This is a genomic window from Zhenhengia sp. (genome assembly GCF_046966505.1).
GTDB classification, from domain to species: Bacteria; Bacillota; Clostridia; order Lachnospirales; family Cellulosilyticaceae; genus Zhenhengia; species Zhenhengia yiwuensis.
In genome coordinates this window covers 57,672-114,576 of record NZ_JBKVCH010000011.1, presented here as the reverse complement: position 1 = coordinate 114,576, position 56,905 = coordinate 57,672, and the positions used below count along the sequence as shown (strand labels likewise).

Genomic DNA, 56,905 nt, shown 5'->3' with positions numbered 1-56,905 from the left:
AAAAAAGTTTGTCTCTTGACATTTTGTACTGTTAAGTAGTACTGACTTGTCACTTAAAGTGACTTATGAATCGACTGGTTTAATGGTTACTATTTTATTTTCAAAGTTCATTTCTTCTTATTTATCAAGGCCTCAGCCCTGTGTGTCAGTGGCTCTGTACCCTGCTGACTTGTATTAGTATACGTCATGCCTTGCTATAAGTCAACACCTTTTTTACTTTTTATTTTTCTTATTTCTACTTCCTTTGCTATTTTATCACTTAATGCTGTATTTTATAAGGGATACAGCCTACAAAAAATTTTTAGCGTAAAATGCTCTAAAAAGCATTTTACGCTATTATACTTGCTTATTCGCCTTTAATAAGCCGCTTTAAAAATCTCAAGTACCGCTTCTGCACTTAATGTTTTATACCCTTTAATATCACCAAAACGTGTTGCTTGTCTTGCCATTACTTCTAATTTCTCTTCCTCAATCCCTACTTCTCTTAAAGACATAGGGATTTCTAGAGATAAGAAATATTCTCTAGTCTTTTGAATAGCTTGCTTAGCTATTACATATTTATCCTGGTTCTTATCAATATCCCATACATTTACACCATATTCTACAAACTTATCTACACTTGTTTCATCTAATACATACTTCATCCAATGCGGTGTTAAAATAGCTAGGCCTACCCCATGCGTAATATCATAAAATGCACTTAACTCATGCTCCATAGGATGTACGCTCCAGCTACCTGCTTTGCCATAATGCATAAGTCCATTTAACGCAAGACTTGATGCCCACATGAGGTTAGCCCTTGCTTCATAATCTTCAGGACTCTCTACTGCAATTTTACCGTATTTAATACATGTTTTAAGTATAGCTTCAGCCATACGATTTTGTAAGAAAGCCCCTTCACTCCTTTCGAAATATTCTTCAAAAACATGACTCATAATATCTGCTGTACCCGCAGCTGTCTGATATTTAGATACACTATAAGTATACTCAGGGTCTAGTATAGAAACTTTAGGTTTCATCTCTTCATGACCTGTTCCCAACTTTTCATTTGTTTCCATATTAGAAATAACTGCATAAGCATCCATCTCCGAACCTGTTGCTGCTAGTGTCAGTACCGTAATAATAGGAAGTACTTTCTTCACCTTAGATGCATCCTTTACTAAGTCCCATGCATCCCCTTCATAATTTGCTGCAGCTGCAACTACCTTAGCACAATCTAGCGTACTTCCTCCACCTACTGCAAGTACAACATCTACTCCTTCTTCTTTACAAACTTGTGCACCTTTATTAACAGTTGTAATCCTTGGGTTAGGTTCTACCCCACTAAGTTCTACTACCTCCACTCCATTATCAGCTAGTTGCTGCATAACTTTATTATAGAGCCCTATTTTTTTGATACTTCCTCCTCCGTATATAAGTAAAACCCTTTTCCCATATTGCTTGACTGTCCGTCCAAGATTCTCAATTTGTCCCTTACCAAATAGAATTTTAGTAGGAATAGAATAATAAAAATTATTCATTATAACATCTCCTTTTAAAGTTTTTTATTAAAACCTTCTGCATATACTACTAACAATAAACTTATCCTATGCATTTTACAAGAAGGAGGCTTTAGGTTGAAGAAATTTTCTATTATAGGCACTTTATTTGTTCTTCTTATAGGTAGTCTTTTACATTTTACGTATGAATTAAGTAATGGTAATGCTTTTGTTGCACTCTTCAGTCCTATTAATGAAAGTTTGTGGGAACATTTTAAACTAGGTTTCTATTCCCTTATACTTTATGCATTAATTGCATATCCTTTTATAAAAAATAAAGCAAATAATTACTTATTTGCTTTAGGAATTTCTTCTATTATATTAAATCTTGTTATCGGACTGCTTTATTACACTTATACACACTTTACAGATAAGAGTATTTTTTGGCTTGACATTACTATTTATATACTATCAGTTATCATGGCTTTTTTTATCTTTTACAAACTTACCACACTTGCTCCACTTCCTATTATTACACAATGGATAGGCCTTATCATCATTCTACTTACTATATCTGCTTTTATCATGTTCACCTTAAATCCACCTAATCAATTAGAATTATTCGTAGATCCAACAAAATCTTGATATGCAAAAAAGACACCCGCCATCTATCCAGATAAAGGGTGTCTTTTTTATTAAGCCGACGATCGGACTCGAACCGATAACCTGCTGATTACAAGTCAGCTGCTCTGCCAATTGAGCCACGTCGGCAAATATGAAACTCCCCGAGTAGGGTTCGAACCTACGACCCTTCGGTTAACAGCCGAATGCTCTGCCGCTGAGCTATCGAGGAATATTTTTAAAAAGTATAGGCCCGAGTGGACTCGAACCACCGACCTCACGCTTATCAGGCGTGCGCTCTAACCACCTGAGCTACGAGCCTATATTGTTTGTGTTCCGCCACATCGCTTGGAACGTTTATTATAATACCGCATAACACGACAGATGTCAACTGGTTTTTTACATTTTTTTATTTTTATTTTTTTGTTCTACTTTATTCCACTTACCTATTTACCATATATAAAGCTTTATTATGACTTCCTTAGATGAATCTTATAGCATAATCTTTTAAGCTCCGCCATACCAGTATCTTCAAATGAGTTTTTTATTTACTACTTAAATCAGATACTAGTTGTTCTATGAGTTTTTCATGATGTCTATACATATTTTTAATAAATGCGCTTCTATATCTAGTATTGACAGATTGCTTGTCTTTTTTGTGGCCTGATTATACAACAAATTTATAATCCCCATCCTTATCTCCCTCACTTCTATTTCATAGTAACATTTTATAATCTAAGGCTATTTTCTGATAACTATAAAAGACTCCTAGTATCAGTAGATACTAGGAGTCTTTATTCTAATTATTTATTATTTACCGAAGTATCTGTTTAAAAGACCTTCGAAAGCTTTACCGTGACGAGCTTCATCTTTAGCCATTTCATGCACTGTGTCATGAATTGCATCTAAACCTAATTGTTTAGCTAATGTTGCTAATTCTTTTTTACCAGCTGTTGCGCCATTTTCAGCAGCTACACGCATTTCTAAGTTTTTCTCTGTTGAAGCTGTAAGAACTTCTCCTAATAATTCAGCGAATTTTGCAGCATGTTCTGCTTCTTCATAAGCAGCTTTTTCCCAGTATAAACCAATTTCTGGGTAACCTTCTCTATGAGCAACTCTAGCCATAGCTAAGTACATACCTACTTCTGAACATTCACCTTCAAAGTTAGCTCTTAAACCTTCAATGATTCTTTCATCTACACCTTGTGCTACACCTACAACATGTTCATCAGCCCATACAAGACCTTCTGTTGATTGTTCTGTGAATTTATCTGCACCTACATGACAGATTGGACATTCAGCTGGAGCTGCATCTCCTTCGAAAACATAGCCACATACTGTACATACATATTTTTTCATAATCTAATCCCTCCACTGTTTAAATTATTTATTTCAAATTGTTTGTAACTAAGAATAATTATTATATACATATTATATCTAAGTTAATTTCCCTTGTCAACTACATTTTAAAAATTTTTTATTTAAGTTTAAAAACACTTTTTGGTTGCTTACAAATCGGACATACATAGTCATCTGGAAGCTCTTCAAAAGGAATCTCTCCATTATATTCATAGTGACAAACTGTACATTCATATATTTTTTCATTTTTAGTAGTTGGCGGCATAGATTGAGCTTTTAACTCTCTATACGCTGCATAAGTCATAGGTTTATTTTCTTTAAAGTCTTTAGCATCTATTACGCTTGCAATAAAAATAGTGTGTGTTCCTACATCTACAGTTTGTGTTACCTTTCCGGTTAGTACTGCAACAGCGCCATCTTCTATATAAGGGTTACCTAATACATCTACCTTATAATCAATCCCATCAAACTTATTAACATCACGGCCTGACTGCATACCAAATCTTTTTACATTTTCTAATGCACTTACTTCTGACAAAGTTGTTAAACTAAATTGGCCTGATGCCTTCACCATATCGTGTGTCAAATTTGTCTTTGCTACTGTAATACTAATTTGTTCAGGTATAGAAGTTACTTGCATACCTGTATTAATGATACAAGCATTTAACTTATTCTCTAACTTTGTTCCTAATACATATACACCATAACTCATTGTAAATAAAGCTGTCTGATCCATACTTATACACCCTTTCATTATATACATAACAACAATTATTATTTAATATATTTTTTATATTATGATATATCCAAACAATTGTTTTGTCAACCTACTTTTACCATCTATTGGTTTTTATATAATCATTTTCTGTTCATATTTATAAGTTATTCTTAAATTATAAAATTACCCACTTAAAAGGAGACTTACATTGCAGAAAATCGCTATTATTACAGACAGCTGTTCAGATTTAACCTTTGAAACACTTAATCAGTATCACATTACTATGTTCCCTATACGCATTATCTATAAAGAAAGAGAATTTCTTGATAAGATAGAAATTACCTCTGAAGAAATGTATGCAAATCTTCAAAAAGAAATCCCTTCTACTTCTCTCCCTGACTTAGCTTATTGCGAAAAGCAAGTTGCTAAACTTAAAGCTGAAGGCTTCACTGATTTTATTATCATCACTGTTTCTTCTAACCTCTCTGGAACACTTAATGCTTTAAAAATCTTAGGTGAACATCATACAGATGTTAACTTCCATTTCTTTGATTCTCTTACTTTAGGTTATCCTCAAGGTGTTATTGCAATAGAAGCAGGAAAATTAGCTATAGCTGGTGAAAACGTAGAAAGTATTTTAACTAAACTTGAAGATGTAAGAAAACGTACACATGGCTATATTGCCCTTGATACTTTAGAATACTTAAAACGCGGCGGACGCCTTGGTAAAGCAACAGCAACACTAGGGGAACTTATTAGCCTTAAACCTATTATTTCTTCTAACGATGAGGGTTTACTCTTTACATATTGTAAAGCACGAGGAAGGAAACAAGCTCTATCTAAAGTAAAACAAATTATCCTTAGCTACTTAGATAAAGGAAAATGCAGTTTATGGATACTTCAAGGAGATGCACTTAAAGACGGCTACGCTCTTTTAGAAGAATTAAAAAGTCATCCTAATCTTAATCTCATTTCACTGGAGACGGTAGGTCCATCTATGGGTGTCCATACAGGTCCTAACGTAGTCGGTTTTGCTATATTAGAAGAAGCATAAAAAAGAAAGCGCCCTATAATAGGGCGCTTTTTATCACCATTAATCTTCAATATCAATAGCACTTACAGGACAGCCATCTCTAGCTGCTTCTGCATCACCTTGTACATTTTCTGGAATCTCACCTTCAATAGCCACAGCTAAACCATCATCTTCTAAAGAAAATACTTCTGGGCATGTAGCTGGACAAAGTCCACATCCAATACATGTATCTTTATCTACGCTTGCTTTCATCTTGATGCCTCCTTAAATGGAAATAGTCTTCTGTTATTATTTCCTAGGGCAATAGATTTATACCAAGATATTTCCTATTCCAAACAATTGTTGGATAGCAAGTCTATTCTTTTCAATATCTAATGCAATATTAGATTTTTTAAGTTCTAATTCCTCTAGTAAACTAAGGGTAGAATCATAATTATTAGTCTTACGTATTTGTGCAATATCTTGATTAAGTTTATTCACTTCATTCTGCTTAGCAGATATAGACTGATTATCTGTCTGTATTTTATCTTCAACTTCTTTAATATGTGTAAGCTGTTCATTAGAAACTTCTATATAATAGATGGAACCATCATCTAGTTTTCCTTTATTGTATGCCTTAAAAGACTGTACCCCTACATCTACTACATTAGATCTAGTTAATTTGAGTCTTACTTTCTGACTACCTGGTTTATAAGTTCCAAAAAGCCAACTTTTTTCTGGTATTGCAGCCTCATACTCTCCATTTTCATAGCGATCTAATATATAAAGGTCTACTTCTTTATAGGTTTTTAGTTCACTTACTTCTTGAGTATAAGATGCAATTTGGTTATTTAAATCTGCAATCTCTTTAGTAACCTTTTGAACTTCATTCACTATCATTTCCGTCTGTACATCAACACTTTGCTTCATATTCATTAAGTCAACTTCTTGAAGTTCTATTTGCTTAAGTTCTTCCTGTAAACGTTTAATCATACCATTGTAATTTGTAAATGCTACATATTCTGATGTCGTAATGATACGTTTCTTATTTAAAATATCCACCCATAAGCCTAACGTCTCAAGTTCAATCTCCTTTGTTTTAAGTTCTGTAAAAAGAACTTCTTTAACACGCGTTGCTTCTATATAATCTAAGAGTTTAATAGATGTGCTTTCTATATCACCTTTATGGGGGAAGGATAAAAGCTCATAAACATTAATTTCAAACTGCTCTAGTGGAAGTTTCTCACCTTTTAATGAAAGCAATTTATAAAGACTTTCCACTTTGTCCTGTGTAAGTTTTGCTTCGCTACCAAAATAAGCCTCAAGCGCTCTTTCAAAAGTGACTATGTCTAAGCGCTTCATATATTCTTTTAAATTATTTGATGGCGTTTTACTTATGACTTCATCAAACAAAGCCTTTTGGTCCTTAAATAATAGGCCTTCTTTATTATACTTTATAAGTATTCTCTCTTTCGTAGCTTCATCAAAGTTTACGAAATACTTTTCTAGAAATTCTTGACTCACTTCAGATAAATCTGTTACTAAGTATTCAAGCCCTTGCTTGAAATAAAAATGTGTATATTCTCGAGGCTTCGCCTTAGTAAGAATATTGACAACCTGAGCCGGCATTTCTTTTATCTTAAAATAAGAAATTTGAATTAAATTCATATTCATAATCAGCACTAAACCTATTATTACTACACTACCAGTAGGTATAACTACTTTTTTATTTTCATCAATCCACTGCAAAGACACTTCTTTAATGTGTACAAGTTTTTCTTTGAAATTCATACTCTCTCCTTTGTGTCGTATTCTGTCCTAATTATACAATGTTTGTGTTTTTAAAACAATTGTATTGTATTTTCCTTTGTCCGTCTGCTATAATGAGGCATATCCGGTAGAAGCTTAGTAGAAGAATGTCTTACGACATACCGAAGGAGTAACGCTCTCAGGTACTTATTATAAGTGGGACTGCTTAGCCGACGGAACTCTGGAGAGACTTGCGATATGCAAGCGCCGAAGGTGCAAGGCATGGTATACATGCTCAAACTCTCAGGCAAAAGGACAGGGATTCTTTTATCTAATTGAATAATTACATATTCTCCCTATCCCTTTTTATGCAGAGTAAAATCTAACATTAAAAGGAGATATCAAAATGGAACAAATCACTTTATTTTTAGGAAAAGTCAATGACTTTGCATGGGGTTGGCCCCTTCTTGTTCTTCTATTAGGAACAGGACTACTTCTTACAGTAAGACTCGGTCTTATTCAAATCGTTAAATTACCTAAAGCATTAAAACTTATTTTCACAGCAAAAAATCACGGAGATGGTGACATCAATAGCTTCGGTGCATTATGTACTGCGCTTGCAGCAACAGTAGGAACTGGAAACATTGTAGGTGTAGCAACAGCTATCGCAGCTGGTGGACCTGGTGCCTTATTCTGGATGTGGATAGCTGCCTTTATAGGTATGGCTACCAAATATGCAGAAGGTGTATTGGCTATTAAATACCGCACAGTAGACGCTAATGGACAAATGTCTGGTGGACCTATGTACTATATCTTAAATGGTATGGGCAAAAACTTTAAACCACTTGCAGTATTCTTTGCCTTTAGCGGTGTTCTTGTAGCACTTCTTGGTATTGGTACTTTCTCACAAGTAAACTCTATTACCAGCAGCATCAACAGTCTAACAGGTCTCTCACCTAAAATTATTTCTATCATAGTAGCTGCCCTTGTAGGACTGATTGTTATTGGTGGTATTAAAAATATTTCTAAAGTTTCTTCAAAAATTGTACCTATTATGGCCATTCTTTACCTTATTGCTTGTGGTGTTATTTTAGCTGTTAACTTCGAAGCTATTCCAAGCGCTTTTATGACTATTATTTCTTCTGCCTTTACAGGCCATGCTGCTATGGGTGGCTTTACAGGAGCTGTTATGAAAGATGCTATTAGTAAAGGAGTGGCACGTGGTGTATTCTCTAATGAGTCCGGCCTTGGTAGCGCGCCAATTGCTGCCGCTGCTGCAAAAACACATTGGCCAGCAGAACAAGGGCTTATCTCTATGACAGGTACTTTTATCGATAGTATTCTTATTTGCACCTTAACAGGTCTTACTCTTGTTATTACAGGTATATGGACTACAGATACAAGTGCTGCCCTTATGACACAAGGTGCTTTTAGCACAGTGTTCGGTTCATTTGGTGGTGCTACTTTATCAATCTGCCTTGTACTCTTTGCTTTTACAACCATCCTTGGTTGGAATTATTATGGTGAACGTTGCATCGAATTTTTATTTGGTGTTAAAGGCATAAAGCCTTATAGATTAGTATTTGTACTTATGGTTGCCTTAGGTGGTTTTTTGCAAATTCAACTTGTCTGGACTATTGCTGATATTGTAAATGCCCTTATGGCCTTCCCTAACCTTATTGCACTTCTTGCCTTATCAGGTGTAGTTGTTAAAGAAACTAAAGCTTACTTTAATCACCTTAAACAAGAAGAAATAACAACTACAACTTCTTTAGAAAAAGAAGTAGCTTAAATCACAAAGACCGAGTCCTTAGAATCCTTTTCTAAGGCTCGGTCTTTTGTTATCTTTTCAAAAATAGGGCATACACTAGTTATAAGCAATCCTTTTTGGAGGTATTTTGACATGGTAAAGGAACTCATTTACACCTACTTTATTTCTTTATTTATACTCCTTATTGTTACATATAGAAACAGAAGATCAGGCCTACGTATTAGCCTGAAGGTATTTACAAGTCTATTATTTGTAGGCATTGCCTTCTTAGGATTTAGGCCTCTTGCTTTCTCATTTAATTATGCTTATTTCATATTTGCAGGATTAGTATTTAGTGCACTAGGAGATTTATTATTAGGTTTTACACATAACGCTTCTTATAAAGATAATAGTATGCTTCGAGATGGTATCATTGCCTTTTCACTTGCCCATATAACCTTTATTAGCGGCTTTAATATTATTCAGCTTTTTACTCAGTATTTACTTCTTTTCATTCCTCTCGGGGCAGCTACTCTATTTATACTACTTACACGCCCTAAACTTATAGATACAGGTAATCTACGCTTACCTCTTGTTTTATATAGTTTTATTATTATTACCATGGTCCTTACCGCATTAAATACAAATATGTCTCTCCTTATAATAGGTGCTCTTTGCTTTATTGTTTCTGATATTATTTTAGGCATAGCCTTCCTATACGGTGAAAAGCATCGCTTTCTTCCAGTACTTAACTTACTTATTTACTATATAGGGCAACTTTGCCTGGCCCTTTTTCTTTTTAAATAAATAGAAGTGTTATCCAATTACTTGGTGGCATATTCTATATATTCAAATAACCCTTCTTATATTTGATAAATATCGCTAGCTTTTACTAATTCCATTTCATGTCTAGATAATGCATCTATTGTTTTCTCACAGTTTTCTGTTCGTAAAATAATAGATGCATCATCCCCTATAGAAAAGGCATACATATATTCAATACTAATATTATCCTCCGCAAGATAAGTAAGGAGTGTTTTAAGTCCACCTGGTGTATTAGGTACTTTGCATCCGATGACAGGTGTCTTCTGTACAGAAAATTGTTGGTCTTTAAGAAGTCTTAAAGCCTCATCTGGGTTACTTACAATAAGTCTTACAATACCATAGTCAGATGTATCTGCAATTGAAAGTGCTGATACATTGATATTGGCATCTCCTAGGATTTGCATTACTTCAAAAAGTCTACCTGATTTATTCTCTACAAAAACTGAAAGTTGCTGTATAATCATATCTTCTTCCTCCCTTTATTGTGTTTGTTTTATTATAACTGTCTTTTATCAATAATTCGCTTAGCCTTTCCTTCACTTCTAGCTATACTCTTAGGCTCAACTAGTTTAACTTTTACTTGAATGCCTAATACAGATTGAATCTCTGCTGTAATACGCTTTTCAATCTCTTTCATATATCGCATACCATCTACGAATGTAATCCCTTCTTTACCTTCAACCCATACTTCAAGTGTATCTAAGTTATTCACTCTATCTACAATAAGCATATAATGCGGAGCAATTTCACCCAGGTTAAGTAGCACACTTTCGATTTGAGATGGAAATACATTAACCCCTCGTATAATGAGCATATCATCGCTTCTTCCTGTACACTTGGTCATACGGATAGTTGTTCGTCCGCAACCACACTCTCCAGGAATCAGACTTGTAATATCTCTTGTACGATATCGCAAAAGAGGCATAGCCTCTTTGGTTACTGTAGTAAAGACAAGCTCTCCAGATTCACCTGTTGGTAAGCTCTTAAGCGTTAGTGGATTTATAATTTCAGGGATAAAGTGATCCTCATTAATATGAATATGATTTTTATGTGTACACTCAAATCCTACTCCAGGCCCTATTACTTCACTTAGTCCATAACTGTCATAAGCCTTTATTCCTAAAAGTTCTTCAATCTGATTCCGCATCTCATGACTCCAAGGTTCTGCACCAAGTGCTCCTATTCTAAGTTTAAGGTCAGTAGCTGGGTCAATCCCCATACTTCTAATACTTTCTGCTAAGTATAAAGCATAAGAAGGTGTAGTCACCAGCATAGTACTACCAAACTCACGCATAATTTGAATCTGTTTCTTAGTATTACCAGAGGAGATAGGTACAATAGTGGCTCCTAACTTTTCTGTCCCATAATGAAAGCCAAGCCCTCCTGTAAAAAACCCATAACCTAGTGAATTCTGCACCACATCATCTTCTGTAGCACCCATTCCTACTAATACTCTAGCCATGCAGTTTGCCCATGTATCTAAGTCATTTTTAGTGTATCCAACTACTGTAGGTTGCCCTGTTGTGCCAGAGGAGGCATGCACACGTACTACCTTTTTCATAGGTACTGCAAAAAATCCATAAGGATAGTTATCCCTTAGATCTTGCTTTGTTGTAAAAGGTAATTTATTAAGGTCTTCTATTCCTTTAATGTCCCCAACTTCAATACCCATATCATCCATCTTCTTTTTATAAAACGGTATATTTTCATACACATGCGCCACTGTCTTTCGAAGTCTGTCACCTTGAAGTAAGCGTATTTCATCCCTTGATAAACTTTCTTCTTTCTGCCATATCACCCTTATCACTCTCCATTATTTTCTACGGTCAATAATACGTTTTGCTTTCCCCTCACTACGTTCAATGCTACGTGGTTCAACAAGTTTAACTTTTACATGAAGTCCTAATAAGCTAAATAGTTCTGCCGTAATATGTTTTTCTATTTTTTCCAATGATTTGATAGCATCTGTAAAGAATTCAGGTTTTACTTCAACCCATACTTCAAGTGTATCTAGATTATTAATGCGATCTACAATTAACACATAGTGTGGTGCTGTCTCTGCCACTTTAAGGAGTACACTTTCAATTTGTGATGGGAATACATTAACACCACGAATAATAAGCATATCATCACTGCGTCCCGTTACCTTATCCATACGTGTTAGAGTTCTTCCGCATTTACATGTTTCTGTATGTAACCTTGTAATATCTCTTGTTCGATATCTCAAAAGAGGAAGTGCCTCTTTTGTAACCATAGTAAATACAAGTTCCCCTTCACTACCTTTAGGTAAAACTTCAAGGGTATTGACATCAATAATTTCAGGTACAAAGTGGTCATCATTAATATGCATACCACTTCTAGCTTGACATTCAAAAGCAACCCCCGGTCCTAACACTTCACTTAAACCATAAATGTCCATGGCGTTAATGCCAAACATACTTTCAATTTGCTCTCTCATCTCTTCTGTCCAAGGTTCTGCCCCAAAAATACCTGTATGTAAGTTCGTACTTCTTGGGTCAATACCCATATTCTTCATGGTTTCTCCAATGTAAAGTGCATAAGAAGGTGTGCATGCAATAACTGTACTACCAAATTCCTGAATAAGCTGAATTTGCTTCTTTGTATTACCCCCTGATATTGGTACAACAGCTGCTCCTAGATGTTCAGCTCCATAATGTACACCTAAGCCTCCTGTAAAAAGCCCATAACCAAATGCTACCTGAATAATATCTTTTTTAGTTACCCCCATAGCTGTAAAGCTACGTGCAATCACATTACTCCACATCTTAATATCATTTTGAGTGTAGCCTACTACTGTTGGATGTCCTGTAGTACCAGAAGAAGCATGGATACGTACCACTTCTTCCATAGGCGCTGCAAAAAGCCCGTAAGGATAATTATCTCTTAAATCTTGCTTTGTTGTAAAAGGTAACTTACTAAGATCATCTATACTTTTAATATCTCCAGGTTCTAAACCTAAAGCTTTCATCTTATCACAGTAAAAAGGTACATTATTATATACACAATTAACGGTTTTAATCAGTCTTTCTGATTGCACCTGCCTTTTTTGCTCAATATCATAAACCTCTTCCTCTTGCCAATACCTCATACAAATCCCCCTACCTTGCATATTATATTTTAAAATTTTATCATTATTAATTTTTATACGCAACAAAACATTATAAATAATTATATATAATTTATAAAATTTAAAATAGAAAGTTTTTACAATCACTCAAATAAAAAAGGCATTACAAATCCTTTTGTAATGCCTTTTTTATTATTTATTTGGCGTAGCAATAAGCCATTGTTGTTGTTTTTGATTTTCTGGTAAGATATGTGAATCAAACCACATATAGAAAAATCTTTCTGCATTTGTATAATTATAACCATCTTGAAGGTGATCTGATGTATCATAGGAATCTGCCATAATAATGACATCATCACTAAATACATCATCTGTACCCATTGTATCGTAACCAATAATTACTCTCCAATGGCCACCAAAATCTATATTTTCAACCATAATCGGTGTATTATTCTTAAGGTTTTCTAAAACAAAGTTTTTAAAGTCTTCTGGATCATAGAAAGTATACCCCGCCTCATCCGCTTCTGTAAGAGATGACTTTACATCCCATCCAATTTCTTCAAAGAAGTGCACCATCCCTGAAGTTGAAGTACCATATTCACCTTGTTCATCTGCTAAACCAGGATTTTGCTTATTAGAGTAGTTTAAGTCTTTATTGCAATTCATAACTTCTGCAATCTCTAACTCCTTATAAGCTGTTTCTCCAAAATGATTAAGCACCATAAGTGCTGCTACAGGGCCACATGTAGACTCTGTTGTTTGTTGATACGTCTTAAACTTAGGTAAAAGTGTAAGTGTATCTGTGCTTTTCATATTGTAGAAATCAAATACAGGAAAATAAGCCGAATTCTTTACATTGCCCATTCCATCATAAGATGAAGCACCTGTAGTCGTTGTGTCATAACCCTCAGGAAATGGTATAACATTTACACCTTGTCCATAAGTTACTGCTCCCATACTTAATAAACCTGTTAATCCTAGTAGTGTTGCTGTTAATCTCTTTTTCAATTTACTTGTCAACTCCCATCAAAAATATGTATTTTATCTTACGACATAGAAAAAATAGCATACTTTTTGACATATGACAACCATTTACTTTACTATTACTCTATTGTTAGTTTAGTTATACTTTTACTTTTTGTTATTTTCTAATTAATCCATTTTAATAGTTTACCAAATTTTCAGCTTTCTAGTCCATTAAAATTTTTTTATATTTTTTTCGTTTACTTGTAACATTTTATTATGTCAGACTACTAATAAGAAGAGATCATTTATAAAGGAGGTATGCACTTGCAAATGTTAGAAGAGCTCTGTAATCAGCTTTATCCTAGTCTTTTAAAATATTTTTTATCACAAGTTGCAAATTATCATATTGCTGAAGAGCTCACACAAGAAACACTTTTTAGGGCATGCTCTAGCTATACATCTTTTAAAGGACACTCTTCTCTTAAAACATGGATATTTGGTATTGCTCATCATACCCTACATACCTATTATAGAAAAAGTAAAAATAAGGAGCTCTCCCTCTACTTCTCCTCACATACTTCAAGTGTAGAAGAGCAGGTGCTCCTTAAAGATGACTACATTCATCTTACTCGCGCTATTCACGACTTAGAAGAAACAGAAAGACAAGTGGTATTACTTCGTAGTTATGTAGAACTAGACTTTATAAGTATCGGTGAGATTCTCTCCCTTACCCCTAATAACTGCCGAGTCATTTACTGCCGTAGCCGCCAAAAGCTAAAAAAATTATTAGAAAAGGATGATTTAAAATGAACTTACCTTGTGAATCCTATCAAGACTTTATACATCTTTATATTGATCATGCCCTTTCAGAACCTTCTACTAGGCTTCTTGAGAAACATCTTCTAGAATGCGAAGTATGTAAGGCTTATTTAGAAACTATTCAAGAAGATCTCCCTACTCCTATTGTTAAGGAAAAGACTGACACCGAGCAAGCCTTTATTAAAAAGCTTGAACGTAGACTTCTATGGACACAGTCTAGTTTTCTGTTTTGTGGCATACTCATCTGCATTTTATTCACTCTTTCACAAAACATGTTTCAGAATCTAGCATTATTGCCTCTTATAGGACTTTTAGGCTACTTATTTACTAAGAAATTATTGCCTGTTCCTTTACTTACTACATTTATCCTCAGTATCAGTTCATGGCTTAAAGAAGGTTTTAGTCTAGATATGATTACTATGATTATCCTCCTAGCTTTTATTTACTGTATCTTAACACTCGTAGGATCTGGTGCAGGCTATCTTGTTATACGACTTACACATTATTTCAAAACACGTTCTACGTGGTCTAAAACAGGAATTTTCTTCACTTATTTAGGACTTGCCCTTTTATGCCTTGTTATCCTACTTGCTTATAATGAGTCTAATGGAAATCCTTTCACAGCTTTATATGCGAAAAAGCAAATGGAAGATTATTTAGCACACACTTATGAAGGCGAAGATTTCTCTGTACATGAGCCTACATATAATGCAAAGTTTGCACTATATGACGCTAATGCCTATATACACGGTTATAAGAATCCTAGACCTTTTACTATTTCCTATAAGAATGGACGAGTATGGGATGACTATTTTGACCGCTACTTAGAAGATATAGAAACCTCAAGACGTCTAGGACGTGAGGCTGCTTCACAAATTAAAGCTTTACTTAATCAGCATGCTATTCCTTTTAGTGAAGTCAGTGTGAGTTTGCGTGTTCCTCAAAATACTTATAATGATATATCTTTTGATAAAACCACTATCAAAGAACCACTTAGTTTATCTATTACTTTACTAACAGATACTAAGGACTCTTATGAAGACTTTAGCAAATGGTGTGAAGCTATACGCAATCTTATTACAATACAAGACTATAATATTAACTCTCTTACTCTAGACAGTGACCCTTACTCTATGGTCAATCGCCTCTCTCTTGTTTTAGATGGAGATGAAATCTATAAACCTATCCAAGATATAAGCGTATTAGAGAGCTTTATAGACTATGGTAAACTTAATCATATTACTGACGCTTCCCAAAAAGATAACTCAGTAAAGGATAACCTCTATAAAAACGAGCTACTCTCTAATACTCTAATTACTAAACTTCACGAAATGAATCTTCCTATTGCAGATGTTATTATTGAAACATCTCCTAACTCTAGCTCTATTACTATAGAATGGTTTGGCGAGCGTGTATGTCCTTATACTTTTGCTACTACCTGTATCACCATCCGCGACCTCCTTGTAAATGAGCCTGAACTTATTCAGCATTTACCTATTCAGTCATTGGATTTTAGCTATTATTGGGGCACCATGTATGACAGTTATTATGCAGCTCTCTATGGAGAGGACATTTACACCATAACTACTGATAAAATTGTAGAAGACATTTTATCTAATGAAAAATATTAAAAGATTAGATAATGTTACTTTGAAAGAACTATCCCTTCATTTAGGTCGATGCCCCAGGTCATCGGCCATGTTTTTTTCATAAAATCTCTTCCTTTAATTATGATCTCATCTTCATAAACATCTATGCATAATCCCTGACTTCCATTATCTTCTCCATAACCGTCTGACTGCAGAGTATACGCTACACTAGCTGTATTAATATAATAAATACCCTCTTTCTTTATAACTGTTTGAGGATGATCTACTACAGCATGAGTATGTCCTGTGAAGAAAAGCACTCTAGGATATTCTGATAGGATATTCCTTAATTCCCTATCTTCTAATATACCATCAGGATGCCCTGAATGAGCATAACCATCTACCTCATAAGACCCTGCTGATGTCTCTACTAAAGATTGATGCAAGAAAACAAAAACAGGCTTAGAGTCTGCCCCTTCATCTAATTTATCTTTAAGCCAAGTTAATTGCTCTTTGGTAATTCTCCCCTCATCTTTCAGTGCTTCTTCTGTAGATAGAAAAATAAAGTGGTAGCCACAAATCCACTTATCATAATAAGCATGTGGCATTCGTGTATGCTTCATAAAACAGTTATAAGCTTCTTCATATCCTCCCTCAAGCCATCTTACATCATGATTGCCCAGTACCATATAAGTTTCTGGATGTGGATACGCATCTAAAATAGCTTGAAAGCGTTCATAGTTCTCATCTCTCCCTGATTCTGTCATATCCCCTACAATACATAGCGCCTTAGCTTGTGGGTTTACTTCATTTAAGTCCTTTAGTGCTTCTTCAAAATGCTTATTAAACTTATTTTCCCATCCTGTAACATGTAAATCTGATATTACATTAAATGTCATAATAGGTTTCATTTGTTGAATAGACATCTTCTTCCCCCTAGATTGGTTTATTAAAATATTCACTTCTTATTTTAACCTACTACACTAAATTTTCAAACTCTTTATAGCATTTTAGAATATAAAAAGCACGAAATAGAGGCTAAACCCTTTATATCGTGCTTTTTTATTAAAAATAATTACTTCTAACTTGCTCTTATAACTCTTCTTGCTCTTATTCTACTACTGGTGCAAATGGATTTTTAATTGCTCTACCACCATGTTTTGCAATGAAAGTATAAAGTTGACTATGGATTTCATTTGCTTTACCTATTGCATCTTCTGCTGTGGCAATACCTGTTTCAGTCATATACGCAGCTGCCGCTTTTGTATCTTTCTTAGCAAGTTCTACTACTTTTTTATCTACTTCTTCTTGTGCTTTAATAAGTTCTAACTCATATTGTTTCCAATAGTTTTTTACACCTTGACCGTAGTTCACACGGTCAAGTTCTGCAAGTGTGGAAAGACCTCTAAATGTCCAGTAAGCAGATGATGGATTATAGTTTACACCAGGTACTTTGTAAGCTTCATGTGTATCTGTAATACCCCCAAATGTTGGTAAGTAAACGGAGTGCTCAGCATTCCCCATTGCCATCCACATAAGTCCACCTACTTCTTTAGGGTACTCTTCTTTCATTTGGATAATATGACATTCTGCCTGATTCTCTGTACCAATTGCACGTTTACCTTTATTTTCAGGAAGGTTTATATCATTCTCTGTACCTTCATAACGGTATCTTTGAAGATCCATTACTTCATCAACAGAGATTTTGTCATCTGCTTTCATAAATAAATCAAATACTGGTGTATCAAGTGCAATGTTTTGTGATGGCGAGAAGAAATGTTGACCTCCCCATGCACGTAGTCTATTGCCATCTGTCATTGTTTCTCCATATGTGAGTGCTAAATGGAATTTGCCTTCATGATTTTTGAGAAGACCATTTTTAGCTGGCATGTTGATGACATCTTTTGACGCCATAACATTTTCTTGATCATTTAAATCAATGTATCCAAGCATAAATGCATTTGGAATAACTGCATACATATCATCTGGTACTTTTACAGCTGCCCATTGGTGACCACTTAAAATTTCCATGTACCATGCTTCGTTTTGGTCTGCAAATAAAATGATATTACCTTCTGCTGACCCATGTTTTTCTACGATTTCACCAAGTACTTGTACACCTTCTTTAGCTGTTTTAATACGTGGTAATACAACTGATGGAATAGCCGCTTCACGAAGTCCACTTTCTACAAGTGGGTCAACTTTTTGAATTGCTTCATTTAAGTAAGCTGAAACAGTTGCTGTCATAGCTACACCTTGTTCATTAATTCCTGCTGCTGCATAAATACCATCTTCATGCTCTGCTACGTCTGGCAGCATTGTATATTTATAAGCCTTTGTAGGTTGTTCAATTTTAAAGCCATTAAGGTCTTCAAACATTTCCCCTTTTTTGTATGTTGCAGCTGGCACAACTACAAAGTTTTTATTATAAGCAGCCCCGATATCTTCTGTTCTACCAATGATAATACTACCATCTTCTGTAGCATCTTTCCCTACTACTACACCTGTACATGCAAATACATTTACACTTGTTGATAAACTTAAAAGCATAACCATAAGCCCTTTAAGTAAATTATTTTTCTTACTCATCTCTATCCCTCCATAATCCCTATATATGAATTTTTATTAATTAATAAGTTTCTTTATACATAGTATCACAGATAAGATTAGATTACAAGATATTTTTTAATTTTTATTCACAAAATTGTATACTTAGTATTATTTTAATAAATATTAATCCACGGCTTAGTGGTAGTATACTCCACTTTTTTACCTATATATTCACTTAATCCACGTAGTGGTATAAACACTTTTCCTTCTATTATACGTGTGGTCGCTTCAAGGCAAATGAACTTATCTCCCTCATATATATATCTACTTCCCGGCAAAACAGTTAATTTACGCCCATCTTTTATAAGAAGCATTTGCATAGTACGTGCATCCCACTTTACTTCCATTCCTAGTGCCTGTCCCAACTTCCTTGCCTCTACTAATGTTATTCCGCCTTCTTCTAAAGATAAATACTGGTCTATATACCCATCTATCTTAATTGCCTTTGATATTAACGGTGTATGTTTATACATACTTTTCGTATCTGCTAAGCTTGTCATAAGCTTATTATAATCTTGCGTACTTAAATAGGAGTCCTGCCCACTTCTATAATTACTTAATGCTTCTTCAGCAGGCAACACTCTAAAATGAGGCCTACCATCTATGCGTGATAAATCTGTCCATATAGGTACATACTCTGCATAATCAATAAAGGTTTCTCCTGTCTCAAAGTTCTTTGTAAGCGTTAAATTTAATAAAATACTACTGTCACGGTAACGGGTTCTTTGAGCAGAAACGAAATTACCTAAAGAATAAATTACAAACTTTCCATTTTTAAGTTCCATAGGTTGCAAAACATGAGGATGGCTACCTAGTACAATATCTACCCCATTATCAAAAAGGAATTTCACCCATTCTTCCTGCGCTTTATTCTGCTGTCTTTCATATTCATTTCCAAAGTGGAGACTCACACAAATAATATCTACTCCTTGCTGCTTAGCTAAGTCAATATCCCTTAGCATCTTCTCCTTATTTAAATAGTTTACACAGTATTCTTTATCTTTATCTGGTCTAATCCCATTAGTCCCATACGTGTAAGCCATAAAAGCTATTTTGATTCCTTTCACCTCTTGAATGAGTACCTTATCCTGCTCTTCCTTAGTTCTAGCCGTACCTGTATGAGCCAGCCCCACTTCATCTAAAACTTTAAGAGTGTGGGCTACCCCCTGATAATGCCTATCTAAACTATGATTGTTAGCTGTAGTTAGCACATCAAAGCCTGTATTTTTAAGAGCTATTGCAAGCTGTTCGGGGGCATTAAAAGCTGGATAACCTGTATACCCTCTTTCTTTCCCTGCTAAAGGTGTCTCTAAATTTCCTATAGCTAAATCTGCATTTTCTATGTATGGCTTAATATGTTTAAACATGTAGTCAAAGTTATATGTATTTGTTCCTGGCACTTTTCCCCCTTCAATTTCCTCCTTATGCATCATAATGTCACCTACCGCTACAAGTTTAATAGTTTGAATAGGTGCCCCATTTTCTGCTGCTCTTATTCCCCACGTCTGTACTAACATTAAGATACCTGCACATAGACCTAATAAATTTCTTACCACTTGTTTCATCACTGAATCTCCCCTCTAAGTTCATCCCTATTTTAGCCTATTCTTATTAACTCCAAACTAGTACCTCTTCGTTCCTTTCAATCCTTAAGATCGTCTATTCATTTTCTAACCTATGTTGTATAAACTGTATACATAGCAGACCTCTACTCTGCAAAAGTGAACCTTTCTTAGAACACAAAAAAGCGAGGCCTCCCTTAACGGATTACGCCTCACTTCCTATATCTTTTATTCAGCTCTTAAATCATAGCCACCTTTGGCCCCATCCATCTTAAGTCCTACTGTATATTTACCTTCTGAATAAACAGGTATCTTTTGCTCCAATTCTTGACTTCCTGTATAAACCTCATTATAAACCACTTCTCCATGCGGGTCCTTAACCGTTAAGGTAATGACTCCTTCTTCCACTTTAATATCTCCCCGTAATACTAAAGTGTCTCCTACCTGTTTCTTCACCTTAATACTGTCTCTGCCCGTTTGATAGTAGAAACTTGCCTTTAGGTGATTACCCATACTTGTTTCAACAGACATAATAGATACGGAGGAGTTAAACATTTCCCCATCTGTAGCACCCACGACAAACATCAAACCAAAGATTGCGATAAACGCTGCAATACAAATTCCTCCAATAATAGCAAGTGGTTTTACCAGATTAGTTTTCTTAGTCACTTTAGTTGCTGTCTGGTACACAATATTCTCTTCTACCTTAGCACCGCAGTACGGACAATAGGCCATTTGACTACCTACAGCATGTTTGCATATCTCACAAGTGTTTTCAAAGATAGCCTGACAGTTTGGACACACATTATAATCAAATTTTACTTCTGCATTGCAGTTAGAACAAGTATACTTCTTTTCCTGATTACTCCTTACGACAAGATAAATAATGACCCCTATTAAATTAGGTGTAAAAACCGCTACCGCCATCCATAACCAAGGATTAAGGTCATGTGCCTTTGCATCTTTATAAACAACTACCCCTATTACAAGCATTAATAAAATAGGGACTGCTAATATAGCTAACATGAAAGCTGAAAACCCTATCATTCCTAATTCCATCTTTACTCCTCCTTTAACGTCTCTCTAATTCTTTATCTTTATAATAAATCTTACCTAGTAGGTAGGCTGCTATAGGAAGCTGCATACTAAAAACGCCTATGCCTACAATGATAGATATTTGCTGCATACTCGTGGAGAGGCATACCATAAAGATTGTTTCCCCTACAACTAAAAGGATATTGAGAAGGATTACAATGACAAAAGGTGCCCACTCTCTCTTCTTCTCACGTCTTAAAGCTTGCCTACTTGCTTTCTCCCTCGCCTCATAAATAAGTCTATTACTTGGTGAAACAGTCACATCCGAAAGTTCTTGTAGCAATCTATCTAATTGTTTATCATCCATTGCAATTCCTCCTTTCCTAATAATTTCTTAAGCTTCTGTCTTCCATCATAAATCCGGGACTTAACTAACCTTTCAGGGATTCCTAGTATTTCTCCTGCTTCCTTATAGGAGAGGTTCTCATTAAATACAAGTAGAAGAGGCAGCTTATACTTATCTGGAAGTGCCTTAATCCCTTCTAGTATCATCCCTAATTCTTCCTTATGAATAAAAGTACTTTCTATACTTTCTTCTTTATCACCAAGCTGTTCTAACTGTGATTCTTCATAGCATCTTCTCTTAAGTTCTAGTTTAAAGCGCCTTAACTTATCTCTATAGGTATTGACTGCAATCTGGGTAAGCCATGGATAAAATGCCCGAGATGCATCATAAGTATGAAGTTTTTCTAATACTTTGACCCAAGTGTCTTGAAATAAATCATCAGCTCTTTCTTTGTCCTTCTCGAGATAAAGACATAGTCTATAAAGCTGATCTTTATGCTCATAAATCATCTGTTCAATCTCCACGGCTATCCCCCTTTCATTTGCTTTACACTACTATATACGATACGACATTTAAGAAGTTGGAAATTTATTTTAAAAATTTATCTCTTTATTTTAAAAGAAAGATAACACCTTCTATTAAAGATCTCATCATCCGGTTCTGGCAAACTCTCTATAACCTGACGAATTGTAGTAGCTTTTTCTTCCTCTAGCAATACTTTCTCTGGAGTAGCATTATCGCTTATTACATCTTCTTCTAATGGTATAGTTGATAGTAATCCTCTTCTTTTAAGTAAATTTAAAGTATGATTTCTTGCACTTGCTCCTATGTATGCTTTTTCCTTTCCCTCTTGTGTATTCAGTTCATTTCTCCTCTCCCATAACTTTACAAAAACATCTGAGGCTAATTCTTCTATATCTTCTCGGCTTAACCGCTCTTTGGCAACTTTTGAAATCACTGTAACCACATAAGCTGTGTAGCCATCTATTATTTTTTCAAATTCTCTTTCAGTCACCCTTGCACCTCCTTTTTACTTCTACTTTTATAGACAATTATAGCCTAGGAAACCTTTCATATTTTTAAATAAAATAAAAAAGCTCATGCATCTCTTCCAAGATACACAAGCTTCCTCCTTTACTTACCTGTATAAAGCTCAAATCGATATTTTTGCCCTGTTACATTATCCGTTCTACCTTCTTCCACTTCCTCAAGAAACATCTGAAGTGGCCTTACACACATAGTGTAAGGAGGATAAAGTGCTTGGTAAGATACCATCATTTCATTGGTTTCTGTATGAAGTACAAGATCATGTACATAATAAAGATTTCCTTTAAAGTGTCTATACGGTCTTCTTACTTCGATTTGTCTTTCCATTGCTATACCTCACTTCTATAATCTACCTTTATTATAGCCTATTTAAGCAGTAATATTTAATAGCATCATCCATAAATTGTGCAAGGCCTTCCCCATACTGGTTAATGTTATTTGTGAATCTTTCATCCATTACATACATATCGCCAAGTCCACTTAAAATCTCTGGTGTACATTCATAAAAGTATTTTGTAATATGTGCACGCCATGCTTCAATAAGATCTTGTACTTCTTTGCAACTTACATCTTCTCCTATGTGACAAGCAAGAGCCTTAAAGATATCATTCATACTTTCCATGATGTTTTGCCAGTCCTCCTTCTTATACCTACTTGTGCGATGTGCACTTTCTTTATAAGCATCAGTTTGCCCCCATCTTTCTTCTACTTCTTCTTTAAATTCCTCTTGTGCACGTTCAATTTCTTTCATATCAAAAGCTTTAAAATTCATATGCTCATCTCCTTCTAACTTTTCATCAATAAGGGCCATAATGGCATGAAGACGCTCACTCTTAAGTCTTAGAATCTCACGTTGTTTACGAAGTGCTTTCTGCATATCATAATGAGGATCTTCAAGTATGACTTTAATCTGTTTAAGTTCAAACCCCATCTCTTTTAAAAACAAGATTTGCTCTAGTTTAAGGAGGTTCCCCTTGTCATACAGTCTGTAACCTGACTCTGTAAGCTCTGCTGGTAATAGTAACCCAATCTCATCATAATAATGCAAAGTACGTACACTAATGCCTGTAAGCTTACTAACTTCATTAACCGTTTTTAAGTCTTCTTTTAACACACTAAGCGCCTCCTTTCCTCTTGTAAGTTAAATAATAGGATATGACGTAACGTAAGAGTCAATAGACTTTATCCATTATTTTAATGGTATTGTAAAGGTTTCCCTAAGCTTTGTGAAGTCATTACTAAGGTAAAATTTATGCTATCACATTATCACTTTTATTTTTTGTATACAATAAAACTTACAAAAAAATACTGCTACGTCTAACATAGCAGTATTTTTATATCCGTTCATTCAGTTAAGTCTTGCTTTTATTTTCACTTTTTCTTAAGTTCATTTTTCCCGCGTATGTTACTTTATCTTCTCTAGCCATTACCCCGGCTACATTAATTTACCTTCTCTAGTCTCTACCCCAGACTATATGTATTTTTATATACTCTCTCTAGAATTTTCTCTTCCTAACCAATAGTTCCTAAGCTACTGATTAGTCTTCGTAATCTTGATAGCGCTCTTTAAGTTCAAAGAGTCTTCTCTTTAACTCTTTCACTACATCTTTATAACGGACATCATCATATACATTATCAAGTTCTTCTGAGTCTGTTCGAAGATCAAAGAGTTCCCATTGTGGCCACTCTTTATCCTCTACCTCTTTAAGACAGTTACCACTAAAGTCTCTCGCTTCTTTCAGGTAACAAATTAATTTGTAATCTAATGTACGAATACCATAGTGTGGTGATACCCCATGTTCACCTTCATATACCCAGTATCTATAGTAAAGTGCATCTAACCAATCTTTAGGCTTATTGCCTTCTAAAATTGGTTTAAAGCTACGTCCTTGCATATCTTCTGGAATTTCTAAACCTGCATAGTCTAGGAATGTCTCTGCAAAGTCTAGGTTAGCTACAAGGTCAGTAATAACACTACCCTCTTTAATCACGCCTGGATAGCTCATTAAGAATGGCATTCTAAGTGATTCTTCTAGCATATAGCGCTTATCGAACCAACCATGATCCCCTAAGAAGAAGCCTTGATCTGATGTATAAACTACAATCGTATCTTCTTTTAGGCCTTCTTCTTCAAGGAAATCAAGAAGTCTACCAATATTGTCATCTACAGATGCAACACATCTTAGATAGTCCTTCATATAACGTTGATATTTCCAGTATTTAAGCTCAGCATCTGTAAGCCCTTCTGGAAAAGGTTGCTTAAGATCAAACTCTGTAAGCTCTTCAATGCCCATTAGATTGTATTTAACAGCATCACTACGTCCTTCATGTGAGTCATTGAAAGTGTCTGGTAACGGAATATCTATATCTTCATACATATCCTTATGCTTTTCATCTGGTACCCAGTGACGGTGAGGTGCTTTATGGTGACACATCATAAAGAAAGGCTTATCTTTGTTACGGTTTTTAATCCAGTCTATTGTAAGGTCTGTTACGATATCTGTAGCATAACCTGTATATTGTTTTAATTCACCCATGTCGTACATTTGAGGATTAATATACTGCCCTTGTCCAGGGAATATATTCCAGTAGTCAAACCCTGTTGGGTCATAGTTGCCTCCATGGCCTAGATGCCATTTCCCAATAATACTTGTTTGGTATCCACCAGCTTGTAAAAGTTTAGGTAATGTTTGCTGGCGGCCATCGAAACCATCTTCCAATGTTTTTACCCCATTTAGATGGCTATTCTTACCTGTTAAAATAACACCTCGGCTTGGTGCACAAATTGAATTAGTACAGAAGCAGTTGTCAAATCGAGCTCCCATATTAGCTAAGCGATCCATCTGAGGCGTTTCATTCACTTTGCTACCATAACAACTCATAGCATGAGCTGCATGGTCATCCGTCATAATAAAAAGAATATTAGGTTGTTTTCGTTTCATTACCCTTGCTCCTTTATTCTATAATTTAAGTTTACTATATCAGAAGCTTACACATATTTCTTTCTATTTTATACTGTGTTACAATATTATAAATTATCTATATTTATCAGGAGTTTTTCTTATGACTACTTTCCCCACCAGTAAACGAACTATTATTGATTATACATCTATAGATTCTTTTTTTAATTTTAAATTAGGTAAAGTCTGCCATCTTACAGCCCGTCCCCCTTTAGAAGAACATGTACACCCTGAGGCTATCGAACTAAGTTACTTTACTAAAGGTGAGCAGGTGTACACCATAGAAGATATAAGTTATACCATTAATAGTGGTGAAATGTTTATTACCCTTCCTAATGAATATCATAGCTCTGGAAGTCATCCTAAAGATAAATCACATTTTTATTATTTAATTATTAGCACACAGCTGCTCCAAAGCCTTTTATTTAGCGAAGAAGAAAGTCAGCAACTTTTAAAGAGTCTACTAACTATTTCTAAAAGAGTTTTTAAGGTAAGCCCTAGACTTACTGAACTTTTCGAATCCCTTTTAGAATGTGGACAAGATCCTAAACCTTTTCATAAAACACGTATTCGTAATCTCCTTTCTGAACTACTTATGACAGTCATTGAGGATGAAAAAAGCCAGCTTCCTCCTCCTGAAAATCCTATGGAAGAGGTTCTGACCTATATCAAGGCTCATATTTACGACGAACTCCCTCTAACGCACCTAGCTCATATGACTCACCTCTCTGAAGGCCGCTTTAAAACGAATTTTAGACTCTACACAGGACTTCCCCCTCGCGAGTATATTTTGAGACAAAAAATAAAATGTGCCAAACGACTTCTTAAAGAAGAAAGTCTTAGTATCACCCAAATTAGCTATCAATTAGGTTTTTCCTCTAGTCAGTACTTTTCTACTGTCTTTAAAAGGTTTACAACCCTATCTCCTATTGACTACCGTAATCAGAAGCTTCATAACCTATAAACTACTAAAATCTAATATAAGAGGCTGTGAAATAATAAATTCTTCATTATTCCACAGCCTCTTATATTTTTTAAAAAATAATTCATCCTCTCATTCAAACGTCTAATTATAGAAATATTTACCAAAATCTTAGTTGCTATATGCTTTGGCAAGTTGTAATTCTATATGTGTTTTCACTTCTTTTAAAGACCTATAGCCTTTATCGATTTTCTTTATACATTTCATTTGGCATACTGACTGGTCTAGATGGGTAAGGCTAAAGACTTCCCCCTCACTTCTTTGTGCTAATTCTTCCATAAGTTTTGGATAGTCTTTCATATACCTTCTTCTATTTTCTTCGTTAATCTCTATAATAACGCCTTCTTCTATAAATTCCACCCTATAAATAGGCACTTTCTTATAAAACTGGTCTTTGTGTGCTTCATAATACTGCCCGATAGCGTCTTCTGATAAAACACCACTTCTAATAATTGTCTTATAATGCTTTAATTGTTTTTGGTAATCTGTGTAGGCTTTAGCCGTTTCAGGCGTGTAAGTAGAAAGTCCATATTCAATAGCTCCCAATGTAGGTCTATCTTTTATAGGCTGATTATAAAAATCTTCCTCTATGAATCTACTTGTAGCTGGTAGCATATGCTGCTTGATTGCCTTGCCTTTATAAAGAGTAGGTGAATCAGCTTGTAAACTATATCCTTGTAAGGTATCAAGTGTAGGTCCTTCTGCTAGATTACCTGTCTGGCCTACCCCTGCTGATATAAATAATGGATCCTCTACTATTGAATGAGCATCTTCTGGTATATTGCTAAAGCCATAATACAAGTTGGTATCATAGGTTACATCTTCTTCATGCCAATCTAATAACTGCGCTTTTCCTTCTTTATAAAAAATATTATTCCAACATACCATAGGTCCATGGTCATTGGAGAAAATCTTTGTATCTAAGTGTTCTCCTATGTAAAATGTATTGTTATAAATATAGGCAGGTTCTTTATTGGAAGTCATAAATAAACAGCGTCTATCATTTTGGCTAATATTATACCTCACCACTGAATCAATGGTATTGTCTTGGCATACAAGCATAAAGCCACCTTCATTGTCATGGCTATAATTGTACTGATAAGTGGTTCCCCATGAGAAGTCACAGTCATAAGCCTGTCCATCTCCATTAAGATAGGTTCCAAAAGCTTCATTATACTGGAATAAAGCTCTATAGCACTGCCATGGCCATATAGCTGCATTATACATAAGATTAGGATCTGACTGTGTTCCAATACTTGCTTCTTGAGATACATTGTGCTCAATAAGTGGTTCATAACAATATTGAGGAACAATAGCATCCCCACCTGAACGCTCTACATAGTTATTTCTAATGAGTACTTCTTCATGCATATATTGCTTCAATTCTTCTGGTGTGTGATGACTTAAATTACTACTTAGTCCTAGGCACCTTGTAGAGCCTACAGATATTCCTGTTCTGGCTACATCTTTAACATAGCAATTTTGAACGCGTACGTCTTTAAACTTAATAGGCCTATCCTGATCTGTAGCAAAAATATTATAGTAGATACCTCCGTTATGTCCATCTTTAGTCGTTGCATCACCATTTACATCATGTACATAGAGATGATTAAGATAAAGGTGCTCCAAAGCATTTCCGTCTGCTTGATCAAAATCATCATCTCCGCTTACCATAACGCCAGTTCGCCCCGCTAAAGGCTCTTCTCCCTTGTTAGTGATTTCTAAATGATTCACTTCCCAAAAGCTTACATTATGAAGCCATAGAGTATAAAGGACCTTACCCGCTCCTTTTATCAGTGGTCTTACCTGCGGCACACCTACCTGTAATTTACCCCCTTCATAAGTATAGTTATCTATTACAATAGGTGCCCCTACTTGTCCACTACCTCGCACCTTCAGTCCACCGCACCATGTGCCATGTGCTTCAAATAAAATTTTATCTCCCGGCTTAAAGGATTGTGCATTGATAGGTTCTAATGTCTGCCACGGCCTATCTACACTTGTACCCTGATTGTTGTCACTTCCCTTGTGACTATCTACATAGTAAATTGTACCCTGTACCTTCTTCTCCATTTTTCCCTCTCCCTAAATCTATTCTTTAATTTGCAATTCTTCTTTCCATAATCACTACATCATGCCATTTGCCGTTATCCATCTGTCCGAATCTTTCTCTGTAACCTACTTCTCTAAAGCCGCATTTCTTATGTAAGGCTATACTTGCTTCATTTTCTCTAATAATCAGAGATTCAAGTGTCCAAAATCCTTCTTTCTCGGATTCCATAATAAGTTTTTCAAGTAAAGCAGAAGCTATGCCCTTACCTTTGTAGTCCTTATGAATATAAATACTAAGTTCTACTACTCCTCTATAGACATAGCGCTCAAAGGATTGGCTTATAGCTACAAATCCCACTACTTTATCTTCTTCCTTGGCTACAAATCTGCAGCTTTGAATATGTCCTTCATCCCACACTTTATAAGTAGGGACTTCTGTTTGGAAAGTAGAGATTTTTGTATCAATACCTTGCTTATAAATATCTGCTACACCTAACCAATCTGTCTCTTTCATTTCTGTTATATGATACGTCACGAACATGTACTCCTTTTATTTGTATGCTAAAATATTTTTAATATTTGATTCATTATAGAGTTTTATAGTCACCTAGTCAATATGCTATAATAGGATTATCTAAACTAATTAAGATAGGAGCTACTCATATGAAAAAAGCTTTTCTTATTGCCTCTATCAGCCTCTTTTCTCTCTTTACTTTAGTTGGCTGTGGCAAATCCCTTTCTGACCGTGAAATCTCTAGACTTTATAATACTGACAATGGTCCTCGCTACGTTGTTGTTATTGAAGTAAAACAGTCTCACTTAAGCCTTGATATTAATGACCATATTAAAGATTCTATGAATAAAGTGGAGATTGCTATCCCTGTTGATAAACAATTCTACGATGATGTAGAAAAAGGGGATAAATTAAATGATGATTTTAGACTTGGTTCTCTTATGACTTCTGGAAGCGTTGGAACTTGGGACATTAAAATTAAGGATAAAATGATTCTCGAATAATTAGGACTAGTTTTTCAACATTTTTTTCGCTATACTGGACATATTCAATCGAATAACATCATATATTTAAGCAAAGACATTTTAGGCGCTACTTTAGCTTAATAGGGAAACGTGTGATACACTGCAGCCCCCGCTACTGTAGACGAGGACTTCTTATTCGTAAGGCTTACCTTAACCACTGTACTTTTTGTATGGGAAGGTGAATAAGAGGGATGATACGTCAGCCAGGAGACCTACCTAAAATGAGAATTACCCTTTCGGTGGGAAAGGAGGTAATATGTATTTTGTGCTTTTTTTGTTATGCACAAATATACATAAGCTCTCCTTCGGGGGAGCTTTTTTTATTGCCTTCCTTCTTGCGATTTAAAACTCAACAAAGAAGGAGACTGATTATGTCAAAAAAAGCTTTACTTGTTGTGAGCTTCGGCACGAGCTATGAAGACACACGAAAAAAAACAATCGAACCTTGCGAAAATCTACTCCATAAAACCTTTAAAGATTATGATTTCTTTAGGGCCTACACCTCACAAATGATTATTCGCAAGCTTGCTTCTAGGGACGGTTTATATATTGATAATGCTTCCCAGGCCCTACAGAAAATCTATGAAGCTGGTTATGATGAGGTGCTGATTCAATCTCTACATATTATTTGTGGAGAAGAGTATGACAAACTTAAAAGGCAGATTGAACCTTTTAAGGCGAAGTTTAAAAAACTCCATTTTGGTAGACCTCTTTTAACGACTATTGATGATTACAAAGCCGCTGTTTCTGCTACTTTAAACAGCTTGCCTAAACTTAAAGAACATGAAGGTGTAGTCTTTATGGGGCATGGTACTTACCATGAGTCCTTTTCCGCCTACTGCGCTCTGGAATATATGTTCCATCATTTAGGCGCGCCTATTTATGTAGGCACTGTGGAAGGCTATCCTACACTTGATGAAGTACTTTATAAACTTCAAAAAGACAGTATAACTCAGGTTTACCTCGCACCTTTTATGCTTGTGGCAGGTGACCATGCCATCAACGATATGGCTGGAGACGAAGAAGATTCTTGGAAGATTATCCTATCACAACATGGAATTCAGTCTAAAATCTTGTTACAAGGCCTTGGTGAAGATAAAGAAATTCAAAAACTCTTTGTAAATCATGCCTTAGACTGCGTCAATTCATTTTAAAATTTATCATAAAAGGGAGATGTAATCATGAAAAGAAAGTTACCAATTTTTGGAGTATTTTGCTTTGTAGCAGGATTAGTCACTATGAATACACAGGCTATGCATATTATGGAAGGTTTCCTTCCTGTAGGCTGGAGTATTGGCTGGGGAATTTTATGCCTACCATTTTTCATAGCAGGTATTATTTCTATGAAAAAAACACTTCAAGAAGACTCTAAAACTAAACTCGTGCTTGCTATGGCTGGTGCCTTTGCCTTTGTACTGTCAGCACTAAAAGTTCCTTCTGTAACAGGAAGCTGTTCCCACGCTACAGGTGTAGGCCTCGGTGCTATTCTGTTTGGACCTACTGTAATGGTAGTTATTGGTGGTATTGTCTTATTGTTTCAAGCGCTACTTTTGGCCCATGGTGGTATTACTACATTAGGCGCTAATGTATTTTCTATGGCAATCGTAGGCCCTTTTGCAGCTTATTTTATCTATAAATTACTTCGTAAAACTAAAATGCCTGAGTGGTTTGCTATCTTTTTAGCTGCTATGTTAGGAGATCTTCTTACATATGTTATGACATCTATTCAGCTCGCCCTCGCCTTTCCAGCCCAAACTGGCGGCTTTATGGAATCACTTCTTAAGTTCCTCGGAATTTTTGCTATGACTCAAATACCACTAGCTATCAGCGAAGGCCTTTTAACTGTTGTTGTAATTAATGCTCTAAAAAAATATAGCCAAGAAGGTCTTATCAGTTTAGGCAGACTTTCAAAGGAGGATTAATGATGTCTGAGAAAAAAATGAATATCTTACTTATTGTACTTGTTGTAATTATTAGCTTTTCTCCTTTATTTCTTGTAAAAAACGCGGAGTTTGGCGGAGCCGATGGTGAGGCTGAAACAGCTATCACGCAAATCGCTACAGACTATGAACCTTGGTTCGAACCACTTATCGAACCTGCTAGCGGTGAAATTGAAAGCTTACTCTTTGCCCTTCAGGCAGCCTTTGGTGCAAGTATCCTAGCTTACGGATTTGGTTATCTTAAAGGGCACAGCAAAGCCAAAGAAGATTAAGCGATGAAAGATATTGATAAATATGCCTATATGTCCACCTTAAGGCCTCTTGATCCTACTCAGAAAGTTCTTCTCACTTTTCTACTCCTTATAACCTGCCTTTGTTCAAGCTCTATTATAATGTTTTGCTTTGTCATTGCCTTAATGAGTTGGATTACCATTTATAAGGGGCATATCGTCATGAGTTTATACCTTAAACTTATGACGATCCCCCTTACCTTTTTACTACTAAGTATCCTTACTTTATTATTTGAGTTTTCCAGTGATGCCTCTGTTTACTTAGTATCACTTCCTATAGGCAACTTTTATGTGGGCATTACAAGTTCTGGCTTACAAACAGTGTTCATACTGTTTTTTAAGGTATTTGCAAGTGTAAGCTGCCTATACTTTTTATGCTTATCTACTCCTATGACAGATATTCTAAGGGTATTTGAAAAAGTTAAATGTCCAACCTTTCTTATTGAAATGATGAGCCTAATTTATCGCTTTATCTTTGTTCTTATTGATACAGCTTTTACAATGCACACTGCGCAGGCTTCAAGACTTGGTTATAAAAGCTTTCGATTGGGTATTAAGTCACTTGGCATGCTTCTAAGCACTATTCTTATCCGCACGCTTAAGATAAATAATCACCTCTATACTGCTCTTGAATGCCGAGGGTATACAGGCTCTTTAAAAGTCCTTAATGAAGATGCTTATAAAAAGATTAACTATCTTTATTTTGTTATACTTGAAGCCATCCTCCTAGGACTTATTGCATTTGAAAATTTCTTACTTGGGAGGTAGCACTATGTCAGCAAACATTATTATGGAGACTAAACAACTTTGCTTCAACTATCCTGATGGTACCCCTGCTTTAAAGGACCTATCTATACAAATACAAAAAGGAAAAACAACTGGTATCCTTGGTGGAAATGGCGCAGGCAAATCTACCTTATTCCTTAATCTAAACGGCATCTTAAAGCCTACTTCGGGTCAAGTTTATCATAAAAATTTACCTATTTCCTACTCCTCTAAGTCTCTTAACCAGCTTAGACAGTCTGTAGGTATCGTATTCCAAGATCCTGACACCCAACTTTTCTCAGCCAGTGTGTACCAAGATGTCTCCTTCGGGGTAGTCAACCTAGGTATTCCTGAAAGCGAGGCACATCTTAGAACAGAAAATGCTCTAAAACGCACAGGTACCTATGAGCTCCGTCAAAAGCCCACCCATAGCTTAAGCTACGGTCAGAAAAAGCGCGTTGCCCTAGCAGGCATTATTGCTATGGAACCTGAAGTCCTCATTTTAGATGAACCTACAGCTGGGCTTGACCCTCAAGGCGTTAGTGAAATCATGCAACTTATTCGTGAGCTTCAACAAGATTTAGGGATTGCAATCCTTATCGCTACCCATGATATGGATCTTGTACCTATGTACTGTGATTATATTTATTTACTTAATCAAGGTGAGATAGTAGGATGTGGCTCTCCTGATGAAATTTTTAACAAGCCTTCTCTACTTCGCCAAATCCATTTAAGGCTACCTCGTATCGGACACCTTATGGAACTCCTTAAGACTAAGGATGGCTTTCCTATCGAAGGCTTACCCGTCTCCATCTCCCACGCCCGTAAGGAACTTAGTCGTATATTTCACTTAAAATAAAAGCGTACTGCATTTGTATTAGCAGTACGCTTTTATTTTTGCTCTTTTCATTTTATCTTAAAGAATCTTCTATTGCAGCATATAAAGAAAGAGATATACCAAGCCAGTTCAATGAACTCGTTTTGGTATATCTCTTTTTAATTTTTCCTATTTACCTTATCTCTCTTACAAACTTCTCCATTTGTTTCAATTCTTTCGTCTGACGCTCTATCATTTTAGTGGCAATTTCCTGTACAGTAATATTAGAACTATACTGCACAAACTGCTCAGCTAGTTTGTTGGTTGCCTTATGACTTGCTATCATCTGAAGCAGATAAGCTTTATCTACATTTTCTGTGCAATCTGCTTGTTCCATTTCCTTAAGCATTTCACTTATAATACCTTCATATTGAGCTAGATACTGCGCTTCTTTCTCCTTATCGACTAGCTTTTCTTTTTTAAGTTGTTTAATAAGGAGCTCCATCTGATCTTTTCGTTTATAATGTGTACGTTTAATACCTCTAGCAAACTGCCAAATAACGGGATTATCTCCATTAGTTAACTCATTTTCTACCATGGCCAAGGTCCCTTTGTGGTGACTACTTAGCTCATAGAGAAAATCTATGGTGACATCTCCTGTTTTAGGAGCTTTTTTTAGCTCCTTATGCATGGTCTTTAGTATTTTTCCATATGTTTTTGTATAAGCTTCATAATTTTCTTTAGGTCGGTCTTTAGCATAACTTACTGTACTAACGACCATCAAACTAAGTAAGATGATTGCGATTTTTTTCATAGGTATGTTCATTATAGTTTGCTCCTTATAACTAATATACCTGTTTATTATTCGCTAGATGTCGTATTGTATACCTGTAATTGTTTCTGTTTCATTATCAAAAAGTGTTAAAGCTAATTTTTTAAGGACAGAACAAGGTGCGTTCTTCAATTTAATATTAAAATGATTATTTTCTTTTTTAATTTCAACTTCTGTTACATGCCCCTCTAAATGTACCTGTCTATCCATCCCATTATCTTCATAGTAAGTATGATGACATACTTCTTTGCAGTAAGCAATTCCTGTTAGGCTCGTCATATCTAAATCTTTTGTACTATCTGCTGCCGCTCCTAATAAAAGCATACGCCCTGGTCTTACAAAGAGAATGAGATGGTCCATATCACATGCTACATAGTGGTGCCCTTTAGCCATCTTAGTTAGTGTATAAGTTTTCTCGTCCTCAAACGTAACAAGCAACATATCTTCTGGTAAATACACATAACGACCAGTCTTATTCTGCTCATATACAGGTGCAATCATAAGGCTTTCTCCTACTAAAAGCTGGTCTTCCACTTCTCTTACATACTCATCTTCATATTCAAAGGCAAGCGGTTTAAAGTACATGCCACCTTCTAACGCAGCTTTCATATACTCGCTATATAAGTGTGGAATTAGTGCATAACGTAATTTAATCCATTTTTTAAGCCTTTCTGTATGCTCAAAAGCATAAGGCTCCTGTTGTCTTGTCCATGCCGCTGTATGATTACGTAAAAGTGGCATAAAGATACCAAACTGAATCCATCTTGTTAGAAGGTCTTCTGTTGTATTATCACTAAATCCACCTACATCTGCACCACTATATAGGAACCCACACATATTAAGAGAAGGCATCATCTTAATATTAAGCAGTAAATGGCTCCACCATGAACGGTTATCCCCAGTCCATATCCCTCCATAACGATGCATACCTACATAAGATGCTCTAGAAAAGAGTAGTACCCTTTCTGAAGGTCTTAGCTTTTCAAAAGCTTCCCCTGCTGCTCTCGTCATATTGTACCCATATAAGTTATGAACATCATAGTGTCTGACGCATTTGCCATCCATGTTGTGATGCATTTCTTTAAAGTATTCCTCTTTATTCATGATTTGACTAAAGCTATCTTTAATACCGAAGAATGTGCCAAGATCAATATTCTTATCCTTACTTTCCTCTACCTTATGCATAGCCTGTGCCATAGCTCTTGGTGTATAGAAAATAGCTGGTTCATTCATATCATTCCAAAAGCCATCAATCCCTTTATCCATAAGGTATGCATAATGCTGACCAAACCATTCTCTTGCCTTACTATTTAAAAAGTCAGGAAAATGTACCTTACCAGGCCATACTGCGCCTTCAAAGATATCCCCCTTTTCATCCCTTACAAAGAAGTCCCCTGCTACCCCTTCTTCATAAATATTGTAATCTTCTTCTACCTTTACCCCGGCATCAATAATAGGAATGAGTCTAATGCCATCCTCTTTAAGCTCTGCTACAAGCTCTTTAAAATCTGGGAACTTCTCACGATCTATAGTAAAATCCTTAAGTCTCTCCATGTAATCAATATCTAAATAAATGCTATCTAACGGAATACCATTATCTCTAAAGCCTTTTGCTACAGCCCTTACTTCCTCATTCGTTTTATAACTCCATCTACTTTGCTGATAACCAAATGCCCATCTAGGCGGTATGTAACTTGCTCCTGTAAGCTGTCTAAAAGTCTTCACTATATCAAGAAGGGTATCTCCTTCTAAAATATATAGATCTAAATCCATGGTTTCTGGTGTAATCACTAATTCACCTAACTGACTGTACCCTATATCAAAAGTTAACCTACCAGGGTAATCTATAAAGAGTCCAAAAGGCTTCTCTTCTGCTATGATGATAAAGTTATGTGCAGCATATAAAGACCTTTTAGTCTCTGTATGCATATCATCATCAGAGCAAAAACTTTCATAAGTCCATCCTCTTTTATTAATACCCCTTACGCTTTCTCCCAAACCATATACAGGTATGTCCTTTTGCAGTTTATATTTAAAACTTTTGCCTTCTAAAGCTAAATATGATAGATTCTCTCCTACTTTTATATTACCTAATACAACTGCATCTGTTTCAATAGGCTGCCCATAAGTATACTTGATTACTTTTTCATCTAATTCCATATGCTTCATCCTCTCTACTCTATATTTTTAATGCACTTAGTATAACATAGTAAGAATGTTATAAAAACACTATAATTAACAGAATAAAAACCAAACTTACTTTCCTTTAGCTTGGCTTTACTCACTTTATCTCTTATTTACTTAAAACTAATTTATTTACAAGCCCTATGGAGTTAGTGGCATAGATTCTAAAATTAAAATAACGCTCTAAAGTAGTCATCTTTTCAGATAGAGCTGTTTGTGTATTAAGTAATTCCATTAAAAATTATAAAAAAATTGAAGAATTTCTAGTACATAGGACTATATAGTATATGTAAAATGCAAACACATCCTAGGTAGTAGATGCATCTTACACATTGTAAGCAAGATAGTTCTAATGCTAGTCCCCCCTTCTAGCTCTAGCTACTACTGCTTACACCATACCATAGGCATGAATTGTGGCAGCAAGCTTATGGTTGAACCTACGCTAAGTAACTACACTAAGTATCTGGCAGTAGATTAAGGAGCTATCAGCCTATCTTGCAGCAACCTCATACGTTCTACGTGCTACCTCCTAACTCACCTTTATATATGCATAGGCATCCCTATAAACGGTAGTTACCGACAATACCCACCTACGACCCATGACTAGCCTATAGAAAAGCCCTCCACTTCCTGGTCTTAAGCCTCTCTACTTAATCCGTTACAGGCTAACTCGTGCCACACAAAAAAGCCAAGTTAAATGCAGCCTATTTTAAGGGGGAGGCTGTATTTAGCTTGGCTTTTATTATTTTATTGTTATATTTAGTTCTTTAGATTAGACACTAATATTATTATTATCACCTAACCTTTACTATTTAATTATACATAATATTAAGCTTTGTTTAATTCCTTTAAACTTTAAACTTGATTGCACAAAAGCCTTGATACATTCAATATTAAGGTTTATCTAAAGTTAGCACAGATCAGCTAAGGACATGGGTGCCATTTCAATACATCTAATGTTAAGGTTTATCACGATGGACCAGACGATAAGTCTGGGCTCAATCCTAATTTCAATACATCTAATGTTAAGGTTTATCTAAACGCCTGCTCCATATTTTGTAATCAGATTTTCTATTTCAATACATCTAATGTTAAGGTTTATCCTTGGTGCTTGATACGCTCCTAGCGATGCTATATAAATTTCAATACATCTAATGTTAAGGTTTATCTACGGCTACTTGGACAAAAGGCAGTAACCTAATCATATTTCAATACATCTAATGTTAAGGTTTATCAAGTGTCCGAGGTGGCATTGACACAGCCTCAGTTATTTCAATACATCTAATGTTAAGGTTTATCCTTTGTAAATCTCTAGCTTTAAATATTCACCATTTAACAAGAATCATTGATTAGTATAGCTCTTAGCTTTTCTCCCCCAATCTATCATGATCTATTACCTTATTTCACTAACTACCACTATTCTCTTATTTTATCTAGTTTCGCAGAAATATCTTAAAAATAAGGATGGGGGATATTTAGTTGTCTATTATTCTATTTTAGAACATTTATAAACAATTTACACTCTATTTTTCACCTTATTTCAATATTATTTATAAAATCAAATTTTCTCCATTAATAGGTTCAGTTCCTAATACTTCTTCTTCAAATATCTCTGCGTTGATAGTCTTCACAATACAAATGAAGTCTTCATGTTTATCTATAATCTTTTTAAGGTCATTTCTAAGTTTAATTATATTGGCCGGAGTAATCTCTCCTCTAAAAACTGATTTTTGATAATGTGCAAGATATTTTTTGCATATTTTAAATACCTTTTGGACACGCTTCTCATTTACATCATAGAATAAAATCACATAGTTAAAGTTTTTTCCCACCTATTGTTTCTCTCCTATATTAAAAGGTATAAAAGGTTTATCCTCTAAAATTTCTTTAATAAGTTTATAGCAATCTAGCTTAATAGCTTGTCTATAAGAAACTTTATGATGTAATTTTGCATGTTCGAAGGTACTTTCTAATCTTTCCTCTAATGCTTCAATAAAAATATTTCTTCCTACCTCATTAAGTAAACAATAGTTAAGATTCTTTTCAAAGTGTTTATCTACCTTAAGCCGTTTACGATTGACAAGATCAAAAATGGTTTTAAATGTAATAATAGGTTTAAATACTTCACTGATATCTAAACTTAATGAAAATCTTCTTTCTGCTGGAGTATGCAAAAAACTAATACGTTGATCTAGGTGTGTATGATAAATTATTGTAGTAGTTTTAGCATAAAGTAAGCTATTCCCAAATGATATTAAAGCATTTATCGGATTATCTGGTGGTCTTTTAACACGTTTATTAAGCACAAATTCTTCTGGTAAAAAGATTGAAAAGGTGTTATAAAATCTATACCATAAATCTCCTTCTACCTGCATAAGCTCAGGTATATCCTTACATTTTTGAACCTGTCCATGTAGCTCATGTCTAATATAATGCATAACCTCCCCAACCTGGGATTTCCCATGTTTTTGATAGTGCTCTAATGTATAATAAATATTTTCTCCTATGCCTATGACAATGCTCCTTGCTATCTTAAGTCTCTTTTGCTCAAAAGCATGTACTTGTTCAATTAATAATTTACCACTCATGTACTGCTCCCTAGGATAAAAAGTTCCGCTATATCCCTCATAATAATTAAAAAAGTGAACAACTACATTTTCTTTTCCCAAAAAATCAAGTAACTTACTATTTAAACTCACTTCTCCGAAGCAATAAATTTCTTTTGTATTCTCTATAGGAATATAGATGTTCTTACCATCTTTTCTAAAACAGATAGAATTATCCTTTCGGCTTAAAGCCCCCATAGAAGTAATGTATTTTGTGCTTCCCATATGTATCCCCCTCTCTCTTTATATATAACAATACTCATAATAAGCACATTTCTTACACGTAGATGCTTTTTGTTTTTTATCAGGTAATTTGCCCATAAGCAATCTTTCTATATTGGCCTCTATCTCCTTTAATATCACCTCATTCTCCTCATTAAGTTCTACATAAATGACTTTATTTTCTTCTTTCTTCTTCTCAATAAACTCTATTTTTCCCTTACGTTTAATTCCCTTACTTCTAAGCACCTTGAGATAGTAAAGTACTTGCCATATAACTGCATCAGTATCTGCATCAGATTTTTTAATTTCTACCAAATAATCTGATGTCATCTTATCTATTTTAATATTTTCTATCGCAAGTTCTGTATGCTTACTTTCTTCCGCCTTCACTTCGTGAAGTGCTTTCCCAATCTTAACATCCTCACTATTATCTTCTAAATTTACTCTATTACCATGAAGCCAGCATTGTCTTTTGCAATGAATATAATAATTAACAAGTGTGCCATTCACCATAATTTTTCCCCCTTACAATAGTTCATAGCTGCTTTCACTTAATTTTTCCCTATCAAATTTACCATTTGTAAAATACTTCTCGCCATCTTCAATGTAATATAAATCTCCTATGCGTTCATTGTAAGATTGACCTCTATTATTCACCTTCCAAATGAAACAAGTCATAACTTCGCTTAAATTAGAAAGTTCTACTTTTCTTTGTGCATAAGGTAAGGACTTATCTTTTATTAAGTTAACATATTGCTCCCAAATTTCTGCACCATTAATTACTACGCATTTTCCATCTTTCTCAATAGTTACTTCTCTAGCCAAAAAGATAGAGATAGGGCATATATCTTCCCCTATAAGCGTCATCCTCTTTGCAATTTTATTACTATCTAACTCTCCTACTTGTTCTTTAAGAAATACCTTTAGATTATTACTATTCTGACTTAACCCATATGCTTTAACTTCCTGTATAATAGCTTCATAGTAAGGCCTAAAATTTTTATTCTCTAAAATCAATCTACTTGCCTGCTCCAATACAGTAAATCTTTTTTGCTTACGATAATCTCCTTTATAAATAGTAGCTGCTTCATCTAAATTAAAGAAATAGGCCTTACACTCACTTCTTAGACAAGATCTATTAATCCGTCCAAGAAACTGCTCTTCCGCATCTAATAGAGAAATATCTTTGAATCCAATATCCATATCAATATCTACTCCTGCTTCAATAACTTGAGTAGCAATTAACAGAACATTTTTCTTCTGTTTGACTACCTCAATACACTTTTCTCTCTCCCACTTGAAATCATCTCCTGTAATGAGCATGATTTCTTTATGAATAAGCCCTTCCTCTTGTAACTCCATCATTTTATGATAATAATTTGCAGCACTTTTCTTTTTAATAAATTCTACTAAGATTTTACTTTCTACTTTATCATAATCTAAGATTTTTTCTGTCATCTCTTCTAGAACATCCTCTGCATCTAGCAAACTAAAGTCTAACTTTACTCTGTTTTTAAACAGCGGATGTCCAAAATAGCGTTCCCTATTCTGAATGAGTGGCATAATATCTACCGCTCCAATAAGGTTACCTAAATGTGGTAGTGTAGCAGACATGATGATAATACGTAAGTTAAGTAATTTAGCATAACTTCTAAAAAATCCTATTATCTCTGTCCATAGTGTATTTTTATATGCTTGTACCTCATCAATAATGATTACACTATTGCTTAATTGATAGAGTCCTCCTGCCTGATCTCTTGAAGATTCAAATAGTAAATTGAAAAGTTGAATATGACTTGTGATCACTACAGGATAGTGGAAAAATTGCCTATCCAAAAGCATCTGACTATAGTCTATTTCATCCTCCTCTTCTCCTTTTTTATTTTTAATAGGTGTAATAGAATTTACCACTGTAATCTCTTTACTAACTTGCACATTCTCCCCAAATGTTTTTGTGAGGGACTTATAAGTTTGCTCTGCCAAAGTATTAAATGGAAAAATATAAAAGACTTTACTGAGTGCCACATCTTTATTTAATAGTTCTAGAACAATATGAATAGATGTGTTGGTTTTACCACTACCTGTAGGTGCTTCTAGATAATAAATAGGTGCATCTGGTTCCTTTTTGAAATTATGTTCTGCTTCAAGAAACAGCTCACTTCGCAGGGCATTGATAGGGGTAAACTGATCTAAATCCTTATTAGGACATTCTCTTTGATAGGATTGAATACTCTTATAAACTGATGTATTTTCGTATGTATTAAACCATAAGTCTTTATTTACTAACAGTCCAAAATCACTTATTGGCATATCTGTCATATACTCAGATGTAGCATAAAAGTCACAAGCTACTAATACTGAATAAAGCCATCTCGTATATATATAAGCATCTGCACTACCCCAATCTTCTTTTTGAGTAACCTGAAAAGTAATATCAAAAAACTTTTGTATTCTCTTCTCTGTTAATTTAGGCTTACGAATCAGCTGCTTCGTTAAATAATCATCTTCTTCTATTTTAGCTAAAAGCCCTACAAGCGCCTCTTCAAATACTTTTAGTGAGGAGAAATCACTATGGTGTCTTGAAATAACATAAGCATTTAAAATAAGCAACGGAATAACTTTTTTAAGCTCTGCATTAGAATACTTTTGCTGCTTAAACTTTTCGAAATAATAATCTATATAGATGTACGCCGATAAAAGAGCATGATCTTTATACTCCCTACTTTCCTTAATGAAGTACTTACTCTCCATTTTCGCACATTGAAAGTTAAGGTTGATCTTTCCTATATCATGTAAATAAAGGGCCCCCTCTAAAAGTTCTTCAAATAGAGGGCTATTACCTAATACATCCTGAAACCTTTGATTCACAATATCCAGATGCTTTTCTTTATATAATATTTTATAATACTCTATTACTTTATCTAAGTGCTCTTTAAGTGTCTCTTTAGTCTTTTCCTCATGTGTATGTGCAAATAAATAAGCACTGCCTTCGACTATCTCCCCTAACTTAACCACATAATCCCTCCTTTTCTTTATACTAATTAGAGGCATGTAAGCCCCTATCCATCTTACATGCCTCTATCTCTAGTCTTTAAATAAAAGAAATGACTTTTTCGTTTGCTTGGTAAAAACAACCTTCTTTAAATGGTGTAACTTTTTTATTAGTTAAAACGAAGCTTTCTATTACATATTGATTATGTTCTTGCTCTAAAGCTATAGGAAGCTTCTCCTCATATTTATAGTAATCTTCTCCATCTTCATCATCATAGAAATCATTCTCATCTTCTATCTCATTAAATAAGACGCTACTTTTTATAAAAAGACTTTCTATCTTCCCATAATTCATCGTGTGCTTCAGCTCTATTTCTTCTACCTCTTTAATAGTTGCAAAGTGGTCATTCTTACCTAGATATGGGATATAAACACATCTTTGATTCATTAAATATTCTTTTAATAAATTATAATAAGTATGTCCATCCCCTAATAGATAAATCTCCCACATAGGGTTTTCCAACCACTGTTCCTTCACTATGAGATTGCCTCCTGCTTCCTTAGAAGCATAACCTACAGAGTTATTAAATACTTGCACCTTTTTACTGCATAAACCTGGTAAGTCTCCTGATTTTGCAATAGGTACAATAGCCACTTTCAAGTCCTTTAACAATGCATAATACTCTGGGTACATGCCTTTTTGGTTTCCATAACCTTTTAATCCAATAATCGAACCTAATACGCCTAATAAAGCTACTTTATGTATTTGAGAATAAGTAAAATAAAGAAATGTATTTACATCGGGCTTTTTAAAAAAAGCATTTTGTCCTGTTAATGTAAATTTCAGGGCTCTCATAGGCTCACTTCTTCTTTAGTAAAAATATTATAGTAAGCAGCTCCTTGAATAGGGGATTCGATAACCATTTTAAGTGGGTTATAGTAGATTTCGATTGTCTTAATACGTGATTTTAAGCTTTCAATCAAGGTTTGAATACCTAGATTGATGCAGTCTTTGCCTTCTTTTTTACTGAAGGTAATGTACTGAGCAAGTTCTGGAAGGTATAAGTCTTCTTCTGTTTCTATAAAAAGAGCAAACTCATTTTCACATCCTAATTTTGAGTTTGTATTAAATGCTGTTGCTGCTGTTAATGCAGCTTGCTTAAACTTATCATAATCCTCTTCTGTATAGCCTTCTGTTACACCCATTGAAACATATTCATCATAGGCCTTAGGATTGATGACAAACGGATAAAAATAATGTGCTTCATCGCTTACTATTTTTGTTCCTAAAGTACTCTGGTCTGCATCATCCTTTGTCCCATCTCTAAAAGGAGAGAGAATTTGTTGTTCTTCCGCTCTACTTGCTTCATATTTATTAAAGCCTTGTCCAATTTGTACCGCACCAATAATAGAAAAATTCGTTCCCTCTTCTGCAAAAGTTGCTCCAAAATTTTTAATATCAATTGCACTAAAAAGATTAGTAAGCACTTTACGAGCATCTTTTTCATCTTTTAAATTTTTCACTTCAAAAAGCTGTTCATAGCGTTCCTTTAAAGAGCGAGGTACAACTTTTATTCCTTCTTTTTTTACTTCTTCTGTCTTAAGTGTTTTAATATAAACAACCTTTTCCCCTTGTTGCTGCCACATCTTCTTCATCGGAAACTTAAAAGCTTTGTCACTTCCAAAAATGTCACCTGAAGAAGTAGATTTTGGATAGCCTGTAAAGTCAGCATTCCAATTTGCCATAATAGATTTAATCCCTAAAACCCCATATACTCTTTTATTCATTCTCTTTTTCCCCTCTCTTATACAATAAATTATCTTGAAGATAACCATAAAGTAAGGCATCTTCATCCAGTTTACCTTCTGGTATATACCCTTCTACCATAGCATACAAACACCTAAATCTTTTTCCACCTTGAGTAATATCATAATTGTATTTTACAAATAATCTTCTTAAAATGCTTTTAATTTGAATGTCATCTTTAGCATTCAACAAAGGATTAACAAGTGCATGTGTCTTTTTAGATGCCTTATTCAATGAAAGCAAGTAATATGCAACTTGTCCTACTGCACAAAAGTACTCTGCATCACTCTCAAGTACGGCTTCTTCTCCTTTGAGTTTCTCCTCCAGCCTATCTAAAATAGGTTTCATCTTATCTGACATTGTATCTTCCCCCTTATACAAATAATCTATTATTGCATCTCTGAGCATCCATTGCTCTTTCGCCCTTATCATTTGGTTTTCCTTGATGCTATTTTTAATAAGCTCTCTTGATATTTTAGGGAATAGAGATTTGATAGCCAGTGTATTCCCCTTATAGAACCATTCAAAAAAAGCCTCTCTACTCATTAAAATAGACCTTCTGATAACTTCACTTTTAAGTTTATCTGATGGTTCACCAAAGTAAACCATAAAATTATTGAAGAACCTAGAATGCACCATTTGCATGACTATCTTTAATTCCTTAATTTCACCATATTCAATCCCTTTTTCAATTTTACTATAGTCAATAGAAATACTGCGACTAACTTTAAAACCTTCTAACTCTGTACGATACTGTAAAATACTCTCTGCATCCTGAATTTCAACTTCTTTTCCTTTAGCAATCCTTAAATAATAGCCTGTAAAAGTTTGTCTTTTACTATTTCTAAAGGTCATCAATTCGTTACTTAAGTAACCTTTAATCCCCTCTTCTTCACTAAAGTAAAGGTTAACATGCCCAATACATACTTCATTCATCAAATAATCAAAGAATTTTTTTTGAAGCATAACCTCTTCTGTTGAAACTAAATAGGGTACTTCATTTTTTCTTGTTTTATGTTTAAGATACGGTTTTTTAGCATTAAGTCCTAAATTATTACTTGGGATACCATAGATACTTTCATCTAAAATCACATTATATTCTGCTGCATTAAAGACATTAGGAAAGAAATATCTTTCTCCTTCTCGTTTGAACTCTTCCTCATCAGATTCAAAGAAAATCTTAAGGTACCTTTTATCCATTACAATATTATGAGTTTTATCTAAGTCAAAAATATGAGTATGAATCCACTGCTCATTTTGCTTAAGTTGCTCTTGATTAATTAGCCCACACTTCTCTAATGTCGTTTCATAGAGCAATTTACTCTGACTAGGCTTTTTATACTTCTCCTCTAAATGACCTAGAGTATAATAATAATCTTGAATAATCGCCTTAGTTAATTTGCCATTTATTAAACTCTCTTTTTTTACAAAAAAGCTCAAGTAGTTATTACTATGTATTACTTTCTTAATATCCATAGACTTGTTCATATTTATAAGTTTAGAATAATAGTCCATTAAGCAAAACGTATTGTAACCTTCTACTGTACGGTCAGGTTCCCCTTTAGTCTTTACAACTTCTAAAACTTGCTTAATTTCTCCCATTTTATCAACTAAAATATAAGTACCTTCACCCAGTACATAGCTATCTAATATATAGGCATCTCCAAACTTCTTATATTGCTTTTCGAAAATCTCTAAGCAATCTTTAATCACTTATTTACACCCCCTTAAAGGTATCTAAAGTTCGTAAATCCAAATCCTCTCGCTGACATTTCTCCTAAACCTGAGCCTACAGCAATCCATGCTAAATCTTGGGCAAGTTTATTATCAGCTACTTTAATACTTACTTTATCCCCTAGAAGTTGAACATTCTTATAAGTTGTGCCTATAGGCTTCTTATTAGTTATTTTTATATAATTAAACCACTCAAAATTTTCATCAATCTTTGTATCATGTAATAAATTGTATTTTTTAATTAATCCTACTTTAAGCCTGTCCTCAAATGTTATTACTGAATGATGTCCGCGCCAATAAGCTTCATCCCTAAATTTAATAATGATTGGCGTTAACGAAAAGATTTCATCTAAATGCTTTTGTTTAATAATTCTTTTTTCTACCGTTAAAGCTTTTAATGTAACTGTGTATTGCTTGTCCAAATTCTTCTCAAAAGCTTTTTCAACTTGATGATCTAAAGTTCGGATTATAATAGAATAAATCCCACCTGCTTCATATATACCTCCAGTAGCTAATGGATAAAAAGAGCTAAAATTATAAAACTTCATTTGATTAATATGATGTAACGCATCATATCCCTCGGTAACTAAACAACTATCTAGTAATTTACTGATATTTTCTAGCGCATCTTTAACTTTTATGTCTTTTAATAGATAAACCTTTAGCCTAAACTCTGCAATTGTTATCATTGTCATCCTCCTTTCATATACATATGTAATAAAAAGTTATTTATAAACTATATCCTTATTCTAATCTTAAATTTATAAATTGTAAATATTTTTATAATAATTAGATATCTCTTCTTGAGAGAAGATAAGAAGAGCCTAGCATCTTATCAAGATACTAGGCTCTTCTTACATCAAATGTTAAGGTTTATAGACTTTTTATAACATCTGTATAATTTCAATACATCCTATGTTACTTTTTATTTTCTCTATTATATCAGTTTCTCGTTCAAAATACACCTACAAAAATTTAACTTTTGCATCTATTAGGCACTTTTATTATTAAAATAACGCTTTAACTGCAATGATTACTAAAATAAGACCGCCTAGTATCTCTGCCTTTCCACCTAGTAAACTACTTACCTTTTTACCTGCCAAAATAGCTATAAGACAGCATATGGCTGTTGTTAGCATAATAATGCTTACTGCCGGAATGATGCTCACCTGCATAGCACTAAAGCCTATACCAACTGCAAAGGCATCAATACTCGTTGCTATAGCTTGAATAAATAACGTTTTATAAGTAAGCACTTTCCCTTCTGATTCTACATCTTTTTCTGTTTCTGCCTCTTCCTCATCTTTATGCCCTAGGTTATCCTTAAGCATTTTCCCTCCGATAAAACCTAAAATCACAAAGACTAAGATATTCGCATACTTACTAATCACATCTGCAAATAGTCCCCCTGCAAAGTAACCGATAAGTGGCATAAGCCCCTGGAATACACCAAAGAGAATTGGCATTGCTAGTGTTTTTGCTTTAGTGGTGTTCTTATAGGCCATACCATTCGCCATGGATACTGCTACCGCATCCATACTAAGACCAAGTCCGATTAAAATAATTTCGATAAATCCCATTCTTTCCTCTCCTTTTTACCACAGATTTATGCTTATTTTAGACAAAAAATAAAAGACCCATGTATGGCAAATAAACCATACATGAGTCTTGTTCTTTAAGACAAGCCAGATTACTACGTAATCATTATGTTGACTTGCCACTTATATTAATAAGCAAACTACTCCCTCATGAAGTAACTATTTTCATTATAAACAATTAAACTTTTAAAGTCAATTAACCTGCCTAGCTTAGAAAGACACTTACGAGAATAAGTGCTATACCTGCAATACCCATAATCACTGCAAAGTTAGATCCTTCCTCAAAGCGTTCTAAGTTCTCTTTAGCATATTCATAGCCTCTGGTACTACCAGAACTTCTAGCATGGAGATAACGCATATCTGTCCTACCTGAAATATTACCTCCCAGACTTAACAAGCCAATACACATGACAATAAGCCCTGCCCCTAAAAGTACTGTAGTTACACTAAATGTCATAAAGAAACTGGCGATACCAATAACACTACCTATTATTAATGCAAGTAATAATCCTTTTAATAAAACCCCTAACAAGGCTTTAATCATCTGCTTCATACACTCCCCCTATGAAAACATCTTTTTAATCTCCTCATACTTTTCACTTGTAATGAGTGCATCTTTATCGATATCTTTAAACTTCACAATATAAGTCCATCTGCCGTAAGGCAGAATTTTTGTAATCTGTGATAGGTTAATAATATAAGATTTATGACTTCTGATAAATTGATCCTTATCTAGCTTTTCTTCTATATCAGATAAGCTAGCCGAAGTAGTAAAACTGTCTTTTTGAGTATAGATAACTGTACTATTGTCTTCTCTCTGAATGAGTATGATATCATTGATCGTAACAAAGCTCATACTCTCTTTACTCTTTACAAGAAGCTTTTCAAGTCCTTTTTCATATCTGACGATCTTATCCATAGTCGGTTTTTCATCTGGCTTTTGAAGGTCTTTGATACGCTCTAATGTATGATTGACACGTTCTACATTGAAAGGTTTAATAAGGTAATCAAAAGCATATACTAAAAAGGCTTCTGGCATATACTCACTATGAGCTGTAGCAAAAATAAGTTTTGCCTTAGGATTGATGTCGGCCATGATGCTGGCACAGCTTAACCCATCACCTTCTCTAAGCTGAACATCTAAGAAGACCACATCGGGTTTAAGCTTATTAAATAGCTTAATACCTTCTGTACTATTGTCACATTCTCCTACTATACTGAACCCTTCATTTTTTTCTATAATCTTTCTTACCAGTGTTCTTATCCCAACCTCATCTTCTATTAATAAGACTTTTATACTCATTATCTATAGCTTGATCTCCTTCTATTTCTTCTCTTACATACTGGGGTTCCAAGTAGTTCAGATAACACCATAGCTTCCTGCCAATAAGTTCTTTCAACTTCTACTAGCTCCTGTGCAGTGCTTCTAGGGAGCTCTTCATAGGCTGGTCTTGGACACTTCTCTACAGGCCGCGCTTTTTTAGACTCCTCTTCCCCTCCATGATAAATATCATGTGACTCTTGCTTTTTGTGTTTCTTTTTCTTTTTAGTAGATGATTTTTTAGAGAATTTAACAGGCATGTTATTCATACCTGTTAATAGTTTTTGATTCATCTCCATCAATTGTATTTCTCCCCCAGTGACGAGGTTACTCATAGCATTGAAATTAAGATTGTTTTTGGCCATCCTTACCACCTCCTAGTGGCATCTTTCCAGTTCCTGTTGTTGAGATTGTTTGACGCATTTGTGTATCTGCACTAATGTTTTGGAGGTCATAGTAGTCCATAACGCCCATTTTACCTTCTCTTAAAGCATAAGCTAATGCTTTTGGTACTTCAGCTTCTGCTTCTACAACATAAGCACGCATTTCTTGCTCTTTAGCTACAGCCATAGCTCTTCTTTCTTCTGCTTTAGCCTGTGCAATATTTTTATCAGCTTCTGCTTGAAGAGTCTGAAGGTGTGCACCAATATTTCTACCTACATCAATATCAGCAATGTCAATTGAAAGAATTTCAAAGGCTGTTCCTGCATCTAAACCTTTTCCTAGTACCATTTTTGAAATACCATCTGGATTTTCTAATACTTCTTTATGTGATACAGAAGAACCTACTGTTGTTACAATACCTTCACCAATTCTAGCAAGTACTGTCGCTTCACCAGCACCACCTACTAATCTTTCAAGGTTAGCTCTTACTGTTACTCTCGCTTTAACAAGAAGTTCAATACCATCTTTAGCAACTGCTGACACATTTGGTGTTTCAATAACTTTTGGATTAACACTCATTTTTACAGCTTCAAGTACATCACGTCCTGCAAGGTCAATAGCTGCTGCCTTTTCAAAAGGAAGCTCAATACCAGCACGTTCTGCAGCAATCAGTGCATCTACAACTCTATCTACATTACCACCAGCTAAGTAGTGTGCCTCTAACTGGTTAACACTAAGACCAATACCTGCTTTAGTAGATTTAATAAGTGGTAATACGATACGGTTTGGTATAACTCTTCTAAGTCTCATACCAATTAAGTTAAAAATACTTACTTTAACATTAGCTGCCAGTGAAGAAATCCAAAGTCCTACTGGTACAAATACAAAGAAACCTATAATTAATAAAGTTACAATACCGATGATAATAACACTTTTAATAACACTATCCATTTATCTCTCCCCTTTATCTTATTATTTTACTTTTACAACGAGTTTTGAGCCTTCTACTTTACAAATTACAATTTCAGTACCTTTTAGTACATATTGTCCTTCAGATATAATATCAAAGTTCACACCGTCAAAACTTCCTACACCAGAAGGCCTTAGGTCAGTTAGTGCAATACCTTCCTTCCCTAATAAGTACTCTAAGTCTGATGAGCTAATATAACCTTCTGTCTTCTTCTGTTCATCTGTTAGAATAATAGGTTTTACAAGCTTGCCCTTTGCAAGTAACCAGAGCATAATACCCAGCATAAGTCCCAGAACAGCTAAAATACACAGGGTCATAATGACACCTTCTTCTATGGTATCTGCTGTTAAAATGACACTTATACCAAGACAAATAGTACCTGCTACACCTGGTACAGATATACCTGGAGCCGTCAGCTCGATGCCTATTAGAACAAATCCTACAATAAGTAGAATAATACTAAAAAGTGTAAGTCCATCTAATAAACTTATCAGCATCTTATCCTCCTCCTTCATATTTTATACTTCTATCTTATGTCTTTTAAGGCCTGTTGCCTATATGAAAGCTACCATTTATACACTTTTACCTCTAAACTGTCAGTTTTGCCTCTCTATCCTTCGGTAATTTCACACTAAAACACGTTTTACCCTCTCTAGACTCTACTTGAATAATTCCTTTTACTTCTTCTACAATACGCTTTGTAATATACAGTCCCATACCATGCCCTTCTTCCTTCTTTGTAGAGTAGCCTTCTATGAAAATCTTAGGTATAGCCTCTTCTTCTATAACAGGTCCATTATTATAAATGTAAAAAGTATAATACAGTTCATCTTCTGTAATATCAATATACAAATTACGTCCATGGTCTAGCTGTTTGAGCGCAGTCATACCATTATCAATTAAGTTAGAAAGCACCTTACATAACTCCCACCCCTCCATCGGAATGTATTTTAGGTCTGACTTAATCTCTAAATACATATCTATAGCATCTTTTTCCGCCATTTGAAGCTTTGCCTGAAGCAGGGCATTTACTGCCGGCTGAGCTGTTCTAAGTGCTTTGCTGACCTTTAGAATATCCTTATATACAGGTTCCATATACTTTTTAGCTTCCTCATATTCTTCGAGTTCCATAAGTCCATAGATGACCTGAATATGATTCAAGTAGTCATGCCTTTGCTCCCTTAAAGTCGAATTAAAACGCTCTAAATTTTTAATCGTTTCTGATACATCTTCTTTTTCCTTTTTATACAAAATAAAGTAGTAACCAAGTACAGATAAGGTACTATTAAACACTGTCAGTATCCCTGTCGTATAAAGGAGTGCATACATCTCCTTACTCGGTGTATAAGTGATAAAGAAAATAATGATAAGAATTAAAATAATTTGAATGAGATTAATAAGAAAAGAGGCTTGTAAAAGCTTCTTAAGATTCATGTATAGTTCCCCTCTTAACTTTTAGTTTTAAAATTAATTATAGTACACTTCTAAAATTTTGTCTTCCCACATAACAGGCATTAGCCAATCTGTTCTAGGAAATGATAGAGGTTGTCTATCCCTTCTCTTATCTTAATGGAAAATAATCCTTGTCTCTCTTCTTCAAGTTCTAAAAGAAGTTGCTGATAGATTACCCAATCTTCTTGAGTCTGTTCACTTCTAAGAGGTTTATCTAATAAATTCTCTTGCTGCAAAGTGGCCTCAAGGTCACCATCTATAATTTGTTTAAGAAGTACCACATCTGCAGGTTCTTCTACATAATAGCCTTCTTTACGGCTGTTTAAATATACAATCGCATACTGATCCATCTCTTCATCTAAATAAAAATCAGTACTCATCTTCACCTTGTTATCTCTCATACCATCCGTAAGTATATGTAATGATTCTCCTATATGAAATCCCTTAATGACTTGATCCACTTTTACTTCCCATACTGTATCTTTTCTCATATATGTCTTTGATTGGTCACGCCCTACAAAGTACTCTCCTTTATCTACAGTACCGCTCTGGCCCACCAACTCTACAATAGCAATCATGTCTGCCCTATTTACTCTCTCCTGTGGTGTACTATAAATCCAACACGCTTGTAATGTTTGAGTTAGAAGAAGTGCACTGATAATCACCAAACCTATCTGCTTCATTTTATTCCTCCTAATTAAAATTTTCATAATATTCTTATTCGAATTATAACGCAATCTGCTTCTATTATAAATACATATTTAAGTTATTATAAAAGTAATCCCTCTCCTACATAATATTTTGATTATCTCCATATACTACATTCAGTCTTATACAAATCTATTTCTAATCTCAAGTGTCAACCTCCAAGCAAAAAGGGCTCTAGATTTTTTCTAGAACCCTTTTTCTCTTTTAATCATTATGTTTGTAATGTTTTTTAATAGGTTTTGTTACGTTCCAATGACATTTCATTCCTTTAGGGAAAATCACATAGTCTCCAGCTCCAAATGGATAAGCTTCACCATTATAAGTAACAGTTGCTTCACCTTCTAAAATAAGACAAACCTCTTCTTCTTCAAAATCCCATTCAAATTCTGAAACTTCACAGCTCCAAGTCGGGCAGTTTTTCATTTCTTGTTCTTCTTCCAGGCTAGGTTTTCTCACAATAACAACCATTTTTCTACCTCCTTTCTAGCATTCTCTTTTTTATTATGGTTTATTTCCCTCAAATTAACCCTTTTAATTTTTAATTATCTATATATTCATTTATTAGTCTAGAATTTTATATTATAATTTACATAATTTATATATAGGAGGTATTAAAAATGGGGATACAAACAAAGAGTTTAAAAGAAATAAATTTAAGTGACTTCATGCTACCTGCTCCAGTAAATGGCGGATTTAGAATGGAAGGCTACTGGGTATGGTGTGGCAGTGTTGTGAAAGGAGAGGATGACAAATATCATATGTTTGCTTCAAGATGGAGTAAGCATTTACCCATGCATCCAGGTTGGCTCGTAGGTTCAGAAATAGTTCGTGCTGTATCTGATACGCCAGAAGGACCTTATGTATTCCAAGAAGTTGTATTAGATAGACGAGGGCCACAGTATTGGGATGGTAGGTCAACACATAATCCCATGATTATAAAGCATAAAGATAAATACTTACTTTATTATATGGGAACTACTCATCCATTTAGCGAAACTTTTACTAAAGAGCAGCTACAATTAGGTGGAGATGTACATATTTTAACGTGTTCTAACCAAAGAATAGGCCTTGCTATCTCCGATAGTGTCTATGGTCCATGGGAAAGATTTGACACGCCTATCTTAGATACAAGGCCTGATTGTTTTGATAACTTTATGGTAAATAATCCAGCACCTATTGTAAGTGCAAATGATGAAGTCCTTATGGTCTATAAATGTATGGGTTACAAAAAGGATTTAAATCAAAGGCTCCTCTTTGATTTTATGAAAATGAGTGTAGCCACTGCACCTCATTATAGAGGACCATATGCTTCTGTCTCTCATGAAGTCATCTTTGATCCAAAACAATTTAATCTAGAAGACCCATTTATCTGGCAAGATGAAACTGGTGAATTCTTTATGATTGCTAAAGATATGGATGGCCGAACATGTACAGAAGCTAGAGGAGGCATATTCGCTTCCTCCAAAGATGGTTTAGAATGGGAGCTCCATAAAAACAAGCTATCTTACTCTAGAAAAGTGCTTTGGGATGATGGCGTAGTACGCACTATGGGTAACTTAGAACGTCCTTTTATTCTATTTGAGGCTGGCAGACCTACACATATGTTTTTTGCTACCTCTGATGGTGTAGAAGGCCTATCAGACTGCAAGAATACATGGAACATGGTTATCCCACTTCGTCCTATTTTCTAATCTAAAGCTTGCTATTATTCTTCTTTAACTTATGATAAAACTTAACCTCTACTTCTGCTAAGTCCTGTTCTTCTTTCATGCCTCTTATGGAGTAAAGATAAAATACAATCTGTCTTACAATAACAGGCACTGTCATCATCATCATGAGGCATACCATTTTACTAAGACTTATATCAATAGCTTCAGTCTGAAATACCATTCTAAGTAGGTTCATAAAAATTTCTAAAGCTACTGTAAAAACAATGGCTAGCCAACAAAGTGTTTCTAAAAAGGTTTCAAAATGAAGCTCCTTAAGATAGTTACTTTGTTCCTTAATTTTAATGACCTCTTCTGTAGATTCCTCATTCCCTTTTTGTTTATTAAACTTCTTCATCCATCTTTTAAAAGGTTTAGATGGTGCAATTATTTGCACCATCAAGCATCCTACAGTAGTGCCTAATAGTGCTAAAAGCGTACTAAAATTAAGGTAACTTGCAATGTTATAACTTTCTGGGTACATAGCAAAAAGGATACTGTTAAAGATGATACTTACAAAAAGTAATGTACACCAGTAAACTACCTTACTTCCTACTAGGCTAATTTTCTGCCTGAATTTGTGCTGCATCGTAAAAACAGTAAGCCCCATGCAAAGCGCTAGTAATTCTACAAATAGAATCATGATACATCCCCCTCTACGCTATAGTTTTGATCTATTTCATGAAGGTTCTTAATGTATTCAAGTCTTAAAGCAAGATCAGACATTTTTTGATTTGCCCAAATGATAAACTTCGTTTTAATGAGAAGATACTTTTCATCTGTATCATAATTCCCTTCGCCCGTTAGATACATCTCCTGACCTGAAAGGATGCTTGCTAAGTTAAATTGGCATAATACAGCCACGAAAGCACTATACTTGTCTAATTTTTCAAGTGGACACCACATGGAGTAACCACTTTCAATGCCTTCTGGAATAATCTCAAAGTGCTTAAGGAAGCTCTCAATCGCCAAAAGCGTATGCCCTAGGCGCTCATCTTCCTTACATTGTGTATCTCCTGCCATAATGGTAGCAATAAGGAGCTCTTCTATAGCCTCTTTCGACCTACCTACAATGTCTCTATTCTTCTTAGCAAAAAGAGGTGTCTTCTCCCTCCCTTGCATCAGTGCAAAGAGCAGAGTAAGCCCATCAATAAGTACGGCAAAAGCAATACAGAACCACGCCATTGCTTTTGAACTACCTGGCTCCAATAAGTTCTTAACAGGCAGTACATATAGGTTATGCATAACATATTCAGAATCTGTTAAGTTAATTTGCTCTTTTAAATTTCCTGTTTGATTAAGGAGATAAGCTGCATTTTTAATCTCCGACTGCATCTGGGTATAGAGTGTCATAGCATCTTCTTCTCTTATAATACCATCTGGCATAACTTGCTTTTGAACTACTTCAAGAGGCTGCATAATCACCTCATCTGCATCTCTTAATGCTAAGAAATGATTAAGGTTCTCTTTAAACTTGGCAGATTCCTCTGCATCTAATCCACTTACACCCGTATAAAGATTGGTTAATAATGTAGAAAAAATACTTCTATCCCCTTCTCCTCTCATCATGAAACCAAGAGCATAATCTTGAATAGCATCCATCTGTTTATCAAAGGCTGTCTCTGTTCCCTCAGGTTCTACAAGCTTATACATGGATGCTACAAGCTTTTGAATCTGCTCTTTATTCGTCTCTGCTTCTATACTCTTATTAATGAACTCCTCTTTGCTTTGCCCACCTAAGATAGCCTTAACCTCATTTTCATAAAGCTCATTTTTAAGATCAGCATCTTGCTTAGTAGTGTCCGTAATCATATTTCCTACAGCAGCATTATACTTAGCCATATCTTCATAATACTTATCTAGATTATCTCCATAATTGTTGATATTAGGCTTTTTAATGGCATTAGTCTGAGCATTAATCTTCCCTCCACTTACCTTAATACCATTAATCTTCTCTTCCAGTACCTTATTTTCTTCTACTTGTTTAGATAGGCTACTGTACGACTTATTAATTTCACCTACTAAATCAAATATATAGCCTTTCATTTCATTTTCTGACTGGTCTTTCACAAGCTGATACTTCTGTGTCATATTGCCATAAATCTGTTTGTAACGTTCCTCTAAATAATCCACTGGTGAATTAATGTGGTTATAAATACCTATGTATGAAAAATAGGTTGAACACGCTGTGGCCATGACCAAAATCATAACGAACCATATCTTAAAGTACTTTCTAATCGTATGACTCATACAAAATACAATCAGCTGAATAGCTAATGCAAATAGAAGAGGCGCACTTAATTTAAATGGTAAGTTGACCCCACCAAAGTAAACTTTACTCCCTTCATAAGTAGTGGCCAGTGATATAAGCTGTAAAAATACTGTTACAATTACTACAAGCCATGCAAGTGTATTCTGATTAAAAATAATATCTGTTCCTCTATAGTCATTTCCACGTAACATATTCTGATAAAATTGCTGCTCTTTTTTCACGCTATGTTTCTGGTAAGCTTTTTCTAGTTTAGTGCTTAGCCAAGTTCCTTTTGGCATTTTATCACCTACTTTTCATTAAAAATAACATCTCTTACCTCTTATTATAAAAGCCAGTTCTTATAAAAGACCGTATATTTTTCTTAAGCTTTCTTTAAGAATTCTTATATTTTGTTAAGAAGTATACTGTTATTCGGTGTTATTTTTTGTTTATTTAATAATTTTATGTTAAAATTTATTATATTTAAACACTTATGAGAGGATTTATAACCGATGATTACCTATAATTTAGATGGAAGCATCAACAAATTAATTTGGGAAAATGATTTAGCAATTAAATTTAGGCAAGATGAGTACAGCGGCCCAAGTGTTTTTATATGGACCAAAGAAGATAGTGAGCCTATTAAAGTTAAGTTTCATCCAGCTATTGGAAGTTTGAAAGGCACCTACAATAATCTACTCTTTGATATGCATTATGAAGA

Annotated in this window: 57 protein-coding genes, 3 tRNA genes, 1 CRISPR repeat array and 2 riboswitches (1 of these 63 running past the window's edge); of the genes, 15 read left to right on the top strand and 45 right to left on the bottom strand. The window is 34.7% G+C overall.

The genetic code is table 11. The features are described from left to right. Positions 1–356: 356 nt before the first annotated feature. Positions 357–1,520, bottom strand: a complete 1,164-nt coding sequence (locus ACLTBU_RS12635) for an iron-containing alcohol dehydrogenase (RefSeq protein WP_412219230.1) — start codon at positions 1,518–1,520, stop codon at positions 357–359. 96 nt (positions 1,521–1,616) lie between these two features. Here ACLTBU_RS12635 and ACLTBU_RS12630 point away from each other — a divergent pair, with 96 nt between their 5' ends. After that, positions 1,617–2,123, top strand: coding sequence for a DUF6512 family protein (locus ACLTBU_RS12630; RefSeq protein ID WP_177671784.1), 507 nt, complete (start codon positions 1,617–1,619; stop codon positions 2,121–2,123). A 53-nt stretch (positions 2,124–2,176) separates the two neighbouring features. On the opposite strand, the gene ACLTBU_RS12625 is transcribed toward ACLTBU_RS12630, so the two are convergent. From ACLTBU_RS12625 to ACLTBU_RS12605, 5 genes are all read right to left on the bottom strand, one after another. Then, positions 2,177–2,249: transfer RNA gene (locus tag ACLTBU_RS12625), tRNA-Thr, on the bottom strand. A 10-nt stretch (positions 2,250–2,259) separates the two neighbouring features. After that, a tRNA-Asn gene (locus tag ACLTBU_RS12620) sits at positions 2,260–2,331 on the bottom strand. Positions 2,332–2,347: 16 nt separating this feature from the next. Further along, a tRNA-Ile gene (locus tag ACLTBU_RS12615) sits at positions 2,348–2,421 on the bottom strand. Between the two features lie 488 nt (positions 2,422–2,909). Continuing rightward, entirely contained in the window at positions 2,910–3,458 is a 549-nt protein-coding gene (locus ACLTBU_RS12610) for an NADH peroxidase (RefSeq protein ID WP_177671783.1), read from the bottom strand. A 118-nt stretch (positions 3,459–3,576) separates the two neighbouring features. Beyond that, positions 3,577–4,194 (bottom strand): flavin reductase, encoded by a 618-nt coding sequence (locus tag ACLTBU_RS12605; RefSeq protein ID WP_412219227.1) that lies wholly within the window; start codon positions 4,192–4,194, stop codon positions 3,577–3,579. Between the two features lie 190 nt (positions 4,195–4,384). Here ACLTBU_RS12605 and ACLTBU_RS12600 point away from each other — a divergent pair, with 190 nt between their 5' ends. Then, a complete protein-coding gene (locus tag ACLTBU_RS12600; RefSeq protein ID WP_412219224.1) occupies positions 4,385–5,230 on the top strand; it encodes a DegV family protein in 846 nt (281 codons plus the stop codon). Positions 5,231–5,269: 39 nt separating this feature from the next. On the opposite strand, the gene ACLTBU_RS12595 is transcribed toward ACLTBU_RS12600, so the two are convergent. Next, positions 5,270–5,461: a ferredoxin gene (locus tag ACLTBU_RS12595; RefSeq protein ID WP_177671780.1), complete on the bottom strand. Its 192-nt coding sequence runs from the start codon at positions 5,459–5,461 to the stop codon at positions 5,270–5,272. A gap of 57 nt (positions 5,462–5,518) precedes the next feature. After that, on the bottom strand, positions 5,519–6,979 hold the full coding sequence (locus ACLTBU_RS12590; protein WP_337531990.1) for a hypothetical protein: 1,461 nt from the start codon (positions 6,977–6,979) through the stop codon (positions 5,519–5,521). A 189-nt stretch (positions 6,980–7,168) separates the two neighbouring features. Then, positions 7,169–7,266: riboswitch (glycine riboswitch) on the top strand. A gap of 77 nt (positions 7,267–7,343) precedes the next feature. On the opposite strand from ACLTBU_RS12590, the gene ACLTBU_RS12585 reads away from it, so the two are divergent. Together ACLTBU_RS12585 and ACLTBU_RS12580 are read left to right on the top strand one after the other, a co-directional pair. Further along, positions 7,344–8,729 carry an alanine/glycine:cation symporter family protein gene (locus tag ACLTBU_RS12585; RefSeq protein ID WP_412219221.1) on the top strand — a complete coding sequence of 462 codons (1,386 nt, stop codon included), beginning with the start codon at positions 7,344–7,346 and terminating at the stop codon, positions 8,727–8,729. A 111-nt stretch (positions 8,730–8,840) separates the two neighbouring features. Beyond that, complete coding sequence (locus ACLTBU_RS12580; protein WP_412219218.1) at positions 8,841–9,494, top strand: lysoplasmalogenase family protein; 654 nt, start codon at positions 8,841–8,843, stop codon at positions 9,492–9,494. Positions 9,495–9,550: 56 nt separating this feature from the next. Here ACLTBU_RS12580 and ACLTBU_RS12575 read toward each other — a convergent pair whose 3' ends face one another. The 4 genes from ACLTBU_RS12575 to ACLTBU_RS12560 all read right to left on the bottom strand — a co-directional run bounded on the left by ACLTBU_RS12575 (position 9,551) and on the right by ACLTBU_RS12560 (position 13,608). Beyond that, on the bottom strand, positions 9,551–9,976 hold the full coding sequence (locus ACLTBU_RS12575) for an ACT domain-containing protein (RefSeq protein ID WP_177671776.1): 426 nt from the start codon (positions 9,974–9,976) through the stop codon (positions 9,551–9,553). A gap of 32 nt (positions 9,977–10,008) precedes the next feature. After that, complete coding sequence (locus ACLTBU_RS12570) at positions 10,009–11,310, bottom strand: phenylacetate--CoA ligase (protein ID WP_337532012.1); 1,302 nt, start codon at positions 11,308–11,310, stop codon at positions 10,009–10,011. 15 nt (positions 11,311–11,325) lie between these two features. After that, complete coding sequence (locus ACLTBU_RS12565; RefSeq protein ID WP_177671774.1) at positions 11,326–12,621, bottom strand: phenylacetate--CoA ligase family protein; 1,296 nt, start codon at positions 12,619–12,621, stop codon at positions 11,326–11,328. Positions 12,622–12,792: 171 nt separating this feature from the next. Then, positions 12,793–13,608 carry a C39 family peptidase gene (locus ACLTBU_RS12560; RefSeq protein ID WP_412219214.1) on the bottom strand — a complete coding sequence of 272 codons (816 nt, stop codon included), beginning with the start codon at positions 13,606–13,608 and terminating at the stop codon, positions 12,793–12,795. A gap of 288 nt (positions 13,609–13,896) precedes the next feature. Between ACLTBU_RS12560 and ACLTBU_RS12555 the strand changes: the two genes are divergently transcribed. Then, complete coding sequence (locus tag ACLTBU_RS12555; RefSeq protein ID WP_337532013.1) at positions 13,897–14,376, top strand: RNA polymerase sigma factor; 480 nt, start codon at positions 13,897–13,899, stop codon at positions 14,374–14,376. Further along, entirely contained in the window at positions 14,373–16,016 is a 1,644-nt protein-coding gene (locus ACLTBU_RS12550; RefSeq protein ID WP_412219212.1) for a zf-HC2 domain-containing protein, read from the top strand. The genes ACLTBU_RS12555 and ACLTBU_RS12550 overlap by 4 nt, the downstream gene beginning before the upstream one ends. Positions 16,017–16,030: 14 nt before the next feature. Here the strand turns inward: ACLTBU_RS12550 and ACLTBU_RS12545 are convergent, their stop codons facing one another. The 10 genes from ACLTBU_RS12545 to ACLTBU_RS12500 all read right to left on the bottom strand — a co-directional run bounded on the left by ACLTBU_RS12545 (position 16,031) and on the right by ACLTBU_RS12500 (position 25,516). Continuing rightward, complete coding sequence (locus ACLTBU_RS12545; protein ID WP_337531999.1) at positions 16,031–16,900, bottom strand: metallophosphoesterase family protein; 870 nt, start codon at positions 16,898–16,900, stop codon at positions 16,031–16,033. Between the two features lie 184 nt (positions 16,901–17,084). Then, positions 17,085–18,563 (bottom strand): C69 family dipeptidase, encoded by a 1,479-nt coding sequence (locus ACLTBU_RS12540; RefSeq protein WP_337532001.1) that lies wholly within the window; start codon positions 18,561–18,563, stop codon positions 17,085–17,087. Between the two features lie 134 nt (positions 18,564–18,697). Further along, the gene (locus tag ACLTBU_RS12535) at positions 18,698–20,149 is read right to left on the bottom strand and encodes a CapA family protein (RefSeq protein ID WP_412219209.1); all 1,452 of its coding nucleotides are present in this window, start codon (positions 20,147–20,149) and stop codon (positions 18,698–18,700) included. A gap of 225 nt (positions 20,150–20,374) precedes the next feature. Beyond that, positions 20,375–21,205 carry a zinc ribbon domain-containing protein gene (locus tag ACLTBU_RS12530; protein ID WP_412219206.1) on the bottom strand — a complete coding sequence of 277 codons (831 nt, stop codon included), beginning with the start codon at positions 21,203–21,205 and terminating at the stop codon, positions 20,375–20,377. Between the two features lie 13 nt (positions 21,206–21,218). After that, the gene (locus ACLTBU_RS12525) at positions 21,219–21,548 is read right to left on the bottom strand and encodes a hypothetical protein (RefSeq protein WP_337532005.1); all 330 of its coding nucleotides are present in this window, start codon (positions 21,546–21,548) and stop codon (positions 21,219–21,221) included. Continuing rightward, positions 21,530–22,051, bottom strand: coding sequence for an RNA polymerase sigma factor (locus tag ACLTBU_RS12520; protein ID WP_412219203.1), 522 nt, complete (start codon positions 22,049–22,051; stop codon positions 21,530–21,532). Before ACLTBU_RS12520 ends, ACLTBU_RS12525 begins: the two co-directional genes overlap by 19 nt. 77 nt (positions 22,052–22,128) lie before the next feature. Then, positions 22,129–22,542 (bottom strand): sigma-70 family RNA polymerase sigma factor, encoded by a 414-nt coding sequence (locus ACLTBU_RS12515; RefSeq protein WP_177671766.1) that lies wholly within the window; start codon positions 22,540–22,542, stop codon positions 22,129–22,131. Between the two features lie 119 nt (positions 22,543–22,661). Beyond that, positions 22,662–22,901 carry a DUF1653 domain-containing protein gene (locus tag ACLTBU_RS12510; RefSeq protein ID WP_177671765.1) on the bottom strand — a complete coding sequence of 80 codons (240 nt, stop codon included), beginning with the start codon at positions 22,899–22,901 and terminating at the stop codon, positions 22,662–22,664. A 31-nt stretch (positions 22,902–22,932) separates the two neighbouring features. Beyond that, positions 22,933–23,688 carry a MerR family transcriptional regulator gene (locus ACLTBU_RS12505; protein ID WP_177671764.1) on the bottom strand — a complete coding sequence of 252 codons (756 nt, stop codon included), beginning with the start codon at positions 23,686–23,688 and terminating at the stop codon, positions 22,933–22,935. A gap of 424 nt (positions 23,689–24,112) precedes the next feature. Next, on the bottom strand, positions 24,113–25,516 hold the full coding sequence (locus ACLTBU_RS12500; protein WP_412219199.1) for a sulfatase: 1,404 nt from the start codon (positions 25,514–25,516) through the stop codon (positions 24,113–24,115). A 121-nt stretch (positions 25,517–25,637) separates the two neighbouring features. Between ACLTBU_RS12500 and ACLTBU_RS12495 the strand changes: the two genes are divergently transcribed. Further along, entirely contained in the window at positions 25,638–26,498 is an 861-nt protein-coding gene (locus tag ACLTBU_RS12495) for a helix-turn-helix domain-containing protein (RefSeq protein ID WP_177671762.1), read from the top strand. A gap of 129 nt (positions 26,499–26,627) precedes the next feature. Here ACLTBU_RS12495 and ACLTBU_RS12490 read toward each other — a convergent pair whose 3' ends face one another. Next, a complete protein-coding gene (locus tag ACLTBU_RS12490; protein WP_412219195.1) occupies positions 26,628–28,589 on the bottom strand; it encodes a hypothetical protein in 1,962 nt (653 codons plus the stop codon). Between the two features lie 25 nt (positions 28,590–28,614). Further along, positions 28,615–29,103, bottom strand: coding sequence for a GNAT family N-acetyltransferase (locus tag ACLTBU_RS12485; RefSeq protein WP_177671758.1), 489 nt, complete (start codon positions 29,101–29,103; stop codon positions 28,615–28,617). A gap of 128 nt (positions 29,104–29,231) precedes the next feature. On the opposite strand from ACLTBU_RS12485, the gene ACLTBU_RS12480 reads away from it, so the two are divergent. The 6 genes from ACLTBU_RS12480 (at position 29,232) to ACLTBU_RS12455 (ending at position 33,460) form a co-directional block, all read left to right on the top strand. Beyond that, positions 29,232–29,585 carry a hypothetical protein gene (locus ACLTBU_RS12480; protein ID WP_320650931.1) on the top strand — a complete coding sequence of 118 codons (354 nt, stop codon included), beginning with the start codon at positions 29,232–29,234 and terminating at the stop codon, positions 29,583–29,585. A gap of 66 nt (positions 29,586–29,651) precedes the next feature. Continuing rightward, positions 29,652–29,841: riboswitch (cobalamin riboswitch) on the top strand. A gap of 136 nt (positions 29,842–29,977) precedes the next feature. After that, entirely contained in the window at positions 29,978–30,760 is a 783-nt protein-coding gene (locus ACLTBU_RS12475) for a sirohydrochlorin cobaltochelatase (RefSeq protein ID WP_412219192.1), read from the top strand. Positions 30,761–30,787: 27 nt separating this feature from the next. Then, a complete protein-coding gene (locus ACLTBU_RS12470) occupies positions 30,788–31,528 on the top strand; it encodes an energy-coupling factor ABC transporter permease (RefSeq protein WP_177671755.1) in 741 nt (246 codons plus the stop codon). A gap of 2 nt (positions 31,529–31,530) precedes the next feature. Next, entirely contained in the window at positions 31,531–31,818 is a 288-nt protein-coding gene (locus ACLTBU_RS12465) for an energy-coupling factor ABC transporter substrate-binding protein (RefSeq protein WP_320650929.1), read from the top strand. A gap of 3 nt (positions 31,819–31,821) precedes the next feature. Then, positions 31,822–32,604: a cobalt ECF transporter T component CbiQ gene (cbiQ, locus tag ACLTBU_RS12460; RefSeq protein ID WP_320650928.1), complete on the top strand. Its 783-nt coding sequence runs from the start codon at positions 31,822–31,824 to the stop codon at positions 32,602–32,604. Between the two features lie 4 nt (positions 32,605–32,608). Then, the gene (locus tag ACLTBU_RS12455; RefSeq protein WP_412219189.1) at positions 32,609–33,460 is read left to right on the top strand and encodes an ATP-binding cassette domain-containing protein; all 852 of its coding nucleotides are present in this window, start codon (positions 32,609–32,611) and stop codon (positions 33,458–33,460) included. 151 nt (positions 33,461–33,611) lie between these two features. On the opposite strand, the gene ACLTBU_RS12450 is transcribed toward ACLTBU_RS12455, so the two are convergent. The 19 genes from ACLTBU_RS12450 to ACLTBU_RS12360 form a co-directional block, all read right to left on the bottom strand. Beyond that, positions 33,612–34,244, bottom strand: a complete 633-nt coding sequence (locus ACLTBU_RS12450; RefSeq protein ID WP_412219186.1) for a DUF305 domain-containing protein — start codon at positions 34,242–34,244, stop codon at positions 33,612–33,614. A 42-nt stretch (positions 34,245–34,286) separates the two neighbouring features. Beyond that, complete coding sequence (locus ACLTBU_RS12445; protein ID WP_412219183.1) at positions 34,287–36,410, bottom strand: TIM-barrel domain-containing protein; 2,124 nt, start codon at positions 36,408–36,410, stop codon at positions 34,287–34,289. Positions 36,411–37,375: 965 nt separating this feature from the next. Then, positions 37,376–37,733: direct repeats of the CRISPR family, unit length 30 nt; unit sequence ATTTCAATACATCTAATGTTAAGGTTTATC. A 251-nt stretch (positions 37,734–37,984) separates the two neighbouring features. Then, complete coding sequence (cas2, locus tag ACLTBU_RS12440) at positions 37,985–38,266, bottom strand: CRISPR-associated endonuclease Cas2 (protein ID WP_412219180.1); 282 nt, start codon at positions 38,264–38,266, stop codon at positions 37,985–37,987. Beyond that, positions 38,267–39,265, bottom strand: a complete 999-nt coding sequence (gene cas1b / locus ACLTBU_RS12435) for a type I-B CRISPR-associated endonuclease Cas1b (RefSeq protein ID WP_412219177.1) — start codon at positions 39,263–39,265, stop codon at positions 38,267–38,269. It lies immediately after the preceding gene. A gap of 18 nt (positions 39,266–39,283) precedes the next feature. After that, positions 39,284–39,775, bottom strand: a complete 492-nt coding sequence (locus ACLTBU_RS12430) for a CRISPR-associated protein Cas4 (RefSeq protein WP_412182960.1) — start codon at positions 39,773–39,775, stop codon at positions 39,284–39,286. Positions 39,776–39,787: 12 nt separating this feature from the next. Further along, complete coding sequence (gene cas3, locus ACLTBU_RS12425; protein WP_412219174.1) at positions 39,788–42,277, bottom strand: CRISPR-associated helicase Cas3'; 2,490 nt, start codon at positions 42,275–42,277, stop codon at positions 39,788–39,790. Positions 42,278–42,353: 76 nt separating this feature from the next. After that, on the bottom strand, positions 42,354–43,109 hold the full coding sequence (cas5b, locus tag ACLTBU_RS12420) for a type I-B CRISPR-associated protein Cas5b (RefSeq protein ID WP_412219171.1): 756 nt from the start codon (positions 43,107–43,109) through the stop codon (positions 42,354–42,356). Next, complete coding sequence (locus ACLTBU_RS12415) at positions 43,106–44,041, bottom strand: type I CRISPR-associated protein Cas7 (protein WP_412219168.1); 936 nt, start codon at positions 44,039–44,041, stop codon at positions 43,106–43,108. Before ACLTBU_RS12415 ends, cas5b begins: the two co-directional genes overlap by 4 nt. Then, complete coding sequence (locus ACLTBU_RS12410) at positions 44,034–45,773, bottom strand: hypothetical protein (protein WP_412219165.1); 1,740 nt, start codon at positions 45,771–45,773, stop codon at positions 44,034–44,036. Before ACLTBU_RS12410 ends, ACLTBU_RS12415 begins: the two co-directional genes overlap by 8 nt. Positions 45,774–45,787: 14 nt before the next feature. Further along, positions 45,788–46,483, bottom strand: coding sequence for a CRISPR-associated endoribonuclease Cas6 (gene cas6 / locus ACLTBU_RS12405; protein WP_412219162.1), 696 nt, complete (start codon positions 46,481–46,483; stop codon positions 45,788–45,790). Between the two features lie 318 nt (positions 46,484–46,801). Further along, complete coding sequence (locus ACLTBU_RS12400; RefSeq protein WP_177671748.1) at positions 46,802–47,374, bottom strand: manganese efflux pump MntP family protein; 573 nt, start codon at positions 47,372–47,374, stop codon at positions 46,802–46,804. A gap of 223 nt (positions 47,375–47,597) precedes the next feature. Continuing rightward, positions 47,598–47,945: a hypothetical protein gene (locus ACLTBU_RS12395; protein WP_320650923.1), complete on the bottom strand. Its 348-nt coding sequence runs from the start codon at positions 47,943–47,945 to the stop codon at positions 47,598–47,600. 9 nt (positions 47,946–47,954) lie between these two features. Further along, positions 47,955–48,695, bottom strand: a complete 741-nt coding sequence (locus ACLTBU_RS12390) for a LytR/AlgR family response regulator transcription factor (RefSeq protein WP_177671746.1) — start codon at positions 48,693–48,695, stop codon at positions 47,955–47,957. Beyond that, a complete protein-coding gene (locus tag ACLTBU_RS12385; protein WP_412219158.1) occupies positions 48,695–49,078 on the bottom strand; it encodes a hypothetical protein in 384 nt (127 codons plus the stop codon). The genes ACLTBU_RS12390 and ACLTBU_RS12385 overlap by 1 nt, the downstream gene beginning before the upstream one ends. After that, the gene (gene floA / locus ACLTBU_RS12380) at positions 49,059–50,048 is read right to left on the bottom strand and encodes a flotillin-like protein FloA (protein ID WP_177671744.1); all 990 of its coding nucleotides are present in this window, start codon (positions 50,046–50,048) and stop codon (positions 49,059–49,061) included. Before floA ends, ACLTBU_RS12385 begins: the two co-directional genes overlap by 20 nt. A gap of 21 nt (positions 50,049–50,069) precedes the next feature. Beyond that, a complete protein-coding gene (locus ACLTBU_RS12375; RefSeq protein WP_177671743.1) occupies positions 50,070–50,564 on the bottom strand; it encodes an NfeD family protein in 495 nt (164 codons plus the stop codon). Positions 50,565–50,655: 91 nt separating this feature from the next. After that, positions 50,656–51,501, bottom strand: coding sequence for a sensor histidine kinase (locus tag ACLTBU_RS12370; RefSeq protein ID WP_320650921.1), 846 nt, complete (start codon positions 51,499–51,501; stop codon positions 50,656–50,658). 80 nt (positions 51,502–51,581) lie between these two features. Then, a complete protein-coding gene (locus ACLTBU_RS12365; RefSeq protein WP_412219153.1) occupies positions 51,582–52,202 on the bottom strand; it encodes a hypothetical protein in 621 nt (206 codons plus the stop codon). 229 nt (positions 52,203–52,431) lie between these two features. Further along, complete coding sequence (locus tag ACLTBU_RS12360; protein ID WP_337531227.1) at positions 52,432–52,695, bottom strand: cupin domain-containing protein; 264 nt, start codon at positions 52,693–52,695, stop codon at positions 52,432–52,434. A gap of 149 nt (positions 52,696–52,844) precedes the next feature. On the opposite strand from ACLTBU_RS12360, the gene ACLTBU_RS12355 reads away from it, so the two are divergent. Continuing rightward, positions 52,845–53,918, top strand: coding sequence for a glycoside hydrolase family protein (locus ACLTBU_RS12355; protein ID WP_412219151.1), 1,074 nt, complete (start codon positions 52,845–52,847; stop codon positions 53,916–53,918). 1 nt (position 53,919) lies between these two features. On the opposite strand, the gene ACLTBU_RS12350 is transcribed toward ACLTBU_RS12355, so the two are convergent. Both ACLTBU_RS12350 and ACLTBU_RS12345 read right to left on the bottom strand, forming a co-directional pair. Then, positions 53,920–54,576 (bottom strand): hypothetical protein, encoded by a 657-nt coding sequence (locus tag ACLTBU_RS12350; protein WP_412219149.1) that lies wholly within the window; start codon positions 54,574–54,576, stop codon positions 53,920–53,922. Continuing rightward, entirely contained in the window at positions 54,573–56,483 is a 1,911-nt protein-coding gene (locus ACLTBU_RS12345; RefSeq protein ID WP_412219146.1) for a hypothetical protein, read from the bottom strand. The genes ACLTBU_RS12350 and ACLTBU_RS12345 overlap by 4 nt, the downstream gene beginning before the upstream one ends. Positions 56,484–56,696: 213 nt before the next feature. Between ACLTBU_RS12345 and ACLTBU_RS12340 the strand changes: the two genes are divergently transcribed. Next, positions 56,697–56,905, top strand: the start of a protein-coding gene (locus tag ACLTBU_RS12340) for a hypothetical protein (protein WP_412219144.1). Its footprint extends 2,065 nt past the window's final position; only the first 209 of its 2,274 coding nucleotides appear in the window; it begins with the start codon at positions 56,697–56,699; its stop codon lies off the right edge, out of view.

Excerpts from the sequence above, each read along its gene's own strand:
- ACLTBU_RS12635 (WP_412219230.1), bottom strand. The coding sequence starts at position 1,520 with ATGAATAATTTTTATTATTCTATTCCTACTAAAATTCTATTTGGTAAG.
- ACLTBU_RS12610 (WP_177671783.1), bottom strand. The coding sequence starts at position 3,458 with ATGAAAAAATATGTATGTACAGTATGTGGCTATGTTTTCGAAGGAGAT.
- ACLTBU_RS12605 (WP_412219227.1), bottom strand. The coding sequence starts at position 4,194 with ATGGATCAGACAGCTTTATTTACAATGAGTTATGGTGTATATGTATTA.
- ACLTBU_RS12595 (WP_177671780.1), bottom strand. The coding sequence starts at position 5,461 with ATGAAAGCAAGCGTAGATAAAGATACATGTATTGGATGTGGACTTTGT.
- ACLTBU_RS12590 (WP_337531990.1), bottom strand. The coding sequence starts at position 6,979 with ATGAATTTCAAAGAAAAACTTGTACACATTAAAGAAGTGTCTTTGCAG.
- ACLTBU_RS12585 (WP_412219221.1), top strand. The coding sequence starts at position 7,344 with ATGGAACAAATCACTTTATTTTTAGGAAAAGTCAATGACTTTGCATGG.
- ACLTBU_RS12580 (WP_412219218.1), top strand. The coding sequence starts at position 8,841 with ATGGTAAAGGAACTCATTTACACCTACTTTATTTCTTTATTTATACTC.
- ACLTBU_RS12575 (WP_177671776.1), bottom strand. The coding sequence starts at position 9,976 with ATGATTATACAGCAACTTTCAGTTTTTGTAGAGAATAAATCAGGTAGA.
- ACLTBU_RS12565 (WP_177671774.1), bottom strand. The coding sequence starts at position 12,621 with ATGAGGTATTGGCAAGAGGAAGAGGTTTATGATATTGAGCAAAAAAGG.
- ACLTBU_RS12555 (WP_337532013.1), top strand. The coding sequence starts at position 13,897 with ATGTTAGAAGAGCTCTGTAATCAGCTTTATCCTAGTCTTTTAAAATAT.
- ACLTBU_RS12550 (WP_412219212.1), top strand. The coding sequence starts at position 14,373 with ATGAACTTACCTTGTGAATCCTATCAAGACTTTATACATCTTTATATT.
- ACLTBU_RS12545 (WP_337531999.1), bottom strand. The coding sequence starts at position 16,900 with ATGTCTATTCAACAAATGAAACCTATTATGACATTTAATGTAATATCA.
- ACLTBU_RS12540 (WP_337532001.1), bottom strand. The coding sequence starts at position 18,563 with ATGAGTAAGAAAAATAATTTACTTAAAGGGCTTATGGTTATGCTTTTA.
- ACLTBU_RS12535 (WP_412219209.1), bottom strand. The coding sequence starts at position 20,149 with ATGAAACAAGTGGTAAGAAATTTATTAGGTCTATGTGCAGGTATCTTA.
- ACLTBU_RS12530 (WP_412219206.1), bottom strand. The coding sequence starts at position 21,205 with ATGGAATTAGGAATGATAGGGTTTTCAGCTTTCATGTTAGCTATATTA.
- ACLTBU_RS12525 (WP_337532005.1), bottom strand. The coding sequence starts at position 21,548 with ATGGATGATAAACAATTAGATAGATTGCTACAAGAACTTTCGGATGTG.
- ACLTBU_RS12510 (WP_177671765.1), bottom strand. The coding sequence starts at position 22,901 with ATGGAAAGACAAATCGAAGTAAGAAGACCGTATAGACACTTTAAAGGA.
- ACLTBU_RS12500 (WP_412219199.1), bottom strand. The coding sequence starts at position 25,516 with ATGAAACGAAAACAACCTAATATTCTTTTTATTATGACGGATGACCAT.
- ACLTBU_RS12495 (WP_177671762.1), top strand. The coding sequence starts at position 25,638 with ATGACTACTTTCCCCACCAGTAAACGAACTATTATTGATTATACATCT.
- ACLTBU_RS12490 (WP_412219195.1), bottom strand. The coding sequence starts at position 28,589 with ATGGAGAAGAAGGTACAGGGTACAATTTACTATGTAGATAGTCACAAG.
- ACLTBU_RS12480 (WP_320650931.1), top strand. The coding sequence starts at position 29,232 with ATGAAAAAAGCTTTTCTTATTGCCTCTATCAGCCTCTTTTCTCTCTTT.
- ACLTBU_RS12475 (WP_412219192.1), top strand. The coding sequence starts at position 29,978 with ATGTCAAAAAAAGCTTTACTTGTTGTGAGCTTCGGCACGAGCTATGAA.
- ACLTBU_RS12470 (WP_177671755.1), top strand. The coding sequence starts at position 30,788 with ATGAAAAGAAAGTTACCAATTTTTGGAGTATTTTGCTTTGTAGCAGGA.
- ACLTBU_RS12465 (WP_320650929.1), top strand. The coding sequence starts at position 31,531 with ATGTCTGAGAAAAAAATGAATATCTTACTTATTGTACTTGTTGTAATT.
- cbiQ (WP_320650928.1), top strand. The coding sequence starts at position 31,822 with ATGAAAGATATTGATAAATATGCCTATATGTCCACCTTAAGGCCTCTT.
- ACLTBU_RS12455 (WP_412219189.1), top strand. The coding sequence starts at position 32,609 with ATGTCAGCAAACATTATTATGGAGACTAAACAACTTTGCTTCAACTAT.
- ACLTBU_RS12450 (WP_412219186.1), bottom strand. The coding sequence starts at position 34,244 with ATGAACATACCTATGAAAAAAATCGCAATCATCTTACTTAGTTTGATG.
- ACLTBU_RS12445 (WP_412219183.1), bottom strand. The coding sequence starts at position 36,410 with ATGGAATTAGATGAAAAAGTAATCAAGTATACTTATGGGCAGCCTATT.
- cas1b (WP_412219177.1), bottom strand. The coding sequence starts at position 39,265 with ATGGGAAGCACAAAATACATTACTTCTATGGGGGCTTTAAGCCGAAAG.
- ACLTBU_RS12430 (WP_412182960.1), bottom strand. The coding sequence starts at position 39,775 with ATGGTGAATGGCACACTTGTTAATTATTATATTCATTGCAAAAGACAA.
- cas5b (WP_412219171.1), bottom strand. The coding sequence starts at position 43,109 with ATGAGAGCCCTGAAATTTACATTAACAGGACAAAATGCTTTTTTTAAA.
- ACLTBU_RS12415 (WP_412219168.1), bottom strand. The coding sequence starts at position 44,041 with ATGAATAAAAGAGTATATGGGGTTTTAGGGATTAAATCTATTATGGCA.
- cas6 (WP_412219162.1), bottom strand. The coding sequence starts at position 46,483 with ATGATAACAATTGCAGAGTTTAGGCTAAAGGTTTATCTATTAAAAGAC.
- ACLTBU_RS12400 (WP_177671748.1), bottom strand. The coding sequence starts at position 47,374 with ATGGGATTTATCGAAATTATTTTAATCGGACTTGGTCTTAGTATGGAT.
- ACLTBU_RS12395 (WP_320650923.1), bottom strand. The coding sequence starts at position 47,945 with ATGAAGCAGATGATTAAAGCCTTGTTAGGGGTTTTATTAAAAGGATTA.
- ACLTBU_RS12390 (WP_177671746.1), bottom strand. The coding sequence starts at position 48,695 with ATGAGTATAAAAGTCTTATTAATAGAAGATGAGGTTGGGATAAGAACA.
- ACLTBU_RS12385 (WP_412219158.1), bottom strand. The coding sequence starts at position 49,078 with ATGGCCAAAAACAATCTTAATTTCAATGCTATGAGTAACCTCGTCACT.
- floA (WP_177671744.1), bottom strand. The coding sequence starts at position 50,048 with ATGGATAGTGTTATTAAAAGTGTTATTATCATCGGTATTGTAACTTTA.
- ACLTBU_RS12375 (WP_177671743.1), bottom strand. The coding sequence starts at position 50,564 with ATGCTGATAAGTTTATTAGATGGACTTACACTTTTTAGTATTATTCTA.
- ACLTBU_RS12370 (WP_320650921.1), bottom strand. The coding sequence starts at position 51,501 with ATGAATCTTAAGAAGCTTTTACAAGCCTCTTTTCTTATTAATCTCATT.
- ACLTBU_RS12365 (WP_412219153.1), bottom strand. The coding sequence starts at position 52,202 with ATGAAGCAGATAGGTTTGGTGATTATCAGTGCACTTCTTCTAACTCAA.
- ACLTBU_RS12360 (WP_337531227.1), bottom strand. The coding sequence starts at position 52,695 with ATGGTTGTTATTGTGAGAAAACCTAGCCTGGAAGAAGAACAAGAAATG.
- ACLTBU_RS12355 (WP_412219151.1), top strand. The coding sequence starts at position 52,845 with ATGGGGATACAAACAAAGAGTTTAAAAGAAATAAATTTAAGTGACTTC.
- ACLTBU_RS12350 (WP_412219149.1), bottom strand. The coding sequence starts at position 54,576 with ATGATTCTATTTGTAGAATTACTAGCGCTTTGCATGGGGCTTACTGTT.
- ACLTBU_RS12345 (WP_412219146.1), bottom strand. The coding sequence starts at position 56,483 with ATGCCAAAAGGAACTTGGCTAAGCACTAAACTAGAAAAAGCTTACCAG.